Raw genomic sequence first — 56,121 nt, forward strand, 5'->3', positions numbered from 1 at the left:
GCGCACTGGTGCGCACCCTACGCCTTAGTAAGCACGGTTCCACACTTAATGGGGACATAGCTTTTTTTAGCGCCAACCAATCGGCCCGAGTCGTCGGCTGGGCAGGGTGAGGCTGGCCAGTGGCCGGCCGAACGCCCACGCGTTCAACAAGACCGGTCATATCCGAATCTTTTCCCAGGTCGTTGAACTTGCCAAAGGCGTAGGGGGCGCGGTAAGCCTCGCCACGGTCCCGCCTGCCACGGCCGCGGCCGAGATCGCACCACGCCCCCGAGCCCGTCCTTGGCCCGTCTCCAATGTGCAACACGCCACTTACCGTATAATCTGGTATTTCGCCTCGGACTGACGTTTCACCCAATGAAGGTATTTCGCGGACTTCCCAACGACCGGGCGCGCGCGCCGTGCGCTCTCACGATCGGCAACTTTGACGGTGTCCACCGCGGCCATCAGACGTTGTTGGCCCACGTGCGCGCTGCCGCGTCGAAGCTTGGATTGGAAGCCGCGGTCATGACCTTCGAACCGCATCCGCGCGAATACTTCGCCGAAAAAATGGGCGACCCGTCAAAAGCCCCGGCCCGCATCGCCAACCTGCGCGACAAGCTGGAGGCCCTCGACAAGGCCGGCATCGACCGCGTCATCGTCGAGCACTTCAACGAGCACTTCGCCGCCATGACCCCGGACGAATTCACCGAGCGCGTGCTGGTGAACGGCCTGCACGTCAAATGGCTGATGGTCGGTGACGACTTTTGCTACGGCGCCAAGCGCGCCGGCACCATCGAGACCCTGGCCGCCGCCGGCCGCAAGCATGGCTTCCAGGTCGAGACGCTGCCCGCCGTGACGCACGGCCAGGAGCGCATCTCGTCATCGGCCGTGCGCGCCGCGCTGGGTGCCGGCGACTTCCAGGCCACACACGCCCTGCTCGGCCATCCGTACTCCATCTCCGGCCACGTGATCCACGGCGCCAAGCTCGGACGCACGCTCGGCTTTCCGACCCTGAACCTGCGCGTCGCGCACCGCCCTGCCCTGTCCGGCATCTTCGTGGTGCAGGTGCATGGGCTAGGCCCGCATCCGCTGCCGGCGGTCGCCAGCCTCGGCGTGCGCCCCAGCGTCGAAGACGCCGGCCGCATGCTGCTCGAAGTGCACCTGTTCGACTACAACCAGCACGCCTACGGCAAACTGGTGCGCGTGGAGTTTCTGGCCAAGCTGCGCGACGAGGAAAAATACCAGGACCTGGCCACCCTCACCGCCGCGATCGACCGCGACGCGCAAGGCGCGCGCGCCTTCTTCGCCCACCGCGCCGGCGCCCTGACCGCCACCGACCGAATTTGACGGAGCCAGCCACGCCGCCGCGCCTTGCGCGCGGCCCACTCCGAACCACAGCAGTCCACTTAAGAAAAGCATATGTCCGACAACAGCAAACCCGTCCAGAACAAAAAGGCAGCCGACAAGCCGCAGAGCAAATACCCGGTCAACATGCCCGACACCCCGTTCCCGATGCGAGGCGACCTCGCCAAGCGCGAGCCGGGCTGGGTGAAGCAGTGGCAGGAAAAGAAGATCTACGAACGCATTCGCAAGGCGGCAGCCGGCCGGCCGAAATTCGTGCTGCACGACGGCCCGCCGTACGCCAACGGCGACATCCACCTCGGCCACGCGCTCAACAAGATCCTGAAGGACCTGGTGGTCAAGTCGCGCACCATCGCCGGCTTCGACGCGCCCTACGTGCCGGGCTGGGACTGCCATGGCATGCCGATCGAGATCCAGATCGAAAAACTGTACGGTAAAAACCTGCCGACCGCCGAAGTGCTGGCCAAGGCCCGCGCCTACGCGAGCGAGCAGATCGACCGCCAGCGCGCCGGCTTCATCCGCCTGGGCGTGCTGGGCGAGTGGGACAACCCCTACCTGACCATGGCCCACGGTAACGAGGCCGACGAACTGCGCGCGCTGGGCAAGCTGCTCGACAAGGGCTACGTCTACCGCGGCCTCAAGCCCGTGAACTGGTGCTTCGACTGCGGCTCGGCCCTGGCCGAGGCGGAAGTCGAATACCAGGACAAGCGCGACCCGGCGATCGACGTCGGCTTCCCGTTCGCAGAGCACGACAAACTGGCCGCCGCCTTCAGCCTGCCCAAGCTGCCAAGTGGTGACGGTTTCGTCGTCATCTGGACCACCACGCCGTGGACCATCCCGTCCAACCAGGCGCTGAACGTGCATCCGGAAGTGACCTACGCGCTGGTGCAGGCCGAACGCGACGGCAAGCGGCTGCTGCTGATCCTGGCGAAGAACCTGGTCGAATCCTGCCTGCAGCGCTACAAGCTGGAGGGCAGCATCGTCGCCACCACGACTGGCGAAGCGCTGGCCGGCATCCGCTTCAAGCACCCGCTGCACGCCGCCGACAAGTTCTACGATCGCTACTCGCCGGTCTACCTGGCCGATTACGTCACCACCGACAGCGGCACCGGCGTGGTCCACTCGGCGCCCGCCTACGGCCTGGAAGACTTCCAGTCCTGTAAAGCGCACGGCCTGAAGGACGACGAGATCCTCAAACCCGTAATGGGCGATGGCCGCTTCGCATCCACCCTGCCGCTGTTTGGCGGCATGACGATCTGGGAAGCGTCCAAGCCGATCTGCAACGCGCTGTCGGAAGCGGGCGCGCTGTTCGAACTGAAGATGTTCGACCACAGCTACATGCACTGCTGGCGCCACAAGACCCCGATCGTCTACCGCGCCACCAGCCAGTGGTTCGCGGGCATGGACGTCACGCCCAAGGACGGCGGCCCGACCCTGCGCGAAACCGCGCTGGCCGGCATCGCCGAAACCAAATTCTTCCCAGACTGGGGCCAGGCGCGCCTGCAGGGCATGATCGCCAACCGCCCGGACTGGACCCTGTCGCGCCAGCGCCAGTGGGGCGTGCCGATGGCCTTCTTCGTTCACAAGGAGACCGGCGAGCTGCACCCGCGCACGCCGGAGCTGCTGGAACAGGTGGCCAAACTGATCGAGAAGGACGGCATCGAAGCCTGGCACCAGCTCGACCCGAAGGACCTGCTGGGCGAAGACGCCGCCCACTACGAGAAGAACCGCGACACGCTCGACGTCTGGTTCGACTCCGGCTCCACGCATTACACTGTGCTGCGCGGCTCGCACAAGGAACAGTCGCAGTTCCCGGCCGACCTGTACCTGGAAGGCTCGGACCAGCACCGCGGCTGGTTCCACTCGTCGCTGCTGACCGCCTCGATGCTCGACGGCCGCCCGCCGTACAAGGCGCTGCTCACGCACGGCTTCACCGTCGACGAGCATGGCCGCAAGATGTCCAAGTCGCTGGGCAACGTGCTCTCGCCGCAGAAGATCAGCGACACGCTGGGCGCCGACATCCTGCGCCTGTGGGTCGCCTCGACCGACTACACGAGCGAACTCGCGCTGTCCGAGGAGATCCTCAAGCGCGTGACCGAAGCCTACCGCCGCATCCGCAACACGCTGCGCTTCCTGCTCGCCAACACCGCCGACTTCGACCCGGCCAAGAATGCCGTGCCGGTCGCCGACATGCTCGAGATCGACCGCTACGCGCTGGCCGCGACGCAGGCGCTGCAGAACGACATCGCCGCCCACTTCGAACGCTACGAGTTCCACCCGGTGGTCGCGCGCCTGCAGAACTTCGCCTCCGAAGACCTGGGCGGCTTCTACCTCGACATCCTCAAGGACCGCCTGTACACCACCGGCGTTGACTCCGTCGCGCGCCGCTCGGCGCAGACCGCGCTGTGGCACATCGCGCACGCTTTGCTGCGCGTGATGGCGCCGATCCTGTCGTTCACCGCCGAGGAAGCCTGGGCCGTGTTCGCCGGCGAACAGGCTTATGCCGAGAGCGACGAAACAATTTTCACCCAGACCCTGTGGACCTTCCCGGAGATCGCCGATGGCCCCAAACTGCTGGCCAAGTACGCCGCGCTGCGCGACGTGCGCGCCAGCGTGACCAAGGAGCTCGAGGAAGTGCGTGCATCCGGCGCGATCGGCTCGTCGCTGCAGGCCGAACTGACCATCAAGGCGTCCGGCCCGAAGTACCAGCTGCTCGCAAGCCTGGACGACGACCTCAAGTTCGTGTTCATCACGTCAGAAGCCAAGGTGGAACAGGTGGCCAGCGAAGCCGAGGAAGCTGTGATCGTGACGCCGTCCGAAGCGGCCAAATGCGAGCGCTGCTGGCACTACCGCCGCGACGTCGGCAGCCACCCGGAACACCCCGGCCTGTGCGGCCGCTGCGTGAGCAATCTGTTCGGCAGCGGCGAAGCGCGCCGGTTCGCATAAGACAAGCGGGCGGCGCCTCCCGCCCTGCCGGCCAGGCCGGCAGGGCGTTCACCTGACACATAACGACAATATGGCAACGAAAAAGAAATCGACCATTACGGCCGCGCCGAAAGCGGGCGGCAGCATGATGCCGTGGCTGGGCATCGCCTTCATCGTCGTCCTGCTCGACCAGGTCACCAAGATCACCATCACCAGGCTGTTCCAGCTCGGCGACACCAAACCGCTCACCGGCTTTTTCAACCTCACGCTCGCCTACAACCGCGGCGCCGCATTCAGCTTCCTGTCCAACCAGGGCGGCTGGCAGCGCTACCTGTTCACCGCGATCGCCCTGGCCGCGGTTGCCTTCATCATCTACCTGCTGCGCCGTAACGCCGGCCAGCGCATGTTCTGCTGGGCGCTCGCGCTGATCATGGGCGGCGCCATCGGCAACCTGGTCGACCGCCTGATGCACGGCCACGTGATCGACTTCCTCGACTTTTACTGGCGCGGTCTCGGTCACTTCCCGGCCTTTAACGTGGCCGACAGCGCGATTACCATCGGCGCGATCCTGTTCATCGTCGACGAGCTGCGGCGCGTGAACAAGCACTAGAAGGATGACGACATGAGCATGGACCTGAAAGACAAGAAGATCGTGCTCGGCCTGACCGGCGGGGTGGCCTGCTACAAGGCCGCCGAACTGTGCCGGGCGCTGGTCAAGGAAGGCGCGCGGGTGCAGGTTGTCATGACCGAGGCGGCAAGCCAGTTCATCGGCGCGGCCACCATGCAGGCCCTGTCGGGCAACCCGGTCTATACCAGCCAGTGGGATTCGCGCGTGGCCAACAACATGGCCCACATCGACCTCACCCGCGGCGCCGACGCCGTGCTGGTCGCGCCCTGCTCGGCGGACTTCATCCGCAAGCTGGCCCATGGCGCCTGCGACGACCTGCTCTCGACCCTGTGCCTGGCGCGTCCGTCCCAGGTGCCGCTCTTGGTGGCGCCGGCGATGAACGTGGAAATGTGGCAGAACCCGGCCACGCAGCGCAACGTGGCGCAGCTGCGCGAGGACGGCATCCGCATCTTCGGCCCGGCCGCCGGCGAACAGGCCTGCGGCGAAACGGGCCTTGGCCGCATGCTCGAACCGGAAGACCTGCTCGAGGAGCTGATCGCATCGTTCCAGCCCAAGGTTTTGGCCGGCAAGCGGGTCCTGATCACGGCCGGTCCGACTTTCGAGGCGATCGACCCGGTGCGCGGCCTGACCAACCTCTCGTCCGGCAAGATGGGCTATGCGGTTGCCCGGGCCGCGCGCGAAGCGGGCGCCGACGTGACCCTGGTCTCGGGCCCGACCACGCTCGCCACCCCGCACGGCGTGCGCCGCATCGATGTGCTCTCCGCGCGCCAGATGCACGAGGCCGTCATGGCTGCGGTGCACGGCCAGCACGTGTTCATCGGGGTGGCCGCGGTCGCGGATTGGCGCGTGGTCAACTTCAGCGCCCAGAAAATGAAAAAACAGGATGGCGGCGCCCCGCCCGAGCTCAAGTTCGAACAGAACCCCGACATCCTGGCCAGCGTTGCCTCCACCGTGTCGATCACCGGCTGGCCCTACTGCGTCGGCTTTGCCGCCGAATCGGAAAACCTGGTCGAATACGGCGCGGCCAAGCGCGAAAAAAAAGGCGTACCTCTGTTGGTCGGCAATATCGGCCACCACACTTTCGGGCAGGATGACAATTCCGTCATCCTGTTCGACGAAAGCGGACACACTGTCCTGCCGCCCGCCGACAAGCTGACGCTGGGGCGCCAGCTGGTCTCCGAGATCGCCAAGCGCCTCGAACGGCGTTCCCTGCTCACCTGATTTACGTATCACGCATGAAGAACATTGAAGTCAAGATTCTCGACCCGCGCATGAAAGACCAGCTGCCTGCCTACGGCACGTCCGGCAGCGCTGGCCTGGACCTGCGCGCCTGCATCGACGCGCCGATCACCATCGAACCGGGGCAGACCGTACTGATCCCGACCGGGCTGGCGATCCACTTGGCAGACCCGGGCTATGCCGGCCTGATCCTGCCGCGCAGCGGACTCGGCCATAAGAACGGCATTGTTTTGGGCAATCTGGTAGGCTTGATCGACTCCGATTACCAGGGCGAGCTGAAAGTCTCGACCTGGAACCGCAGCCAGTCGCCATTCACGCTGCAGCCGCTGGATCGGCTCGCGCAGTTGGTCATCGTACCTGTCCTGCAGGTGGGCTTTAACGTTGTGGAGGAGTTCGAATCGAGCGACCGGGGCGCCGGCGGTTTCGGCAGCACCGGCAAACAATAATTTGAGGAGCACCATGACCCACATCCACCGTCTGCGCCCAGCCGCGCTGGGAATCACCATCGCCTTACTGCTATCGGCCTGCGGCACGCAAGCGCCTTTCCAGCAGGGCGCCGCGCCGGCGCCGGTGAAGCCTGCTCCCCAGGCCCCTGCCCTGACCCCGCAGATCGCGGCCGATGCCGAAACGCTGACCAGGATGGCGTCGCTCCAGGAGCGCCTGTACCACGTGGCCGCGCCGCTCCTGATCAACAACGCGGACCTGTGCAAGACCCATGCGCGCAACCTGCTCGGCTTTACCGCCAAGAGCCGCTATTCCTATCCCGGCTCCTACAATGAAGCAGCGCACGTCGCGTTCGGGATGGGCGAACGGCTGCAGGTCACCCAGGTGCTGGCCGGCAGCGGCGCGGCCAAGGCGGGCCTGAAGGTTGGCGACAGGCTGGTGTCCGCCGGCGGCAAACCGCTGCCCAGCGGCCCGCAAGGTCCCGCGCTGGCCGGCTCGGTGTTCGGGCCGCTGGTCGCCGCGCAGGCCACCTTGCCTTTGACCATCGAGCGCGACGGCAAGGAGCGCCAGCTCACGGTCCCGGTCACGCGCGCCTGCGCCTACGGCATCGAACTGGGCAACTCGGACAACATCAACTCCTACGCTGACGGCTCGCGCATCATGGTCACGCGCGGCATGATCGGCTTCACCCGCAACGACGACGAGCTGGCCTACGTGCTGGCCGCGGGCCTCGCCCACAACGTGCTTGGCCACGCGGCGGTGCAGCGCAATTCGGCCACCATCGGCAGCATCATCGACAACCTCACGCGCGTGAAACCGGACGACTCGATGCTGATCGGCAGCGGCGGCATCAAGGCCATGCCGGCCGACCAGGACGTGGCCGCGGACCGATTGGCGATCTACATGCTGGCGCGCGCCGGTTACGACATCGACGGCGTGGACGAATTCTGGAAGCGCCTGGCGCAGGCACATCCGGCCACGGTGCTCAACGGGTACACGGCAAATCACCCGGCGGTCTCGACACGCGTGGCGGCGATCCAGAAAACAGTAGCCGAAGTCAACGCCAAGCGCAGCGCCAAAAAGCCGCTGGTGCCGTAAAGACCTGCGGCTCCGGCACGTCGTAGGGTGCGCACCTGTGCGCACGCGGTACGGTTGATTAGTGTTGGCTCCGGTACGCACACGTAACCGCGTGCGCACAGGTGCGCACCCTACGATCCTGCAACCGCACAGGTCTATCGGCACCCCGCCTGCACCCCCTCCCCGTTTTTTGTATCATTGTCCATCTTCTCGACGCCGGCCGGCACCCGCCGAGCCGGCACAGCAATTCAAATGGACAGCATCGACCTCGACGTACTGAAAACCGCCTCCGCCTGGCTCGCCGCCGGCCGCCGCTGCGAACTGGTCACCGTGATCAAGACCTGGGGCTCGAGCCCGCGTCCGGTCGGCGCCACGCTCGTCGTGCGCGACGACGGCCAGGTTGCCGGCTCAATCTCCGGTGGCTGCATCGAGGACGACCTGATCGCACAGGTGCGCCAGAACGGCATCAGCCAAAGCACGCCGCAGCTCGTCAGCTACGGCGTCAGCGCCGACGAGGCGCACCGCTTCGGCCTGCCCTGCGGCGGCACGATCACGCTGGCGATCGAGCCGCTGTCGCCTGCGAGCGGCATCGACGAACTCCTGGCCCGCCTGGCGAGCGGCGAACTGCTGGAACGCCGCCTCGACATGCGATCCGGCGCGGTCACGCTGGGCCCCGCGGCGCCGGGCGCTGTGCTGCGCGTCGAGGACGACGTGCTCACCACCGTGCACGGCCCGCGCTGGCGCCTGTTCATCATCGGCGCCGGCCCGCTGTCGCGCTTCCTGGCGCAGGTGGCGACCGGCATGGACTACCGCGTAACGGTGTGCGACCCGCGCGAGGAATATCGTGCCGGCTTCGACGTCGCCGGCGTCGAACTGGTGCACACGATGCCGGACGACCTGGTGCTCGAATCCAGGCTGGACGCGAGAAGCGCCGTGGTCGCGCTCACGCACGACCCCAAGCTTGACGACCTGGCCCTGATGGAGGCGCTCAAGTCCGACGCCTTCTACGTCGGCGCGATCGGTTCGCGCCTGAACAACGCAAAGCGGCGCGAACGCCTCAAGCTGTTCGACCTCACCGACGAACAACTGGCGCGCCTGCATGGCCCGATCGGCATTTACATCGGCAGCAAGACCCCGTCCGAGATTGCGATCTCGATCCTGGCCGAGATGACGGCAACGAGGAACGGCGTGCCGGCCGCAATGCTCGTGCCGCATGCCGCCACCCCGCAAGCGGCGAACGGCGAAGCCTGCGGCCTGGCTGCCACATAATTCGAAAGCAAGAAGCGACTGGCGCGAGCGCATCAGCGCAAGCGACAATGCGTCCCGCGCAAACCAATACCAACAATGAATACAACAAACCTCATACGCCTCGTCACACTGGCCGCCATCTGGGGCGGCTCCTTCCTGTTCATGCGCATCAGCGCGCCCGTGCTCGGCCCGGCGCTGCTGATCGAGTACCGCGTCCTGTTCGCGGCCCTGTTCCTTGCGCTGGTCGGCTGGTTCCTGAAAAAGCGGCTCGACCTGGCCACGCACTGGAAGCACTACCTGATCCTCGGCCTGTTCAACTCGGCGCTGCCGTTCCTGCTGTTCGCGTTCGCCGCGCGCACGCTGTCCGCATCGGTGCTGTCGGTGCTGAACGCCACCGCGCCGATGTGGGGCGCGCTGCTGGGCGCAGCCTGGTCGCGCCAGCGTGTCAGCCTGCGCGTCGTATTCGGACTGGTGGCCGGCACCGCGGGTGTGGCCCTGCTGGTGGGCTTTGACTCGGTGGCGGCTCGCCCTGGCGCCGGCGTCGCAATCGCGGCTGCCCTGTGCGCCGCCTTCTGCTACAGCGTCGCCAGCCTGTACGCCAAGTCAGCCAAGGCCGTGGAGCCGTTCGCCAACGCGCACGGGTCGATGTGGGCCTCGGTCCTGCTCGTGCTTCCGGTGCTGCCCTTCGTCCCGGCCCCAAGCCAGCCGACGGCCGGCATCATGGCGGCCGTGCTCGCGCTGGGCGTGCTGTGCAGCGGCATCGCATACCTGCTGTACTTCCGCCTGATCGCGGAAGTCGGCACCACGTCGGCCCTGACCGTCACCTTCCTCAATCCGGTGTTTGGTATCCTGTGGGGCGCGCTGTTCCTGGGCGAAGTGGTCGGCTGGTACACGGTCGCCGGTTCCGCGATCGTCCTGCTCGGCACTGCATTCGTTACCGGCTTTGTGCCGCGCTTGCGAAGCCCGGCCACCACCTTCCAGACCAAATGAGATTGAGCGTACACGAACTGTCCATTGCCCTGCCCGCGGACTACCGCAGCCAGGACGTGCTTGCCTTTCACGGGCGCGACGCACAGCAACTGGCCGAACAGGTCACGCCCGGCCGCGTCCGCAAGGGCGTGCTGCTCCATGGCGTGCCGCTCGTGCTCGACGTGGCGCTCGCGCCAGGCGTGGCCCGCTGCCGCATCGAGGCCGACGAGGCTTTGGACGACATCGCGCTCGCCGCCGCGCGCGAAGCGCTGCTCAACATCCTGGCGCTGCGCATCGACCCGGCGCCCTTTGCGCTGTTCACGCACGGCGACCCGCTGCTCGGCCCCTTTGTTACGCGCCAGCCGAACTTACGCATCGTGCAATCGGCCACCGTGTTCGAGGCGCTGACCTGGGCCATCATCGGCCAGCAGATCAACCTGGCGTTCGCGATCAGCCTGCGCCGCACCTTCATCGAGCAGGCCGGCCGCCGCCATTCCAGCGGCCTGTGGTGCTATCCGGAGGCGGTTGACGCCGCTCGCCTGGACCTGGAAGCGCTCACCACCCGCAAATTCTCGCGCGCCAAGGCCGAAACCGTGCTGCGGCTGGCGCGTCTCGTCGCCGACGGCGAACTGGTGCTCGATCGCAGCCATGGCCCCGATGAGGTGGCTAGTGCGCTGCTTGCCGTGAAAGGCATCGGCCCCTGGACCGTCAATTACACGCTGCTGCGCGGCTATGGCTTTCCCGACTGCTCGTTGCATGGAGACGTGGCGGTGCGTGCTGCCTTCCAGCATCTGCTGGGCGAGGACAGCAAGCCCGACATGGCACGCACGGAAACCCTGCTGGAACGCTACAAGCCACACCGGGCGATGGCGGCGGCCTATCTGTGGGCCAGTCTCAATCAGAACGGGGGGAACTGAGCAGGCTCTCGGCCGTTTTTGGCCTTTCGCATAGCACAAGCGGTTTCGCGTCTTCACACTGGTCGTTAAGCACGCCGCCAGTTCTGCGAGAGACCGTTTCCATGAAGCGAATTTCCTGCCTGCTCACGCTGCTCGCATCGAGCAGCATCGCCTATCCCGCAGCGCCATCCGCGGACGAACACGGCGCCTACCTGTCGGCCGAACTGGGCAACGGCCGCATCGGCGGTCCGGACACCGGGCCCCACAAGCTCATGCGCTGGCGTGCGTTCGAGGCGCGCATCGGACGCGACCTGATTGCCGCGCGAGCCGGGGAGCCATCACTCGCAGGCGCGCGCATCGATGTCGTCTATTACAACGAAGGGCACCCGGACAACAACCACCGGGACGGCTTCGCGCTCCAGCTCGTATACGCCCGCAAGCTCGGTAACGCATTGACGGCCGAGATCGGCGCCGGCCCCTACACGAGCATGAACACGACCACCATAGGCGGCGTGCAATATGACATCGCCCGCCACGGCGTGCTGTACAGCGCCGCCTTGCGTTTTCCACTGGCTGGCCTGGATCCCGGCACCCACCTCCGGCTTGGCCTGAACCACGTGCGGATGCGCGATGCCTTCCATTCCAACGCACTGATGCTGGGCATCGGCCGTCAATTCGCCGACGTGCCGCACTTTCCGAAGGGAGACCTTGCACGCAACCGGCTATGGCTGGGCGCTTCCTTCGGCCGCTCGTTCACGAGCCACAGCGGCACCCGGGATACCAACAGCGCCATCGTCCAGGCGAAGCAGTACGGCGGCACGTGGGCCGTATCGTTCGCGGGAATCTTCGAGGGCGACGACCGGACGCGCGTCGACCGATACGGCGCCGCGGCCCAGCTCTGGTTCGTCCAACCCGTGACGGAACGCTGGATCGCGTCGGCGGGCATCGGCCCATACATCGCCGAAAACCGGCGCGAAGGCAACCGTGGGTTTGTCCATGGCCTGTTCAGCCTGCAATTCGAGCGCGACCTGGGCGCGCAGACCAAGGTCTTCTTCGCCTTCCACCGCGTGAAGACCTACACCCAGATGAACGACCGCGACCTGTTCCACCTGGGACTGCTGCACACCTTCGGCTGGTGATCAGTCCCAGCGCGGCAGTCCGTCGAATTGCTGCGCGCCCTCGCCGGAAAACCGGATCAGCTCCGAAAGCGGCACGGTGGCCAAGTTGTCGCAGCCGTAGTGCCCGCCCAGCGCGCTCGGAATCTTGAGGCAATACTTACGCCCGGCGGAGAGCGGCCCCAGCGTCGATTCCGCCAGGTGCACCACCTCGGGCATGTACCAGTCATTCAGGAAAGCCTGGTTGTACGCCAGCGCATCGTACGCCTCGCGGTCCTGCGCCAGCGGTTCGCAGCACAGGTCCTGCGGGCGCAGGCGCCAGTATCTTCCATCCTCATCGCGGATGATCAGGTTGCCGAAGGCGTTTTCACCCAGCACTTCGACCGCGTTCAGGCCGACCCAACCCCATGCCTCGTTAATCTCGTCCACAGTAATCATCATCCCACTCCGCAATCAATCCGAAGGGCTGTCGGTTGGCAGCCCCAAGCGAGCTGTTGGACCATAGAGGCGCGCCACGGTTGAGCCGCAATGCAGGGAACTTGATGCATATCGAGCGCGCGGACAATTGAATGGAGCCAACAGCCAGCAATACGCCCGCCGGCGCCCTGGAACGCCCAGCGCTTTGATCCCCATCACGCGCGCGATCGCAACTGATGAGCAAGGAATCTCATCAAAGGGAGGACTGGGCGTGGACGGCACCCGCCGCCTGCCCGCATGAGGAGAATTTTGATGAGAGCTGCATCATGAAGCAGGCCCTGCCCCATGCCGCCGCAGGGCTTCTCCTGAGCGCGCTCCTGCTGGCCGCGCCGCTGTGCACCCGCGCCGAGGCGCTCGGCCAGACGTCGCGCTGGCAAGTCGAACTGACGCCGTACTACTTGGGGAATATGAATGTGAGCGGCAGTACGCGCTTCAAGCCGCCGCAAGCCAGCGGCGGCACCACCTATGCCGGACAATCGAACCAGCCCGGCTTTGGCCTGCGCCTGGAGGCGGGGGCCGACAATTCCGGATGGTGGCTCGATGCCCAGCGCACCCGGCTGTCACAGGATTCCGACGCCGGAAGCCTCAAGGGCCGGCAAGACACGGTCCAGCTGGCCGGGGCAGCCCGCGTCGTGGATGGCCCCGATACTTTTGTCGACCTCATTGGTGGAGTCCGTTACGTATCGGTCTCCCTGGAGCAGGGCCTGGCGCAGGATGCCCCGAAGGCGGCAGGCGTTTGGGGCAGCCAGCGTGCGCACTGGGCTGACGCGGTCACGGGCGTGCGCGTGCAGTCCAGGCTGTCCGAACGCGGGTGGCTGACGGCCTACGGGGATATCGGCGGCGGCGGCAGCAAGCGCACATGGCAGGGGCAGGTCGGCATGGATTTCCGCGTGACCCAGGGCGTGACCGTCACGGTCGGCTACCGAGTGCTCGTCCTCGATTACAACAAGCCGGAGCTGGCATACGACCCGCGCATTGCCGGCGGCTACGCCGGGTTGGCGATTCGCTTCTGATCCAGCGGCGTAAAGCAGCTCCCGCATGCCCCCAGGTCCTGACCCCAGATATTGGGCCCAGATATTGGACCCAGATATTGGACCCAGATATTGGACCCAAATACGACAACGCCGCCGCGCTGTTGCCAGCGCCGGCGGCGTGCCTGAATTTGGTTGCGGGGACAGGATTTGAACCTGTGACCTTCGGGTTATGAGCCCGACGAGCTGCCAGACTGCTCCACCCCGCGTCTGATGATGCATATTATACGTCCCTTCGCCGCTTTAGGCAAACTCAATCCTAGTCCGATGTGCGATTGCAGCACCAAACTCAGGTTACGAGCAGTGTGCGATGACCTCCCGCGTACCGGCTGCCCGACAGGCGCATTGCGGCACAGCCAACGCAATCGGTGTAAAGTAAGCGGAATACTATTTCTCCCCTTACCTATGAAATTTTGTTCCGAGTGCGCCCACCCGGTCGCACTGGCGATCCCGGAAGGCGACAATCGCCCGCGCTACGTGTGCTCGCAGTGCGAGGCCATTCATTACCAGAACCCCAAGCTCGTGATCGGCTCGATTCCCATCTGGGAGCAAGACGGCGAGCTCAAGGTGCTGCTGTGCCGGCGCGCCATCGAGCCGCGCTACGGCTACTGGACATTGCCGGCCGGCTTCATGGAAAACGCCGAAACCACGGCCGAGGCAGCAGTGCGCGAAACCGAGGAAGAAGCCGGCGCCCATATCGAGATCGGCAACCTGTTCACCCTGCTCAATGTTGCACATGTGCATCAGGTCCACCTGTTCTACCTGGCCCGCCTGGTTGACCTGCAGTTCGCCCCCGGTTCCGAAAGCCTGGAGGTGGCCCTGTTCGCCGAGCGCGACATCCCGTGGGACGAGCTGGCGTTCCCGACAATTCGCAAGACGCTGGAACTGTTCTTTGCCGACCGCGTCAAAATGCGGGAAGGCGGCAGCTACGGCTTCCACAGTCACGACATCGTGCGTCCCATGCGCACCGAAAGCGTCCCCGGCTGACCCATGATCCCCTGGCTTGAAGCGAACACGCCATTTCCGGACGTCTCCGAGGCGCTGACAATGGACGCGCCCGGACTGCTCGCGGCCGGGGCTGACCTGTCGCCGCAGCGGCTGCTGCAGGCTTACCAGCACGGCATCTTCCCGTGGTTTTCGGAAGGCCAGCCGATCCTGTGGTGGAGTACCGATCCGCGCATGGTGCTGTACACCGAACACTTCAAGGTCAGCGAAAGCCTGCGCAAGACCCTGCGCAAGGTCGAGCACAGCAGGCTGACGGGCGGTCGCTGGGACGTAAAATTCGACAGCAGCTTCGAAGCGGTCATGCGCGCCTGCGCCGCCCCGCGCAAGGATGGCCCGGGCACCTGGATTTCGGAGGAAATTATCAGTGGTTACACGGGCCTGTTCGCGCTGGGCTACGCGCATTCGTCGGAGTTATGGCTCGACGGCAATCTGGTCGGCGGCGCCTACGGCGTCTGCATCGGCCGCATGTTCTACGGCGAGTCGATGTTCGCGCGGGTGTCGGACGCGTCCAAGGTCGCGCTCGCCTACCTGGTCGCCTTCCTGCGCCGGCATGGCGTGCGCATGATCGACTGCCAGCAGGAGACCGCGCACCTGGCCTCGCTCGGCGCGGCGCCGATATCACGCGCGCGCTTCCTCCAGCATTTGCGCCACGCAATCGGCGAACCGCCGATCGGCCGCTGGGAAGTGGCGCCACCATTGCCTGACTAACGCCGCCGCCGGCCGTCTTTGTCTACAATACATACAACACGTCGTCTCGAGAGCATTGCATGACGCACCTAAATGACCTGCCATTTTCTACGTTGCAGTTCTACACGACAGCACCGTATCCGTGCAGCTATCTCGATGCGCGCCAGGCCCGTTCGCAGGTGGCGACGCCCTCGCACCTGATCAACGCCGACGTGTATTCCGAGCTGGTCAAAAGCGGCTTTCGCCGCAGCGGCATTTTTACCTACCGTCCCTATTGCGACGGCTGCAACGCGTGCATTCCGGTGCGCGTGGTGTGTGGCCAATTCACCCCCAACCGCGCCCAGCGCCGCGCATGGAAACGCCATGCCGACCTGGTGGCGATGGTGGCCAACCTGTCGTTCTCGGACGAACATTACGCGCTCTACCTGCGCTACCAGACCACCCGCCACGTCGGCGGCGGCATGGACCAGGACAGCCGCGACCAATACGCCCAGTTCTTGCTGCAAAGCAGGGTCAACACGCGGCTGGTCGAATTCCGCGAACCGGACGGCGTGCTGCGCATGGTGTCGATCATCGACGTGCTCTCGGACGGCCTGTCGTCGGTCTACACCTTTTTCGACCCGGACGTGGAAGGCGCCTCGTTCGGCACCTACAACATCATGTGGCAGGTCGAGCAGGCGCGCGAACTGGAGCTGCCCTACGTCTACCTCGGCTACTGGATCGAACAGAGCCCCAAGATGGCCTACAAGATCAACTTCCGGCCGCTGGAAGCGCGCATCGACGGCGTATGGGGCGTGCTGGAACGGTGATTGTAGGGTGGGCGGCTTGACCGCCCACGCGTTCAAACCGTGCGTGCAAAGAGGCTCATCCAAGTAGCAGCGTTCAGTTGAACGCTTTACCCCGCCCACCCTGCGGGAAACACTTCGCCGCGGCCCGTGCCGGCGCACCCCGTCATCTCCTCACGGTACAATGTCGGTATATCATCACCGAGCATTCCATGTCCCACAAACTTCTGTACGCACTAGCCCGTCCTCTGCTGTTTGCGCTCGACCCGGAAACAGCCCACAACGTTACCCTGCACAACCTGCGCCGCCTCAAGGCGCTCGGCCTGCTGCATGTCAGAAAGCCTGCTGCCGACCCACGCACCGTCATGGGCATCAAGTTCCCCAACCCGGTCGGCCTGGCCGCCGGCCTGGACAAGGATGGCTCCTGCATCGACGGCCTGGCCGCGCTCGGTTTCGGCTTCATCGAAATCGGCACCGTGACCCCGCGCGCCCAGCCCGGCAACCCGAAGCCGCGCATGTTCCGCCTGCCAGCGAGGCGCGCGATCATCAACCGGATGGGATTTAACAACGGCGGGGTCGACGCGTTCATCGCCAACGTGCAAGCGTCGAAGTTCTATCAGGAAAAGCAAGGTGTACTCGGCCTGAACATCGGCAAGAACGCCGACACCCCGATCGAGCGCGCGGCCGACGACTACCTGCACTGCCTGCGCAAGGTCTACCCGTACGCCAGCTACGTGACGGTCAACATCTCATCGCCCAACACCAAGAACCTGCGCCAGCTGCAAGGCGCATCCGAACTGGACGCCCTGCTGTCGCAGCTCAAGGGCGAACAGGCGCGCCTGGCGGACAAGCACGGCCACTACGTGCCGATCACGCTCAAGATCGCGCCGGACATCGACGCCGACCAGATCCTGGACATCGCCGGTGCCCTGCTGCGGCACAAGATCGACGGCGTCATCGCCACCAACACCACGCTCAACCGGCGCGACGTGGAAGGCCTGCGCTACGCCAACGAGCCCGGCGGCCTGTCGGGCGAGCCGGTGTTCGACCTGTCGAACATCGTGATCCGCGCGCTGAAAAAGGAACTGGGCGACGCGGTCCCGATCATCGGGGTCGGCGGCATCATGCAGGGCGCCGACGCCAAGGCCAAGATCGACGCCGGTGCCCAGCTAGTCCAGCTGTACAGCGGCTTGATCTACGCCGGCCCCGCCCTCGTGCGCGAATGCGCCGACGCCCTCAAGTCTTAAACCGAAAACGAATATGAAAAAAAACCAGCTTGGAACCACCGAGCTGCGCGTGTCACGCGTGTGCCTGGGCACCATGACCTTTGGCGAGCAGAATACCGAAAGCGACGCGCACAGCCAGCTCGACTACGCGCTTGAGCGCGGCATCAACTTCATCGACACCGCCGAGCTGTACCCGGTGCCGCCATGCGGCGCAACCCAAGGCTTGACCGAACGCTTCATCGGCAGCTGGCTCAAGAAGACCGGCAAGCGCGACCAGATCGTCCTCGCCACCAAGATCGCCGGCCCCAACTCGAACCAGACCTGGATCCGAGGTCCTCAGCACAACCTCGATGCGGCCAACGTACGCACGGCGGTCGAGGACAGCCTGCGCCGCCTGCAGACCGACTACATCGACCTGTACCAGCTACACTGGCCGAGCCGCAACCTGCCGATCTTCGGCGCCAACAGCTTCAACCCCGAGGCCGAACGGGCGCACGTGGCGATCGAAGAGACTTTGGCCGCGCTGGGCGACATGGTCAAGGAAGGCAAGATCCGCCACATCGGCGTTTCGAACGAAAGCGCGTGGGGCGTGTGCGAATTCATCAAGCAGTCCGAGATGAAGGGCCTGCCGCGCATCGCGACCGTCCAGAACCTGTACAACCTGACCGCGCGCGCCTTCGAGACCAGTCTGATGGACGAAGCATGCATGCGCACCAACGTCAGCCTGCTGGCCTACAGCCCGCTCGCGTTCGGCCAGCTGTCCGCAAAGTACATCGACAACCCGAAGGCGCACGGCCGCCTGACGATCTACCCGCCGACCTGGAGCCCGCGCTACCTGCGCCCGGCAGTGCTGGAAGCGACCCGCGAGTATGCCGCACTGGCGCGCGATAACGGCATGAGCCCGGCGCAGATGGCGCTGGCGTGGTGCTATTCGCGCTGGTTCGTCGCCTCGACCATCATCGGCGCGACCAACCTGGATCAGCTGAAGGAAAACATCGACGCCGAGGCGATCACGTTATCTAGCGAGGTAGTGGCCGCGATCGATGCGATCCACGCGCGCATCACCAACCCCGGCCAGTGACCGTAGGGTGGGCGGCTCGTTCGTCGGGCATTTAGCCCGACTCACCCCACGCGTTCAAACCCTACGATCTGCCCCCGGGACAGTGACGAAGGCGTAGGGGGCGCGCGGCCGGCGAGGACCAGTGCGCACGCGGTCACCGCACGCTGACTTGCGGCCGCCGCTTCTCTACGCTGCTTTCGCGAACCGCGTGCGCACAGGTGCGCACCCTACGATGTGCTCACGCCGCGGAATACAGCTCGCTCTCGATCTGCTCCCGGGTTATCCCCGGAACCAGGCGCTCGATGAAATGGTACGCATACGCGCGCAAAAACGCCCCGCGCCTTACCGCCAGCCGCGTCACGTTCTGCGCAAACAGGTGCGACGCCTCGATCGCGCGCAGCCCCTTGTCGCGGCCATGGTCGAACGCCATCGCCGCCACGATCCCCACTCCCATCCCGAGCGAGACGTACTGCTTGATCACGTCCGAATCCATCGCGGTCAGCACGATATCCGGCGCCAGCCCAGCCTTGGCGAACGCCGCGTCGATATGCCCGCGCCCGGTAAACCCGACGTCATAGGTAATCAACGGATAATTCGCCAGATCCCTCAGGCCTAGCGGCGTCTTGCCCAGCAGCGGATGCCCATCCGGCGCCACCACCAGGTGGCTCCAGCGGTAGCACGGGAACGACACCAGGTCGGGAAACGCGGACAAGCCCTCGGTGGCGATGCCGATATCGGCCCGCCCCGACAGCACCCACTGCGCGATATGCTCCGGCGCGCTCTGCTGCAGCGCGATGCGCACGTTGGGAAAAGCGGCGCGAAACGCCTGCACCACCTGCGGCAGCGCGTAGCGCGCCTGCGTGTGCGTGACGGCTACCGTCAGCGTGCCATTGTCCTGGTCCGCGTACTCACGCCCCGCGTGCTGCAGGTTTTCCGCCTCCACCAGCAGCCGCTCGATGATCGTCAGGATGCCCTTGCCGGGCTTGGTGAGTCCCGTCAGCCGCTTGCCGTTGCGCTCGAAGATCACGACTCCGAGCTCTTCCTCCAGCTCGCGGATCTGGCGCGACACGCCAGGCTGCGAGGTGAACAGGGCGTTGGCGACGTCGGTCAGGTTGTAACCGCGACGCGCCGCCTCGCGCACCGAACGCAGCTGCTGGAAGTTCATATGTTGGCGCCTTCGTCGACGAACACGTGCATGCGCCGCGGCCGCACCACCAGGGTCTCGCCCTCTTTCAGGCCCAGCCGCCCGTAGCGCTCGCTGGACATCGCCGCCTCGATCAGTTCTCCGTTGTCGGCGCGCTCCAGCTCGAGCTGGGCCAGCGGGCCGATCGCGTGCGCGCGCCGCAGCGTCGCCACGATGCCCGCTAACCCCGGCGCGTAGCGTTCCACGTCCAGGTCGTGCGGGCGCACATAGCCGATCGCCTCGGTATCGCGCACGTCCGCGTGCTGCGGCGCCTGCAGCTGTACGTCGCCGCTGGCCAGTACGCCTTCGTGCACCCGGCCGTGGAACAGGTTGACGTTACCCAGGAACCCGTACACGAACGGCGAGGCCGGATGGTTGTAGACCTGGTCCGGCGTGCCGATCTGCTCGATGTGCCCCTTGTTCATCAGGACCACCTGGTCGGCCACCTCGAGCGCCTCTTCCTGGTCGTGGGTGACGAAGATCGAGGTCACGTGCAGCTCGTCGTGCAGGCGGCGCAGCCAGCGCCGCAATTCCTTGCGCACCTTGGCGTCCAGCGCGCCGAACGGTTCGTCCAGCAGCAGCACGCGCGGTTCGACCGCCAGCGCGCGCGCCAGCGCAATGCGCTGCCGCTGGCCGCCGGAAAGCTGCGGCGGGTAGCGGTCGGCAATCCAGTCCAGCTGCACCAGCTCCAGCAGTTGGCGCACCTTGTCGCGGATCTGCTGTTCCGAAGGCCGCTCGCGGCGCGGCTTGACGCGCAGGCCGAAGGCCACGTTCTCGAACACCGTCATGTGCTTGAACAGCGCGTAGTGCTGGAACACGAAGCCGACCTGGCGCTCACGCACGTGGGTGCCGGAGGCGTCCTCGCCATCGAGCAGGACCCGGCCCTGGTCCGGCGTCTCCAGACCCGCGATGATGCGCAGCAGCGTGGTCTTGCCGCAGCCGGAGGGGCCGAGCAGCGCGGTGAGCTGCCCGTCCGGGAACTTGAGCGAAACATCGTCCAGCGCCGTGAACTGGCCAAACTCTTTGCGGATATGTTGGACTTCGATGGTCATGCTGCGCGCTCCGTATTGCCGGCGTCTGCTTTACGACCTTGGTGCAAACGCCATTCGATAAAGGTCTTCACGGCCAGGGTCACCAGCGCCAGCAGCGCCAGCAGCGACGCGATCGCGAACGCGGCGGTGAAGTTGTATTCGTTGTAAAGGATCTCGACCTGCAGCGGCATCGTGTTGGTCTCGCCGCGGATGTGGCCCGAGACCACCGACACCGCGCCGAACTCGCCCATCGCCCGCGCATTGCACAGGATGACGCCATACAGCAGACCCCACTTGATGTTCGGGAGCGTGACCTTGAAAAAGGTCTTCCAGCCGGATGCGCCCAGCACCAGCGCCGCTTCCTCTTCCTCGCTGCCCTGCTGCTGCATCAGCGGAATCAGCTCGCGCGCCACGAACGGAAAGGTGATGAACACGGTAGCCAGCACGATGCCCGGCACCGCGAACAGGATCTTGATGTCATGTTCAAGGAGCCACGGCCCGAACCAGCCCTGCGCGCCGAACATCAGCACGTAGATCAGGCCAGCGATCACCGGCGACACCGAGAACGGCAGGTCGATCAGCGTGAGCAGCAGGCTCTTGCCGCGGAACTCGAATTTGGTGATCGCCCACGCTGCCGCCACGCCGAACACGAGGTTCAGCGGCACCGAGATCGCCGCCGCGATCAGGGTCAGCTTGATTGCGGCCAGCGCGTCCGGCTCGATGATCGACTGGACGTAGGTATCCCAGCCGTCCTTGAGCGCTTCGGTGAACACCGCGACCAGCGGCACGAACAGGAACAGGGTCAGGAACGCCAGCGCGATCGTGGTCAACACATAACGCACCCAGTTCGGTTCCAGCCGGTTGGTGGCGCGCGGGGCGGCACCGCGCTTTGCTTCCGCCACCGGTTTTTCGAGGACTGCGCTCATTTCGCACCTGCCTTCCTGCGCGCCCACGCTTGCAGCAGATTGATCGCCAGGAGCAGGATGAACGACGCCACCAGCATCACGACCGCAATCGCGGTGGCGCCAGTGTAGTCATACTGTTCCAGCTTGGTGACGATGAACAGCGGCGTGATCTCGGACACCAGCGGGATATTCCCGGCGATGAAGATCACCGAGCCGTATTCGCCGGTGGCGCGCGCGAACGCCAGCGCAAAGCCGGTCAACAGCGACGGCACCAGCGACGGCAGGATCACACGGACAAACGTCTGCAGCGGCTTTGCTCCCAGGCTGGCCGCCGCTTCCTCCAGTTCGCGCTCAGATTCCTCCAGCACCGGCTGCACGGTGCGCACCACGAACGGCAGTCCGATGAAGGTGAGCGCCACCACCACGCCGAGCGGAGTGAAGGCGACCTTCAGGCCGAGCTTGGCGAGGTACTGGCCGATCCAGCCGTTGGCCGAATAGAGAGCGGTGAGCGTGATGCCCGCGACCGCCGTCGGCAGCGCGAACGGCAGGTCGACCAGCGCGTCGACAAAGCGCTTGCCGAGGAAGCGGTAGCGCACCAGCACCCAGGCGACGATGCCGCCGAAGATCACATTGATGAACGCCGCCAGCGCCGCCGCGCCAAAGCTCAGGCGATAGGACGCGACGACGCGCTCGGAGGTGACGGCGTTCCAGAACGCGTCCCAGCTCATCGTGAAGGTCTTCAGGAAGACCGCCGACAGCGGGATCAGGACGATCAGCGCCAGATAGAACAGGGTGAACCCGAGCGACAGGCCGAATCCGGGAAGCACCCGGCCCGACTTGCCGCGGGCTGAGGAAAACAGGGTCATGCGCAGCCTTATTACAATTCCTTCTAAGAAGGCCGCATCATCTCACGCATGAGTCATAACACAAACGAAGCATTCCTTATTTGCAAAGATGATTCCGGCATTAGCAAAGGACTCAGTAGATGAGCTTGACCGCGATGCCGGTCAGCGCAGTGGCCAGCAGGCCGCGCAGGAAGCGCTCGGGCACGGCGCGCGCGGCCCACGCACCGAGGGTAATCCCGGGCACGGAACCGACCAGCAGGGTCAGCAGCAGCGCCCAATCGATCGAACCCAGCCACCAGTGCGCGACCGCCGCGATCGCCGTCAGCGGCACGGCATAGGCGATGTCGGTGCCCGCCACCTGCGCCGGGGTCAGGCGCGGATAGAGCAGCACCAGCAGCGTGGCCCCGATCGCCCCGGCGCCGATCGACGACACCGTGACCAGCGTGCCCAGCACGGCGCCGGCCACGATGGTCGCCAGCGCGAGCGTCGTGCCTTCGAGCTGGCGGCGGGGACTGGCCTGGATCCACGCGATCATCCGGCGGCGGAACATCAGAGCGAACACCGTGAGCAGCACCGACACCGCGATCGAATAACGGATCACCTGCCCGATACGGTCATCGAGCGCGCCAAAGTGGCGCAGCGCCAGCGCCGCGATGATGGCGGCGGGCAGCGCGCCCAGGCACAAGCGGCGCACGATCTGCCACTGGACGGTGCCGTTGACCCGGTGCGTGATCGTGCCGGCCGCCTTGGTCAGCGAAGCAAAGGCCAGGTCGGTGCCCACGGCGACGGACGGCGAGACGCCGAACAGCAAGGTGAGAAGCGGCGTCATCAGCGAGCCGCCACCCACGCCCGTCATGCCGACCAAGAGACCCACCGCGAAACCCGAGATGATGTACGTAACAGACATGCTTTACCCCTATGTTGAACGCAAGGGTAAAGCGCGCGGCTTGGCGCGCAAACGACAGCTTCCTTATTTGCTTATGCCGAGGCTGTTTTTGAATCGCGTAGGGTGCGCACCTGTGCGCACGCTGTACGGTTGAATGCCGTTGGCAACGGTTTGCACACGTACCGCGTGCGCACAGGTGCGCACCCTACGACACTACGACACCTCGATAGAAAAAACGCGCCTGCCGGCGCGTTTTCTGTTCAAGCCATCCGGCTCACTTATTCGGCTGCGGCGTCAGTCGCAGGTACGGGCGCGGCGCGCTGTAGCCTTTCGGGTACTTTTGCTTGAGCACGTCCGGATCCTGCACCGTCAGCGGGATGATCACGTCGTCGCCATCCTTCCAGTTGCCCGGCGTGGCCACGGTGTAGCCGTCGGTCAACTGCAGCGCGTCGATCACGCGCAACACTTCGTCGAAGTTGCGCCCGGTGCTCATCGGATAGGTGATCGTCAGGCGCACCTTCCTGGCGGGGTCGATCACAAACAGCGAGCGCACCGTGGCGGTGGCCGACTGGTTCGGGTGGATCATGTCGTACAGTTCCGACACGGTCTTGTCCGCGTCGGCGATGATCGGAAAGCCGACCACGGTCGCCTGGGTTTCCTCGATGTCCTTGATCCAGCTTTTGTGCGCGTCGACCGGGTCGACCGACAGCGCGATCGCCTTGACGTTGCGCTTGTCGAATTCCGGCTTGAGCTTGGCGGTCAGGCCCAGTTCCGTGGTGCATACCGGCGTAAAGTCGGCCGGGTGCGAGAACAGCACGACCCACGAGTCCCCTGCCCAATCGTGGAACTTGATCCTGCCGATCGTCGAATCCTGTTCGAAGTCGGGAGCGGTATCGCCCAGACGTAATGTCATCGTCATCTCCAGAAAGTTAGAACATCAAAGGGCCCGGCCGCGGCCGGGGCATCACAAAAACCTGTTGTACAGCACGACCACCCAGGCGGCGGTGGCCAGGCCAATGGCGAGCGCCACCGCCGCGCTGCCAAAGTCCTTCGCGTTCTTCGACAGGGGGTGGCGCTCGAGCGAGATGCGGTCGACCACCGCCTCCAGCGCGGAATTGATCAGTTCGACAATCAGCACCAGCACCAGCACCCCGATCAGGACGAACCGCTCAAAGGCGGATATCTTGAGAAGGAAGGCGACGACGCTGCCAACCAGCAGCGCCACAGTTTCCTGGCGAAATGCCGACTCGTTGCGCCATGCCGAAACCAGACCGTCCGTCGTGTTTGCCGTTGCGGTCACGATGCGCCGCCAGCCGCGCTTGCCTTTGAATTCGCTTGTCATGGGTTCCATCTGCGTTTCCCTGTGTGCTTGCAGAACTGACATTATGCCCTCCCGCCTCAACAGCCAGAAACGCTATTTGCGCCTATCTCTATGCGTTTGCCATTTTTTTTCACCATGTGATATAAAGATGCTGTTTTACCGCACTGCACCAACCACATCATGAAAATCGAAAACGCCGAGCCAGCAAAAACATCGATTCAGGTGATTGAGCGGATGGTCGCCCTGCTCGATGCGCTGGCAACTTATCCCGATCCGGTAACCCTGAAGGAACTGTCGAAGGTGTCCGGATTGCACCCCTCCACCGCACACAGGATTCTCAACGACATGGTCGTGACCCGCTTCGTCGACCGGGTCGAACCAGGCACCTACCGGCTGGGCATGCGCCTGCTCGAACTGGGCAACGTGGTCAAGAGCCGGTTGTCGGTGCGCGAAGCGGCGCTGGGCTTCATGCGCGCCCTGCACAAGAAGACGCAGCAGACGGTCAACCTGTCGGTACGGCAAGGCGATGAGATCGTCTACATCGACCGCGCATTTTCCGAGCGCTCCGGCATGCAGGTGGTGCGCGCGATCGGCGGGCGCGGTCCGCTGCACCTGACTTCGACCGGCAAGCTGTTCCTGTCGGTGGACGAACCAAAGGCGATCCGCGCGTACGCCACGCGTACTGGACTTGCGGGACACAACCGCAATTCGATCACCGACCTGGCGCGCCTGGAGCGCGAGCTGTCGCTGGTGCGCGCACGCGGCTATGCGCGCGACAACGAGGAACTGGAACTGGGCGTGCGCTGCATGGCGGCGGGCATCCATGACGACACGGGCAAGCTGGTGGCCGGCCTGTCGATCTCGGCCCCGGCCGACCGGCTGCAGGAGGATTGGCTGGAAGACCTGGTGACGACAGCGGCGCAGATTTCCGCGACGCTGGGGTTCAGCCCGGCTTCCGCTGCCTGAAGAATCAATGCGCGGCGGGGGCCTCGGTTGCCACCGCCGGCACCGGCTCGGCCGCATGTGCCGCCGAGGAACCGGTCACCGCCGACACTGCCGCGGTGGCGGCATCGGCCGCCGGCTCCACCAGGTTGGCCGGATTGAGCGCCTCCAGCCAGCGCCGCATGCGCCCGGCATCAGCGGTACGCGACATCTTTCCCTTGGAATCGAGGAACACCATGATCACGTTGCGCCCGTGGATCATGGCCTGCATCACCAGGCAGCGCCCGGCTTCATTGATAAAACCGGTTTTCTGCAACCCGATGTTCCAGTCCGGCTGGGCGACCAGGTAGTTCGTGTTATTAAAACGCATCGGCTTGCCGCTGGCCGCGACCACGGAGTTCGGATCGGTCGTGAACTCGCGCAACAGCGCTTCCTGGTGCGCGACCGCCACCAGCTTGGCCAGGTCGCGCGCGCTGGAGACGTTTTCGCTCGACAGCCCGCTCGAATCGACGTAGCGCGTGTCATCCATGCCCAGTTCGCGCGCCTTGTCGTTCATCGCCTGGACAAACGCCGTAATGCCGCCCGGATAGTTGCGGCCGAGCGCGGCAGCGGCCCGGTTTTCCGAGCTCATCAACGCAATGTGCAGCAGGTCGCGCCGCGTCATGCGCGCGCCCACGCGCAGGCGTGAACCGGTGAACTTGAGCCGGTCGACGTCGGCATCGGTAATGGTCAGCACCTCGTCCATGTCCTGGTTGGCCTGCACCACCACCAGCCCGGTCATCAGCTTGGTGATCGAGGCGATCGGCAGCGCGACATTCGCGTTCTTTTCGAACAGCACCTCCGAGCTGCCCTGGTCGAGCACGAAGGCGACGTTCGATTTGAGCGCGAGCGGATCCTGCGTCAGGCCCAGGCCGGCCAGGTCGCCGGCGCTGCGCGAAAACACCTCAGGCGCGGCGCGGCGGACGCGATGGTAGACCACCTTGCGCTTGCCGTGCACCATCTCAATGCGGCGCACCATGCGTTCGCGGTTCTCGTCGGCAATGGCCTGAGCCAGATCCTTGCGCTTGACTCGCGCCTTCTTGACCGTGTGCCGTGCCGGCCGCCCCGCGCCCGCGCTTTCCCCGGTCGACGCACCGGTGGCGAAGGCAGGCTCGTAGACAAACAACAAGGTGAAAATGGCGGCCACCGCAAGCTTATACATCTGGAAAACCCTTTGACGCAGACTGATGAGTTACGGCTTAAAGTTTAGCCGAACAGGACCCAAACTCAAGCGAATTCAATCTCGAATCGAAGTTTTTTACCTAGGCGCAACAAGTGCCTGCGTGAAAAAAACCGTTCGATATCAATAGTATACGCATTACTCGACAAAACGCACGAAACCGGACACCGGCTCGCGCTCGGTCACCAGCGAGTTTTCGATCTTGCCGGGGTCGGCCCAGCCAAGCGCCATGCCGCACACTACAGTTTCGTTTGCCGGAATGCCCAGATGCTCCGAAATAATCCGGTGATATTGCGTAAATGCCGCCTGCGGACACGTATCGAGCCCCCTGCCGCGCGCCGCCACCATCACGTTCTGCAGGAACATGCCGTAGTCGAGCCAGGAGCCTTGCTCGAGGATACGGTCGATGGTGAAGATGAAGCCGACCGGCGCGTCGAAGAACACGAAATTGCGCCCGTGCTGGGCCGCCATGCCGGCCTTGTTCTCGCGCGTGATGCCCAAGAGGCCATACAGGTCCCAGCCCAGCTTGCGCCGCCGCTCGATGAACGGCGATGTCCACTGGCGCGGGTAGTACGCGTATTCCTCGGTGTGCTCGCGGTTACGCTCCGGGTCGCGGTACGCCGCCAGGATCGCCTGCGACAGCCTGTCCTTTGCCGCGCCGGTCAGCACATACGCCTTCCACGGCTGGATATTGGTGCCCGACGGCGCCCGCGCCGCCACCTCCAGGATCTTTTCAATGTCCGCGCGCTCGACCGGCTTGTCCGTGAATGCGCGCACCGAGCGGCGCGAGGTGATGGCCGCGTCCACGGCTTCCTGTTGCGGGCTTGAAATCATTACTTCTCCTATTTCTTCATGACCAGTACGGCGCCGGTGCGAGCACCGGACAGAGCCAAGCCTCTACTGTACCTTGGACAGCGGCAAATTGAACTGTTCAAGAAGAATCGCAAACGGAGGAAGTGCCGCAACACTCCGTAGCTGGAACATTGCCGTTATCGCCACAAAATTGGCAGGAAATCCTTATTTTCGCTGCAATAGCACAACACCTGTGGTCGTTATGGTGCGTCGCACCAAAAATGCTTGACTCCCTTATCAAACTCAGTAAGAATTGATCCTGTTGCGACGCACAATTCCATGCGCCGCCTTGAAACTGAACGCCCTGCTTCGCCGCCCCCTTGGCAACATTCGTCCACGAAACGACCTAATTGGAGAGCCACATGTTTGCAATTCCCGAGCAGTTCTCGAACGCCACCAAAGCCAACCTCGAATCGCAATTTGCGACGCTGTCGTCGCTGACCTCCAAGACTTTTGAAGGTCTGGAAAAGCTGGTGGACCTGAACATCAGCGCCGCCAAGGCCACGCTGGAAGACGCCTCGAACAACGCCCGCCAATTGCTGTCGGCCAAGGATGCGCACGAGTTCTTCTCGCTGTCCGCCGCGCAGGCCCAGCCGACCGCTGAAAAGGCCCTGTCGTACGGCCGCCAGCTGGCATCGATCGCCGCCGGCACCGGCGCCGAGTTCTCCAAGGCCGCCGAACACCAGATCGTCGAAGCCAACCGCAAGGTGATCTCGCTGGTTGACGAAGTGAGCAAGAACGCGCCGGCCGGCTCGGAGACCATCGTTGCCGCCATCAAGACCGCGATCAGCAACGCCAACGCCGGTTACGAGCAGTTCAGCAAGACCACCAAGCAAGCGGTCGAAGCTGTGGAAAGCAACCTGAACGCAGCTGTTGCCCAGTTCGCCCAGACCGCACGCAAGCCTGCTCCGGCCACCGCGGCTGCCTAAGCCTCACGCGCCCAATAAGAACGGGGCCAGAACCGATGGGGTTCTGGCCCCGTTTTCATTCGGTAGCAAACGCTGGCGGGATGCGAGCGATGACCGCGTGCGCACAGGTGCGCACCCTACGCCTCCGGCAAGCGGCGCCTATCTCCGTAGGGTGCGCACCTGTGCGCACGCGGTACGGCTGATCTGCGTTAGCGCGCGCCCCCTCCGGCAAACCGTGCTTATTCCCCGAGATACGCCGCCTGCACCCGCGGATCGTGCAGCATATCCTCGGCCTTGCCGCTCATCGTGATCGCGCCCGAATCCATCACGTACCCGCGATTCGCAGCCTGCAGCGCCAGCCTGGCGTTCTGCTCGACCAGCAGGATCGTGATCCCCTGCTTCGACACATCGCGGATCACCTCAAAAATCTTCTCCACCATGATCGGGGCCAGGCCCATCGACGGCTCGTCCAGCAGCAGCAGCGTCGGGTGGCACATCAGCGCGCGCGCCATCGCCAGCATCTGCTGTTCGCCGCCCGACAGCGTCCCGGCCAGTTGACCGTCGCGCTCCTTCAGCCGCGGGAACACCGTGTACCACTTGTCGATGTCGGCATCGATCCCTGCCTGGTCGCGCCTGGTGTAGGCACCCATCAGCAGGTTCTCGTGAATCGTCATGCGCGTGAACACGCCGCGCCCTTCCGGCACCATCGCCAGCTTCTGCTCGACCAGCTTAAACGAGCGCGCGCCCTTGAGCGGCTGGCCCAGGTATGAGATCGTCCCTTCCACCTTGCACGACGGGAGCGTGCCGGTGATGGCCTTGAGCGTCGTGGTCTTGCCCGCGCCGTTGGCGCCGATCAGCGTCACCAGCTCGCCCTTGTTCACTTCGAGGTCGACGCCCTTGACCGCCTTGATGCCGCCATACGCAACCTTCAGGCCCGAGATTTTCAGAATGTTCTCGCTCATTGGTGAGCACCTCCCAGGTACGCCTCGATCACGGCCTTGTCCTTCTGGATCTCGGACGGCAGCCCTTCCGCGATCCGCTTGCCGTACTCGAGCACCGTAATGCGGTCGCACAGGCCCATCATCAGCTTCACGTCGTGCTCGATCAGCAGCACGGTCGTGCCCTGGGCCTTGATTTTGACGAGCAGCTCGCGCAGCGCCAGCTTTTCGGTCGCGTTCATGCCAGCCGCAGGCTCGTCCAACGCCAGCAGCTTGGGCTCGGTCGCGAGCGCGCGCGCGATCTCCAGACGCCGCTGGTCGCCATACGACAGGTATTTGGCGGTGCGGTTGGCGAACTGCCCAATGCCCACGAAATCGAGCAGCTCCTGGGCGCGCAAGCGGATCTCCGCTTCCTCCTGAACCGCGGCCTTGTGGCGGAAGATCGCGCCGAACACGCCCTGCCGGGTGCGCACGTGGCGCCCGACCATCACGTTTTCGAGCGCGGTCATCTCGCCGAACAAGCGGATGTTCTGGAAGGTGCGCGCGATCCCGGCCTTGGCCACCTGGTGCGGCGCGGACGGCGAATATGGTTTGCCGGCCAGTTCGAAAGTGCCGCTGTCGGGCTGGTACAGGCCGGTGATCACGTTGAAGAAGGTGGTCTTGCCGGCTCCGTTCGGGCCGATCAGGCCGTAGATCTGGCCTTTCTTGATCTGGATGCCGACGTCGGTCAGCGCCTGCAGGCCGCCGAAACGCTTGTTCACGCCGGAGATGTTCAGAAGGATTTCGCTCATAGTCTTGCCCTCGGCCTCAAGCCGGCGTCGTCTCCGCCTTGTCCTCTACCTCTTCCCTTTCGGTCGCGGCGACCGGCCGGTCCTCCCTGTTCGGCGACGGCCACAGGCCGGCCGGGCGGTACAGCATGATCGTCACCATCGCCAGGCCGTACAGCAGCTGGCGCAGCACCTCGGCCTCGATCAGGACCTTGCCGAACATCGCGTGCTGCGCGGGTTCCACCACGTGGCGCAGCACTTCCGGCAGCGCCGCCAGCAGCACACCACCGACGATCACGCCCGGGATATGGCCAATGCCGCCCAGGACCACCATCGCCAGCACCGCGATCGATTCGGTCAGCGAAAACGACTCCGGCGACACGAAGCCCTGGAACGCGGCGAACATGGCGCCGGCGACGCCGCCGAACGAGGCGCCCATCGCGAACGCGAGCAGCTTGACGTTGCGGGTGTTGATGCCCATTGCCTTGGCCGCGATCTCGTCCTCGCGGATCGCGACCCACGCGCGGCCCAGGCGCGAATGCTGCAGGCGGCTGGTGATGAACACCACCGCGATGCACAGGAAAAGGAACAGGAAGTAGTATGCGTTCACCGACGGCATGCCGAAGCCGCCAACGTAGACCGTGGCGCGCGATCCCGGCTCGCCGGCGAGCGAGACGCCGAAGATGCGGATCGGATCGATCATGTTGATCCCCTGCGGCCCGTTGGTGAAGTTAATCGGGTCGTTCAGGTTGTTCATGAAGATGCGGATGATCTCACCGAAGCCGAGCGTGACAATCGCCAGATAGTCGCCACGCAGCTTGAGCGTAGGCGCACCCAGGAGCGCGCCGAAGAACGCCGCGGCCAGCGCCGCCAGCGGCACGATGAACCACACCGACAGGTGAATGCCGTCGGTGCGGATCTCTTCGCCAAACAGCTTGACCAACGCTTCCCCGAACGCGGGCCAATAGTTCACTACCGATTCGAGCAGCGACGCGAACTGCGGCGACGCGAACAGGCCAGTGAGATAGGCCCCCACCGCAAAGAACGCGATGTAACCCAGGTCGAGCAGGCCGGCGAAGCCGACCACGATGTTCAGGCCCAGCGCCAGCATGATGTACAGGAGCGCCATGTCGATGATGCGCACCCACGAGTTACCGAACTGCGAGGCGACGAACGGGAACACCAGCAGTACCGCAAGCAGCAGCCCCATCGAGATATATGCCTGGCGCGGCTTGTGCCGGACGTCGAAGGACAGGAAAGCCATGTTCGATCTCCCCGGTTTTTAAGCGCGGTCGGCCACGCGTTCGCCCATGATGCCGGACGGGCGCACGGTCAGCACGAGGATCAGCACGATAAAGGCGAAGATGTCCTGGTAATTACTGCCCAGGAAGCCGCCGGTCAGGTCGCCGATGTAGCCGGCGCCCAGGCTTTCGAGGATGCCCAGCACGATCCCGCCGATCATCGCGCCGTAGATGTTGCCAATGCCGCCCAGGACCGCAGCGCAGAACGCCTTCATGCCCGGCAGCGTGCCCATCGCGAACTGGATCGACGCATAGTTCGCGCCCCACATCACGCCGGCCACGGCGGCCAGTGCGGCGCCAATCGCGAAGGTGGCCACGATCACGCGGTTCGAATCGACGCCCATCAGGCCCGCCACCCGCGGGTTTTCGGCCACCGCGCGCATCGCGCGGCCCATTCGGGTGCGCTCGACCAGCATCACCAGGCAGAACATAGCGACGGCCGCCAGCACCAGCAGCAGCACCTGGGTTGGCGAGATCATGGCGCCGGCAATCATGATCGGATCAGACGACAGAAGCTGCGGGAATGGCAGCGGGCTGCGGCCCCAGATCTGCATCGCGAGCGTCTGCAGCAGGATCGACACGCCAATCGCGGTGATCAAGGGCGCCAGGCGCGGCGCGTTGCGCAGGCGCCGGTAGGCGACGCGCTCGATTAGCATGGAAAGCGCCATCGCAACCGGAATCGCGCCAATGATCGCGATCGCCAGTTGGACATAGCCGGGCAAGCCGGGCACGTACACGCCGAGCAGCTTGAGGATCGACAGGCCGACCATGGCGCCGATCATCAGCACATCGCCATGGGCGAAATTAATCAGATTCAGCACCCCGTACACCATCGTGTAGCCGAGGGCGACCAGTGCGTACATACTGCCCAGCACCAGCCCGTTGAGGATCTGTTGGACGAAAGTCTCCATCGAATGCTTGCCTCTCTCAATCTCTAACAAAAACGGCACCCCGAGAATTCCCGAAGTGCCGCTCTTGGCCAGACGTTTCACCAAACCTGTTCTTCACTGCGGCCGCGCCCCGCTGCGCATGGCGGCAGTTCCCACGACAAAAATTCCGAGCGTCGCCATCATAGCGAGGTTTTTGGAAAAGTAATATCGGAAAATCACATGATGGCCGAATATTGTTTTTCTTTCTAGTCACACGGCTACCGAAGGGTGGGCGGGGCCCGTTCGTATGCGGTAATGCCGTAGGGTGCGCACCTGTGCGCACGCGGTACCCTCGTATGCCGTTGGCGCGTGCGTGCACACGTACCGCGTGCGCACGGGTCCTCGGCGGCCCCGCGCCCCCTACGGTGATCCGATCAGGCCGCGGCCACCTTGCCGCCATCGAGTCCCTTCGGCAACGGGAACGTCACGTTCTCTTCCACACCCTCGAGCGGACGCACGCTTGCCGCGCCCAGTGCCTTCAGGTGGTCGATCACCGCCTGCACCAGCACTTCCGGCGCCGACGCACCCGCCGTCACCCCGATCCGCTTCTTACCAACGATCCATTGCGGATCGATCTTCCCGGCATTGTCGACCATGTAGGCCGGCGTGCCCTTCTTTTCAGCCACTTCGCGCAGCCGGTTCGAGTTCGAACTGTTCGGGCTGCCAACGACAATCACCACTTCCACCTGCGGCGCCATGAACTTCACGGCTTCCTGGCGGTTGGTGGTCGCGTAGCAGATGTCGCCCTTCTTCGGCTCGATAATGGTCGGGAAGCGGCGCTTGAGCGCGGCAATGATGTCCGCCGTGTCGTCCACCGACAGCGTGGTCTGCGACACATAGGCCACTAGGTCAGGGTTGGCAACCTGCAGCTTTTCCACGTCCGCCACAGTCTCGACCAGGTGCATGCCTTCTTCGGCCTGGCCCATCGTGCCTTCCACTTCCGGGTGGCCGGCGTGGCCGATCATGATGATCTCGCAACCCTGCTTGCGCATCTTCGACACCTCGACGTGCACCTTGGTCACCAGCGGACAGGTCGCATCGAAAATCGTCAGCCCGCGCGATTCGGCTTCGCGCCGCACCGCCTGCGACACGCCGTGCGCCGAAAACACCAGCGTATTGCCGGCTGGGACGTCGTCGAGTTCCTCGATGAAGATCGCGCCCTTGTTACGCAGGTCTTCCACAACATAGGCGTTGTGCACGATCTCGTGGCGCACATAGATCGGCGCGCCAAATTGCTTCAGGGCACGTTCGACGATCTCGATGGCGCGGTCGACGCCCGCGCAAAATCCGCGCGGCTGGGCTAACAGAATTTCGTTTTGCATACGTTTCCTGGTTAGAGAACCGAAATCAGTTTCACTTCGAACGTCATGGCCTGGCCGGCCAGCGGGTGGTTGAAGTCGAACACGGCCGAATCCGCACGCATTTCGCGCAGCACACCTGCAAATCGGCCGCCGCCGGGAGCGTTAAAGGTGACCAGGTCGCCCACCTGGTAATCGGCGTCGGGTTCCGAGTTCGCGTCGAGCGTGGCCTTGGAGACGGTCTGGATCAGTTCGGGATTGCGCTCGCCGAAGCCTTCTGCTGCGGAAATCTCGAAGGTCTCATGCGCGCCTTCTGGCAGCCCCATGAGTTTGGCTTCGAGAAACGGCGCCAGCTGGCCCTGCCCCAGCATGAGCGTAGCAGGAGTGCCGCCGAAGGTAGTGACAATATCCGTGCCATCGGCAGCGGCAAGCCGATAATGCAGGGTCAGGTAGGCCGATTCGGTGACGATGGCAGGAGATGCGTTGGACATGACTCGATGTTGTGACAGACAAACCGTTATTGTAAGCCACTAGCAGCGCTTGCGCCGCAGTGTCCGGCAGGAGCCAGATCAGTACCGCCCGCCATCGCAAGCCGATAATGCCGGATCAGGCAAGCGGATGCGAGGAAAGCAATGGCAATCAATCAGTGGCCCGAACAAGATCGCCCGCGCGAGCGCCTGGTGCGCGAAGGGGCACAGGCACTATCGAATCCTGAACTGCTGGCAATCTTCCTGCGCGTGGGCGTACGCGGCAAGAACGCGGTCGAACTGGCGCAGGAGATGCTCGAACATTTCGGCGGGTCGCTGCAGCGCCTGTTCCATTCCAGTCTGGACGAGTTCTCGGCTGTGAACGGGCTGGGCCTGGCCAAGTACGCCCAGTTGCAAGCCGTGCTGGAGCTGGCGCGCCGCGCCTTTAACGAGCAGTTCGCGCGAGAATCGCTGTGCTCGCCGGATGCGGTGAAAACCTACCTGCGCAGCAAGTTCGGCTGCCAGCCACACGAATCCTTCGTCGTGCTGTTCCTGGACGTGAAGAACCGCCTGATCGACACACAGGAAATGTTTACCGGCACCCTCACCCACACCAGCGTCTACCCACGCGAAGTGGTCAAGGCGGCACTACGGCGCAACGCGGCCGGGGTCATGCTCGCGCACAACCATCCATCTGGGGTATGCGAGCCAAGCGATGCTGACCTGCGCTTGACCAATGCGCTGGTGCAGGCCCTTGCCCTAATTGACGTGCGCGTGCTCGACCACTTTGTTGTAGCGGGGTCACACGTACACTCCTTCGCAGAAAACGGCCAGCTTTAAGGTTCTCTACATAAGAATGACGAGTCTCGGGACGTGCGGGCCTCGTCGCATCAGCAGTTAGCCAGACCGGTTGAAACGATTATGTAAGGCGTCGGTCTGAGCGCAAAGTTATACATTTTCAGCATGCGTTTCACCGATAGCGTAGCGGTGATATGCAAACACACCTCTGGCACCGTTTACGAACATCAGCAACACAACTATGGCCAGCGGCAACCCTGCTACGCCTTGTGCTGGGGCCAGAAGAGCCTTCTCAATAACAAAAAGTACGACGCCGGCCACAGCGAAAAACTTCGAATACTTCTTTATGCGCCACGCTATGACTGCAAACAGAACGGCGTCAATATACGCCAAAGGGCCAACTGCTACGATTTCCTTTTGAAGCATTAATGCAAAAGTTGCGAATGCTGCGGTGACGACAGCAACGATCACCGCAGCCCAGTAACCAGCCTTTGATGCTTCAATCGCGCTTGCTTGATCAGTGATGGTTGGCCACCACCAATTTTTAGATTTCTTCTCAGCCATGGACTCCTCCCTTGGTTGCATATTGTTTTAGGTTGACCAGCGCGAAACGCCAGCGATAGCACTACCGTCACTGCCATGGATTTCCAACCCTGAACCAACCGTCAACTTACGTGTCATTGTCCAGCGGACTGTACATGGATCATTGTAAAGATCCCAGCACTTTCGAAAATTTGGGGAGTTTCATTTCGATTGATTTTCGCTGGAATTCCTGAGCCGTAAGAGGACCAACAGCTATTTTAGCTGGATCACCATAGGGCGTATCGTCCCTTGAGTCGATTATGAAGTAATTGGTCTTACTTCGAGCACCGTTTGGGTGCTGTGATGGCAAGCGCCGGGGTTTTGTTAAATGCTCTTAGCCGTCAGAGTCAAGATCCATAAGCTGATCAACCTGCTCTTGGCTCCAAAATCCTTTCCTCACCCTATAGAAAACGACAGCGAAAATTATTAGGGCTAGACCGATAGAGAAATATTGCTCGTATTTGTCGAGAGGCCCGGACAACAATCCCGGCCGCAAAGCAGAACAAATCAGCAAATAGGAAATTAAGCTGATTATTCCCGATACCAAGGCCGACATGAACACGCCTGTTTTATGCATTTAGTCCAGTTTAAAAGGAGCGAATGGTAGCGAATGCAAAGACGGTGAGGCTAGCTCAAGAATAACAACGCAGCTTAACAATGTCCACAAGGTTGAATGGAGAAGCGGGGGGCGAACTCGGCGCTCGCTCTGCTACTGCGCCATTGAGCGGCAATCCACCCCGACGTTGCCACAGTACAACGTTTTCTAGTTTTCAAACTGCTATCGATTTATTCCCCGCCCGCCTGAAGTGGTCAAGTCGGCGCTGCGGCGTAACTGCCGGGGTCATGCGAGTCAAGTGATGCTAACCTGCGCTTGACCGATGCTCCGGGTACAAGCCCTACTCGGTCGATAGGCGCGTGCTCCACTTCGTTGTGGCCGCGTCATACATCCGTTCCTTCACGGAAAACGGCCAACTTTAAGGCCCGGAAACCCGCCCCCGGCCCGATTTTACAATTGTTAAATCAAGTGTCGCTTATCACGACACAATTTTTTTCCGCAAGTTGTTGATTCCCTGATGGTTTTCGCGCTATACTCGCGGTTTCCGATTTTGGAACATTATTAAGGAGTGCACTATGGCACGTGTCTGCCAAGTTACTGGGAAGGGACCGATGGTTGGTAACAACGTCTCCCACGCCAACAACAAAACCAAGCGTCGTTTCCTGCCGAACCTGCAGAACCGTCGCATCTTCGTTGAATCGGAAAATCGCTGGGTCTCCCTGCGTGTGTCCACCGCTGGTCTGCGCGTCATCGACAAGATCGGCATCGACGCTGTGCTGGCCGACCTGCGCGCCCGCGGCGAAAAAGTTTAATTAGGGAGCTGCAATCATGGCAAAAACTGGCCGCGACAAAATCAAGCTGGAATCGACTGCAGGCACGGGTCACTTCTACACCACCACCAAGAACAAGCGCACCATGCCGAACAAGATGGAAATCATCAAGTTCGACCCGAAAGCTCGCAAGCACGTGCCTTACAAAGAAACCAAGATCAAGTAATCTGGTTTTTTTCGGTATCCAAAGAGCCGCCCACGCAAGTGCGCGGCTCTTTTGTTTTGCCCGTTGACGAGAATCAAGCCCTGCCGATTCGCCATTCCTGCCGTCAGGAAATTGCGTATATTGGAAAGGTTGCCGTAACGAACGGCATCCTTCGGGAGGAACGCATATGCGGTTCATGAGACTTGCCCTCATCGCCCTGCTCGGCCCGCTCGCCGCCTGCACCACTCCCTACAACCCGCCTGTCGTCGTGCGCGACAGTGCGCCGTTCCCGGGCATTGCCGGCATCATCGCCGAGAACGGCAAGCGCCCGGTCGACATCCTGCTTGTCCACGGCATGTGCACCCATACCGCGGATTGGGCCGATAGCGCGATCAACACTATCACTGGCGCCGTCGACGCAAACGCGGGCGCCGCTGCGCGGTCGGTATCGGGCGCGGCAACCAATCGCGTCCAGGTGGTCGAGCGCACCAGGCCGATCGGCGGTGGCACCGCCCACTTCCATGCCCTGATCTGGTCGCCGCTGACTGCCGATCTCAAGCACCAGCTCGAGTTCGACATGACCAAAAGCCCGACCGACTGCACCACGGCCGACGAGTGCAAGCCCACGCGCGCCCGCTTTAACGGCTTGCTCAAGGACCAGCTGATGAACGACTGCCTGGCCGACGCCGTGGTCTACGCGGGCGCGAGCCATCCCGCGATCAAGCAGGCAATGGTGGATACGGTCGCGCAGGTGCTTGAAAAGTCGCAAACCGAAGGCGCTGACGGGCCGCTCATCGTCGTCGCGGAAAGCCTGGGCACGAAGCTTCTGTTCGACGCGCTGTCAGTGATGCTGCAGCCGGACGCGCCGCCACGCCTGCACCAGCTCGGCCAGAACGCCACGCGCCGCATGGCCCTGATCTTCATGACGGGCAATCAATTGCCGATGCTGGGCCTGGCCGAGCAGGGCCCTGTGGCAATGCAGGCGCAGGCACAGGATTCGCTGCAGCGCTTCCTCGCCCTGCGCCGGCAGCAAGCCGGCCCGCGCGCCGAAACATCGTTCTCGAAGCTGGCGGTGGTGGCGTTCACCGATCCCAATGACGTGCTGTCGTACCGCCTGCTGCCTTCGCGTTACAAGGCGGACGATGTGACGATTGCCGATATCCTCACTTCCAACGCCAGCACTTGGTTTGGGCTGCTGCAAGACCCGTTTGCGGCGCACCTGAATTACCTGAGCAATCCGGGAGTCGGCACGCTAGTCGCCTGCGGCTGGCCGAAGTCCGCGGCCTGCCATTAGGTGGCCAATAAAAAAAGCTATGTCCCCATTAAGTGTGGAACCGTGCTTACCTAAGGCGTAGGGTGCGCACCAGTGCGCACGCGGTACAGTTGAACGCCGTTGGCTCCGGTACACACACGTACCGCGTGCGCACAGGTGCGCACCCTACGGCGCGCGTGAGCCCATACTTACCGGTGACATAGCCATAAAAAACGGCTCCCGCGTGAATTTCACGCGGGAGCCGTTTTTGTTTGCCAGTGCTGCGCTTACGCGTAGCTGCGCAGGCGCATCGAAAAGTCCTGCAGCGACTTGATCCCGGACGCTTCAGCGCGCGCGCACCAGTCTTGCAGCTGTTGCAGCAGCTGGTCGCGGGTCGAGTGCGAACGCTCCCAGATCGCGCCCAGTTCCACGCGCATATGATGCATGGTCTCGAGCACTTTGCTGTGCTGGAACAGCTCAACCAGCTGTTGCTGTTGCGACGATTCCAGCTTGGCCGGCTCGCGCTGCATCAGCTTGCGCGAGCTCTTCAAAAAGCGCGTTTCCAGCTCGGCCTTGTGCTTCAGGTGCTCGAGTTCCTCGCGGAACGCGCTCTTGACCGATTGCGCGTACTTGGCCATCACGTCGTAACGGTTGGCGATCACCGCCTGCAGCGTGTCGAAGTCCGCCACCAGCTTGTCCTTGGCCAGCTTGGGCTTGGGCGCGACCTTCTTCACCTTGGCCAGGCCCGCCATTTCCAACATGCGGATGTAGCACCAGCCGATGTCGAACTCGTACCATTTGTTCGACAGCTTGGCGGACGTCGCGAACGTGTGGTGGTTGTTGTGCAGTTCTTCGCCGCCGATCAAGATCCCCCACGGAACCAGGTTGGTCGCCGCGTCATTGCAATCGTAGTTGCGGTAGCCCCAGAAGTGGCCCAGGCCGTTGACGACGCCTGCCGCCCAGAACGGAATCCAGATCATCTGGATCGCCCAGATGGTCAGGCCAATGACGCCGAACAGGATCACGTTGATCACGAGCAGCGCTGAAACGCCAGCCGCGCTGTACGGGGTGTATACGTGGCGTTCGAGCCAGTCGTCCGGCGTGCCGTGGCCGTACTTGTCCAGGGTTTCCTGGTTCTTGCTTTCAGTGCGGTACAGCTCGGCGCCTTCCAGCAGCACTTTGCCGATGCCGCGCGTGACCGGGCTGTGCGGATCCTCTTCCGTCTCGCACTTGGCGTGATGCTTGCGGTGGATGGCCGCCCACTCCTTGGTCACCTGGCCGGTCGTCAGCCACAGCCAAAAACGGAAAAAGTGGCTCGGGGCCGGATGCAGGTCGAGCGCGCGGTGCGCCTGGTGACGGTGCAGGAAAATGGTCACGCTGGCGATCGTGATATGCGTAACCACGAGCGTGTACACCACTAGTTGCCAGCCGGAGAGGTTGGCGACGCCGGTGTTCAGGAAATCGAGCACAGCGTACAGGGTGTTACTAGACAAATTCATTACTACTCCAAAGTGGATTGCTTGCGTGCACACGCCGCCTTTTCTGCGAGACGGTCGAAACCGACATTTTACGTGTAACTACTTCCCAGCGACACCAATTTGGTCAGGAATTCCCGCTGTTTTGCGCATTTCGTGCTACAACTGCTGCAATATGTGCATCAAGCAGACGCGTATCAAAGGTTGGAATGCCAAGCTTGATCTCGCCCGACTGCACCAGCGCATAAATCTTCTTGTTGAGCTCGGATACCACGCCCCCCGTGCCGTTTTCCGGGTCGCCGATCCAGAACCCCACATCGAGCTCGTAGCCTTCCGGCGCGAAGCGGGCCAGCCCCACGCCCGGCCCCGGTTCCGCCAGCACCCGCGGGATCGATGCCGCCTGCTGCTGCAACAGCGGCATCACCACCGCCAGGTCGCTGCCGTAGGCGACGATAACCCGTGTCGAACCGCGCACCCTGCGATTGGTCAGCGACTGGTTCTGCACCGGCCCCGAAATCAGCATCTCGTTCGGCAACACCGTCTCCACCCCATCGAGCCCCTGCAACACAGTGTAGCGCGTGTTGATGTGTGTGACCTTGCCGGAGTACTTATCGACCGAAATCATGTCTCCAATTGACAAACTTCGTTCGAGCAGGATCACGAATCCCGACACGTAATTGCTGGCGATGCGCTGCATGCCCAGTCCCAGGCCAACGCCGAGGGCGCCGCCGAACACCGACAGCACGGTCAGGTCCAGGCCCACCATCGACAGGCTGAGCAGGACGGCGACCAGCACCAGCACGGCGCGGCTGGTGCGCGCCAGCACCACCCGCAGCGAGGTATGGATGCCGGGCACGCCCATCAGCCGCTCTTCCAGCGCCGCGCCGGCCCACAGCGCCAGCATCAGCATCAGCACCACCGACACCACGGCCTGCAGCGCGTCCGACAATTGCACCCGGTGGCGGCCCAGCGGTACGGAGGTGTGCTCCAGGAAACGCAGGATATCGGGCCAGGCGCCGGTCAGGTACAGCGCCAGGCCGAGCCAGACCACCAGCGCAAACAGTTTCTCGAAGGTTTGCAGGGCCGCGCCAAGCTGGCCATGGCGCGCAAACACGCGCCGCAGCAGGTAGAACGCGAGCCGGATCATCGCCAGCGACGACGCCAGCGGAATCGCGACGCGCAGCACGTTCACGTGCAGGTGGTTTCTGGCAAGGAAGTATTTGCCCAGCGTGAGCAGACCAAGCGCCAGCAGCGGCGCCAGCACACGCGCGAAGCTTTCCACGCCGATGCGCAGCATGCCGTTATGATCGTCGCGTCCATGCAACCAGGCGCTGCGGATGGAACGCGCCAGCAGCCAGCCCAGCCCGGCGGACGCGATAATCACCGCCGCCTGCCACAGGATGCTCGGGTCGGACAGGTCGCCGAGCAGGTCCTGTAGCATGTCCGCCAGCGGCATCGAGCCCACCTTGTTCACTCTTCTTCTTGCTCCGCAGCCGGTTTCATCGGCTTGCGCTCGAGGACAGCGGCAAAGAAGCCGTCGGTCTCATGCTTGTGCGGCAGCAGCTTGAGGTATTTGTCCATCTCGAGCGGGATCTTCTGTTCGGCCAATACCTGGCTCATCGGCACCAGCTGGAAGTCGGGATGCGTCTCAAGGAACTGCTCGACCACCACATCGTTCTCTTCGTTCAGCAGGCTGCAGGTCGCGTACACCAGGCGCCCGCCCGAACGCAGCAGGCGCGCCGCGCCGTCGAGGATCGACGCCTGCTTTTCCTGCATCTCGACCACCGCCTGCGGCTGCTGGCGCCATTTCACGTCGGGATTGCGGCGCAGCGTGCCCAGGCCCGAGCACGGCGCATCGACCAGCACGCGGTCGATCTTGCCGGCCAGCCGCTTGATCTTGACATCGCGCTCGTGCGCGATCACGACCGGATGCACATTCGACAGGCCGCTCCTGGCCAGCCGCGGCTTGAGCTTGGTCAGGCGCTTTTCCGACACGTCGAACGCATACAGGCGGCCGGTATTGCGCATAATCGCGCCCAGCGCCAGCGTCTTGCCGCCGGCGCCAGCGCAAAAGTCCACCACCATCTCGCCGCGGCGCGCGCCCAGGAGCTGGGACAGCACCTGGCTGCCCTCGTCCTGCACTTCGATCGCGCCCTCTTTAAACAGCGGCATGTTCTGCAGCGCGGGCTTTTTCCGCACGCGCAGGCCGAGCGCCGAATACGGCGTCGGTTCGGCGGCGATCGGCGCCTCGGCCAGTTGCTTGACCACATCCTCGCGGCTGGCCTTGAGCGAATTGACGCGCAGGTCGAGCGGGGCCGGCGTGTTCAGCACGGCCGCCAGCTGCATCGTTTCTTCCTCGCCGAACTGGGCCACGAATTTCTCGAACAGCCAGTCGGGCAGGTTGGCGCGCATCTTCGGCGACAGCAGGTTGCGGTCGATTTCCTTGATGCGGGCAAGGAAGGCATTTTCCTCTTCCGTCAGGCCGCCGAGCGAATCAAAGCCGATCGCTTCGGCCATGCCCAGCAGGGTCAGGCGGCGCATCGTCGACCCCTTGGCGCCGCCGGCAAAGTCGGTGAAGAACGATTTGTTGCGCAGCACGGCATACACCGCTTCCGCAATGGCGCCGCGCTCGCGGCCGCCAAGACGGGGATGGTCCTTGAAGTAGCGCGACAGGGTAACGTCGGCCGGCGCGGCAAAGCGCAAGACCTCGCGCAATACCTCTTCCGTATTGCCGAGGATTGCTGGTGGCAATCTCATGAAATTCCTTGGGTTATATATTTGTTGTCACACCGCGTGGACGATCACGACTTCGTCGTCCTTGATGCTGAGCCTGTCTTCCACAAACAGACGCACGGCAAGCGGATAAATCTTGTGTTCCTCGACCAGCACGCGCTCCGACAGCATCTCCGCGGTGTCGCCCGGCAGCACCGGCACCGTGGCCTGTACCACGATCGGGCCATGATCCAGTTGCGCCGTCACGAAATGCACGGACGCGCCGTGTTCGACGACGCCGGCGTCCAGCGCCTGCTGGTGCGTCGCCAGGCCCGGGAACAGCGGCAACAGCGACGGATGAATGTTCAGTATGCGGCCCGCATAATGTTCGACGAACGGCGCAGTCAGGATGCGCATGAATCCGGCCAGCACGACCAGATTCGGAGCAAAACTGTCGATCACCTCCCGCAGCGCGGCATCGAACTCGTCGCGGCTGGCGAATTGCTTGCTCGGGACCACGGCGGTCGGGATGCCATGCTCCTGCGCGAACAACAGGCCCTTGGCATCAGCCTTGTTACTGATCACCGCCGCGATACGTGCTGGCCACTTTTCGGCTTCGAGCGCACGGACGATCGCTTCCATGTTGCTGCCACGGCCAGAAATGAGGATCACAATGTTTTTCATACCGCGCATTGTACCCTGAGCCAAGGTCGGGCCGGTAGGAAACACCGTTGCGCCACGGTACGGACGAGCCGCGGCGAATGCGCCGGGGACGGCGCCAAAATCAAGCGCGCAAACTGGACAAATTACTCGAACGAGTAGAAAACGCGGAAGGGAACTTTCTTCTCGCCCCAGAAATCGGCCGCATCGCGAAACACGTCAAGCAGCGTCTCGCGCGCTTCACGATCGAATTTTTGCGCGTTCGGTAACTGTTCCAAAACGACGATGAAGCCGGTCTGGGCACCGGCCTTGGCGATGGTATCGGTCAGGCACACGCGCAGCGCGTCGAAATTCTTGCTGCACTGCTTGGGGAAATAGAAGTTCTCGCCGATGCGAGCACATACCTGCTGCTTGGTCAGCGTGTTGGCACAGTGCGCGTACAGGAAATGATGTCCCAGCCTCCCAGCCTCTTCCTGCAGTTCGGCAACCCGAAACGCGCGGATGGACTGTACAACATTGGGCGGCACTGTCATCAACAAACTCATTTTTTCCTCATGTCGACCTGGTGTACGTGTTGTTAATTACTCGCCTCGGCGCCCACCTTCGCGAACCTCGGCAGGTTTGCTGTTCCCCCGCTGTCGTTTCCACGCACCAATAATCAGAATTTTGTAAGGGTAACGTTTTGTGGTAACTGAATCAACCCGAATGTTAGCTGCTGTCCGGGTTTTGTAAAAAAATTACGGCTGGTCGCGGGCGTTTTGCCCCATCGCGGCCCCGCTTTTCCCTCTGAGATGGGCGATAACGGTGTGTACCCGGCTGTTACAATTTGTTGCCACGAAGATTGTTTCGGTTTTCCGACTCGGATTAAGATACAAGCGTGACAGTAAATCAAACCCAGCAAGCACCACCCGCCAACCAGAGGTTAAAAAATGAAACTGCAAGCCAAACTATTGATGTCTGCCCTTGGCCTCGCCGCCCTGCCATTTGCCCAGGCTGGCGATTTCGAAGACTACGCTCGCGTGGTGCGCGTGCAGCCGCGCGTCGAACAGGTACGCGTGCCGCGCCAGGAATGCCGCACCGACTATGTCCAGGTGCCGGTCCAGCAGCAGCGCGGCGCCGGCGGCTCGGTCATCGGCGGCATCGCCGGTGCCCTGCTGGGCAGCCAGGTCGGCGGTGGTAACGGCAAGGTGGCGGCGGCAGCCGCTGGCGCCATCGCCGGTGCCGTGGTGGGCGATCGCATGGAAAACGACGGCCGCAACACTGCGCCGGGCGTGCAGGAACAGGCCGTACGACAGTGCCGCACCGTCGAGTCGATCGAAAACCGCAACGCCGGCTACGAAGTCACTTACGAATACCGTGGCCGCTCCTACACGGAGGTCATGAGCCGTGACCCGGGCGATCGCCTGCGCCTGCAGGTCTCGTTCCAGCCGGTCAGCTACTAAGGCACGGCCTCCCCGTTTCACCGGCGCCGGGGAACCTCCCCTTCCCCGCGCCGCCTTCCCATGCCGCTTGCGCTACGGGAAGCCCTCCCCCGATAATAGGGCGATTCAACAGGCCGTCCTATGCTCATCAAACGCAAATCCATCGAACAAGCCGAATCCTCGCGCCGCCCCGCGCGCAAACCCAAGTTCGCGCCCGTGACCCTGTCCGAACAGGACGGCGTACGTTATCTGCACTTCGGCACCGAATGGGTCCAGGGCGCGATGCGCATCCGCAAACCGGACTGGCCCGAGCTCGAATATGCGCAGCAGATGATGGCCTGGATGCTGTTCATCGACGCCCCGCAAGCGATCGTCCAGCTGGGGCTAGGCGCCGCCACCCTCACCAAATTCTGCTACCGGCAGTTTCAGGAAGCGAGCGTCACCGCGGTCGAACTCAATCCGTCGGTGATCGCGATCTGCCAGCAGATGTTCAAGCTCCCGCCTGATGATGAGCGCCTGCATGTGGTGGAGATGGATGCGATGGACTTCGTCCTCGACCCGGCCAACCACGCCGCGTACGACGTGCTGCAGACCGACTTGTACGACGCGACCGCGCGCGGGCCGGTGCTCGATACGCCCGAGTTCTACCGCGCCTGCAGTGCGTGCCTGACCGAGCATGGGATCATGACCGTCAACCTGTTCGGCGACCACCCGAGCTTCGCCAGGAACATCAAGGCGATGCGGCACGCGTTCGAGCACGTGATTTGCCTGCCCGAAGTCCACGACGGGAACGTGGTCGCGCTGTGCTTCAACAGCCAGCCGGACCTGGACCCGGCGCGGTTGAAGGAACGGGCGGCGCAGATCGTCGCCACCACCAAGCTGCCCGCCAAGTCCTGGGTAAAGGGCATCGAAGCGGGCATCGAAGCGGCGCGCTGAACCAGGCGCGGGTATCGGGGCCAATTCGCAGGCTACTTCGGAGGCTACTTTGAACACGAATGCATCACTGCCCGCTACCGTCGAACGCCGCTCCCAGCGTCTGGCCAGGCTCGACCTGCAAGTCATCTTCTCATGGCTGCTGGCCGACGGCATCGTCGAAAAGGCCAGCGTCAAAGCCAACTTCGCGCAGGCGCAAGGCATCCTCAAGAACGCGGTCGGCTCGATGCACCCGTTGAGCGCGGTCGCCCAGTGCAAGCTGGTGTCGAACCTGCCGCCGCACCGCCTGCTGACGCTCGACGTGCTCACCGAATGGTGCGCGGCAAAGGTCGGCCTGCCCTTCATCCGCATCGATCCTTTGAGAATCGACTTCACCAAGGTCGCCGACGTCATGTCGGCCAGCTACGCGGCGCGCTTTAACATTCTGCCGGTCGAGCTCACGCCGGCCGCACTAGTGGTAGCCACCGCCGACCCGTTCGCGCGCGAGTGGGTCGACGAAATCGCCAAGGTCTCGCGCCGCAAGGTCGAGCTGGTGATGGCCAACCCGCTCGACATCGCACAGTACATCGCCCAGTTCTTCAGCCTGGCCAAATCGATCCGCGACGCGAACCGGGCGGGCAACCAGGACCTTGGCCTGCGCAACAACTTCGAACAGCTGGTCGAACTGGGCAAGTCGGACCGCCAGCTGGACGCCAACGACCAGCACATCGTCAACATCGTCGACTGGCTGTGGAGTTACGCATTCGAGCAGCGCGCCTCCGACATCCACCTCGAACCAAAGCGCGAGTTTGCGGTGATCCGCTTTCGCATCGACGGCGTGCTGCACCAGGTGTACCAGGTGCCGGCAGTGGTAATGATCGCAATGACCGCGCGTATCAAGCTCCTGGGCCGGATGGACGTGATCGAAAAACGCCGCCCTCAGGATGGACGCATCAAGACCCGCACCAACAGCGGCCAGGAAGTCGAGCTGCGCCTGTCAACGCTGCCGACCGCCTTCGGCGAAAAACTGGTGATGCGAATCTTCGACCCCGAGGTGGTGGTCAAGACGCTGCCGGAGCTGGGCTTTCCGATTGATGACGCGCGGCGCTGGGACCAGCTCACCAGCCGCCCGCATGGCATTATCCTCGTGACCGGCCCGACCGGCTCGGGCAAGACGACCACGCTGTACACCACGCTCAAGGCGCTCGCGACCAGCCAGGTGAACGTCTGCACGGTCGAAGACCCGATCGAGATGGTCGAGCCCTCGTTCAACCAGATGCAGGTACAGCCCGGGATCGACCTCTCGTTCGCGGACGGCGTGAAGGCGCTGATGCGGCAGGACCCGGACATCATCATGGTCGGCGAAATCCGCGACCTCGCCACGGCCGAAATGGCGATCCAGGCAGCGCTCACCGGGCACCTTGTGCTGTCGACGCTGCACACCAACGACGCGCCATCGAGCGTGATGCGCCTGCTCGAACTGGGCGTGCCCTACTACCTGCTGTCGTCGACGCTGATCGGCGTGATGGCGCAGCGCCTGGTGCGCACGCTCTGCCCACATTGCAAATCGCCTGACGGGGAACTGTCCGACGAAATCTGGCAAGGCATTGGCGGCGCATGGAATATCGCCAAGCCTTCGCAGGTCTATCGCCCGGTTGGCTGTCCGGAATGCCGGATGACCGGCTACCGCGGGCGCACCGGCTTGTACGAACTGCTGACCGTGACCGACGATTTCGCAAAATTGATCGCCGACGAAACCGACATGCAGGCGCTGCGCAGGCAAAGCGTGGACGACGGCATGAAGCCGCTGCGCATCGCCGGCGCGCTGAAGGTGGCCGAAGGCCTTACCACGGCAGACGAAGTTCTGAAGGTAACGGCTGCGCTGACCAAGTCGTAACGGTTCGCGACCGCGGCGAAGCGGAACAAATCGTAGGGTGTGTGCACCTGTGCGCACGCGGTTCGCGAACGCGGCGCAGTGGCACAGCATCCGCAAGTCAGCACGCCACCGCATACGCGACGAGCCGCACCGCCGCCACGCTTCCAGAGTTCAGGAACACTCATCTTCCCCTAGCGCAAACAAAAATTGGCCGCTATAATGCGAGCCTCTTTCGGGTCGTTAGCTCAGTTGGTAGAGCAGCGGACTTTTAATCCGTTGGTCGCTGGTTCGAGCCCAGCACGGCCTACCAGAATAAATCAGGAAGCCCACGAATTTCGGTTCGTGGGCTTTTTGCTTTCTGGTCCCTCTCGAGTCGCTCCGGGAGCGGCCCGGTTCCACACGCGCCGACTTCAACACGGTTAACAAAACTTTGCTTGCTATGAAGGCAACAACCCTCATACACTGAGCCGTCGCGAACTCGCCCCAACTACATCAAACGCGTGAATATGATTGCATTCAGAGACTTTTCGTCCGCTGAATACGGACGTCCTGAGGGAATCGACCGGGCACTGGTGGAAGCAAACGAATGGATGCTAAGCGCCGGCATTAAGCCTCTAAACATTGAAACCTTAACGAAGGTCACAGGGGGCGGGTTTGCAAATCTCAGGTCCTCCGACATCGGATTGCGCATCTGGTATGTTATCGGCCCCGATCTCAACGATGCCCGCTAAGCGCCAACACAGACTGAGGCCTCCGACGGTGTTGGTTGTTATTCGACGAATGCCTGGATAGCCGGAATGGAGGCGGTGCTCGGGCCAATTGACCACTGGTTTGTGTAGGGTTCAGTTGCTGACAGGTCATGGTAACCTTGTGCCGCATTGGCAGCAGGATCCTGCTGTGCCGGGAAGATTTGCGCTGCGCACGCTGGTGCACATACCCAGGCGCTACCGCCATTCGAGTCCAACAGCACTGAGTGCGGCGACAAGTCGGCGAGCCAGGCACCCATCGGCTGCGGAAGTATCTGTTTTCCCGCGCCTAAAGACATCGGCTTCAGACGGTTATGTACATTGCCGGTCAGCGTGAGAACAAGCGCCTGCGGACGACGCAAGTGCTCGGCCCGTACACGGACAGCCATTCGCTGGTCACGGCTCAATCCACCCACGGAAGCGGATGGGCTCATGGCCTCATCAAGGACGAATACAGTTAGCGCCGGATAGCGCTGTTTCAATCGCCGCAGGCGTTCGACGAGTGCCAGCATCGCCGTGCTGGAGCGACCGTCCTGGAATGATCGCGCCCAAAATGTCGAATGCAAAAAGCGTTTGACTGCCGCCTTATCGCCATCCGAGGCCATGTACTGGGCAAGCGAATCGACTTGGTTAGGGTTTAATTCCAAACCGACAGACACCTCACGTCCCTGCTCAAGTGCGCGGCAGACTACGTCACCGAATGCTGCGGGGCTCTCCGTTGTACCGTGCACCTCGCCGATCAACACCAAATGCCCCGGCTGAAGTTTTTGTTCAAGGCCTGCGGGAATATCACAGGCAGCGTCATCCTGCGCGCAGGATGGCTCAGCGCACAGCGCCAGCAAAAACACGCATATGGCGAGCATCGGAAAACGAAAGCGCTGGTTTGAGTTCACGGAATCTCTCGATAGACGTTTGCGGCACCATCGTTTGCGTCTCGATTAAGCCGACGAAGTCAATTCGTCCGCGTTGGCACCCGCGCTAACAATAGCAGCTTGATATTAAGAAAAATTCACGCTTTCTATCCGTCCCCTTAACCGTTGCTTAACCGTTGCTTTCAGGCTCATGTCAGCAAACACAAATCGCTAGCGATGCCCTCCCGCCCTCTCGTCCACGCTTGGCACTCCAGCCCCATAACGAACGAACATCAAAAATCCCCCAGCCATCGCGAGATTCTTCATGAAATTATTCACTTGATTGGGGTCGGCAAAATTGGTATGGGCAATGAGGGCGGAACCGATGCTGAACAGGGCCAGGACCGCTGCGGCCCAACGTGCCTTTATCCCGAACAATAGCAAGATGCCGCCGCCCAGTTCGATCAAGATCACCAGCGGCACCGCCACAGCAGGAAGGCCGTACGACGCGAAATAGGCCAGCGTACCCTTGTAGCCAAGCACCTTGCTCCAGCCGGAGATGATGAAAATCTGCGACATCAACAAGCGTGCGGCAAGGATCAATGCAGTGTTCATCGTCTGCTCCTGTAGTGAAACGACTCGTCGAATGTCATTCAATGCATACAGGAGCTATACCCCTTCCCGTCCCAAATGGATGAGTGGCTCCAAACGGCAAGCGCGCACGACAAACCACAGCGCGCCTTGCGTCATCATGGAGACAAGAAGAGGACCAGGACCAAGACGTGAAGCGGAACTACCACGCTCGCCTGAAATCGCTAGCTCATGAGCAATCTGGACGAGGAAACTACTTCTTCCGGTATTCGAAAGGCGGCATGGCTTTCAGCGCATCCTTGGTTGCCCCGGGCAACACAAAAGTGTTATCCGTATGCTGAATCTGTTCGACCGGGATCGCCACATCCCGCTTGCCGATGCCGATGAAACCGCCGACCCCGATGATGGCGACCGTTGCACGAGGCAACTTGCCAGTCGTACTCGGCGTAATGATCAGGTCGTCGATCGTGCCGATTCTTTCCTTGCGGTCGTTAATGACAGGCTTTCCGAGCAGGTCACGCTTGGCGCTCCAGCCGAGCACCACGTTTTCCATCTCGACGACGCTGACACCCAGGGCTGACGCACCCGCGACCGGTGGGTTTTGCTTTGCGTCAGGTGTTTGCGACCACGCGGCGCTGGCGCATAGATATCCGACACACAACGCCAAGCATCCTTTCTGGAATTTCATGAGGTATCTCCTGTTGGTTGGGCCGATGCAATCACGAGCGCTTCTGCCTGCGCTACGCCTTTGACCAGCTCAACCAAAAAAAGGTCCCATGAAAATAAACAGCCGCCTTTCTCCGCCCTTGCTTAAGGCTCTGCCACCGCTACTGACTCGCGGCTGTTGCTTCACTGCGCAACGTTCGCGAACCGCGTGCGCACAGGTGCGCACCCTACGCCTCCAGTAAGACAGCGCCTAGCTTAACGCTGCCCGGAGCGGGTGGCCACGTCGGCCCACACTGCCAGCGTCAGGATCAGGCCCTTGACGATCATTTGCCAGTACGCATCCACGTCGAGCATCGACATGCCGTTGTCCAGGCTCGCCATCACCAGCGCGCCGACCAGCGCGCCATGCACGGTGCCCGCGCCGCCGCGCATCGAGGTGCCGCCGATGAAGCAGGCCGCGATCACATCCAGCTCGCCCGAAGTGCCGGCCGATGGCGAACCTGCCGCCAGGCGCGCGGTGTTGATCAGGCCAGCCAGTGCGCACATCAGGCCCATGATCCCGAAGATCCACAGCTTCACGGCGCGCACGTTAATGCCTGACAGGCGTGTCGCTTCCATGTTGCTGCCCACCGCGTAGATGCGCCGGCCGAACACGGTCTGGCGCGCGATGTAGCTGAACACGCCAAACAGCACCAGCAGCATCAGCACCGGCAGCGGAATGCCTTCGTAGCTGTTCAGGGTGGTCACGAAACCGGCCAGCACGATGCCGGTCAGCGCCACGCGCAGGCCGTCGCGCCAGGCTGCGGGCACCGGCAGGTTGTGGCGCGCGAGCGTCGCGCGCTGGCGCCAGGCCAGCACGGCGGCAAGCAGGAACAGCGCTACGCCGAGCACCATGCCGAACGCCGGAGGCAGGTAGCCCTGCGCCAGCACCTGGAATTGGTCGGATACCGGCGCCACCGTCGCGCCCCCCGTCACGCCGAGCACCACGCCGCGGTAGGCGAGCATGCCGCCCAGGCCGACAATGAATGACGGTATGCCCGCATAAGCCGTCAGGTAGCCGTTCAGCACACCCAGCGCAAGGCCGCACGCCAGCACGATCGCGACCGATACCGGCAGCGACAGCTGGCCAGTCACGTCCAGCACCGCGGCTATGCCGCCTAGCAGGCCAAGCAGCGAGCCGACCGACAGGTCGATTTCGCCGGCGATAATGACGAACACCATGCCGCAGGCGAGGATGCCGGTGATCGACATCTGGCGCATCAGGTTGGACAGGTTGCGCGCCGAGGTGAAGCCGCCGTCGGTCTTCCAGCTGAAGAAGGCCCAGATGATGGCGATCGCCACCAGCAGGGCGAGGATCTTGTATTGGGTGAAGAGCTGTTTCAGATTATTCGTTTTCATTTTGTACCCGTGGGTTGCATCATGCCGGCGTGGTGTCAAGCTGCGCTGCCTGGCCCTGTCCCAGCGCCGCGGCCAGCACCATTTCCTGGGTCAGGCCCTGGTTGACGAACTCGCCGCGCAGTATCCCCTCCCCCATCACCAGCACCCGGTCGGACACACCCAGCACCTCGGCCAGTTCGGACGACACCATGATGATCGAGATGCCCTGCGCAGCCAGCTCGAGCATCAGCTTGTAGATCTCGAACTTGGCGCCGACGTCCACGCCGCGCGTCGGCTCGTCCAGGATCAGCACCTTCGGCCCGGTCAGCAGCATCTTGGCCAGCACCGCCTTCTGCTGGTTGCCGCCAGAGAGCGCGGTGATCGGCAGCGCCGGGCTGGCGGTCTTCAAGGCCAGTCGCGCGACCTGCGCATTGACCGCCAGCACCTCGGCGCTCTGGTCGATGCGCGTCATCCGCGAAAAGCGCTGAAGCACCGACAGCGTGATGTTCTCGCCCACCGACAGGTCGCGCACGATGCCGTGGTGCTTGCGGTCTTCCGGCACCAGCGCAAAGCCGGCCTGAATCGCCTTGAATGGGTTGGACGTATCGATGCGCTGCCCTTCGAGCCAGACCTCGCCCTCGTGCTGTCCCGGATAGGAGCCGAAGATCGCCGACACCAGCTCGGTGCGGCCGGCACCGACCAGGCCCGCGATGCCCAGAATTTCGCCGCGTCGGAGCGAGAACGAGACATTGTCCACGCGCTTTCTTTGCGGCTGGTCGACGTCGTAGCACGTGACGTCGCGCGCCTCCATGATCACCTCGCCCACCTCGTGTTCGAGGACCGGGTAAAGCTGATTCATTTCGCGCCCCACCATCTGGGCGATGATGCGCTCGACGTTCATCTCCTGCATGGGGGTGGTGGCGATGTGGCGGCCGTCGCGGATGGTGACGATCGTGTCGCAGATGGCCGCGACCTCTTCCAGCTTGTGCGAGATGTAGACGCAGGCCACGCCCTTGGCCTTGAGGTCGCGGATGATCGTGAGCAGCACCTCGATCTCGGCCGCGGTGAGCGAAGCCGAAGGTTCATCGAGGATCAACAGCCGCGCCTTCTTGTTAAGCGCCTTGCCGATCTCGATCAGCTGCTGGTGCCCGCCGCCGTAGTTCTTCACCGGCAGTACCACGTTCACATCCGGCAGCTTCAGCTCGCGCAATATCTCCTCGGCGCGGCGGTTCATCGCCGGGTAGTTCAGGCGGCCGCCGGGCAGCGTCAGTTCATTCCCGAGGAAGATGTTCTCGGCCACCGACAGCTCGGGCACCAGCATCAGTTCCTGGTGGATGATGATGATCCCCGCCTCTTCCGTCTCGCGCACCGAACGCGCACGCAGCGGTTTGCCGTCCAGGAGGATTTCGCCATCCCAGGTGCCGTGCGGGTACACCGCCGACAGGACCTTCATCAGGGTGGACTTGCCGGCGCCATTCTCGCCGCACAGCCCGATGCACTCGCCGGGTCGGATCGCAAGGTCGATCCCGTCGAGCGCGGCGACACCGCCGAATCGCTTGGCGATGCCCTTCATTTCAAGCAGATAGCCGGACATTCAAGACTCAGTTCATTGGTTGTTGAATGGGCGAGATGGCACCCCTGGCCGCGTCGAGCGCGTGCGCCAGGGGGCGCCTGCCCAATAACAGGCTCGCGCCGCTTATTTTCCCGCTTATTTGCCCGCCAGCTGAGCTTGAGTGTAGAAACCGTCCTTGACCAGCACGTCGACGTTCGACTTGTTCAGCAGGATAGGCTTGAGCAGCAGGCTGTCTACCTTCTTGAAGCCGTTGTCGAGCTGCGAGTTGTAGGTCGGCTTTTCGCCGCGCACCAGCTGCACCGCCAGCTTGGCGGCGCTGGACGCGATCTGCTTGAGCGGCTTGTAGACGGTCATAGTCTGGGTGCCGGCGATCACGCGGCGCACGGCCGCCAGGTCGGCGTCCTGGCCGGAGACCACCACTTTGCCCGCCAGCTTCTGCGCTGCCAGCGCCTGCACCGCACCGCCGGCGGTGCCGTCATTGGATGCCACCACGGCGTCGATCTTGTTGCCGTTGGCGGTCAATGCGTTCTCGACGATGGACATCGCCTCGGACGCGCTCCAGTCCTTGACCCACTGCTTGCCGACGACCTTGATATCGCCCTTGTCGATCAGCGGCTGCAGCACCGCCAGCTGGCCCTCGCGCAGGATCTTGGCGTTGTTGTCGGTCGGCGCGCCGCCCAGCAGGTAGTAGTTGCCCTTCGGCCGGGCCTGGACCAGCGACTGCGCCTGCATCTCGCCCACCGCCTTGTTATCGAAGGAGATGTAGGCGTCGATGTCGGCGCCCAGGATCAGGCGGTCGTACGACACGACCTTGATCTTGGCCTTCTTGGCTTCGCGGATCGCGTTGTTCAGCACCGTGGCGTTGTAAGGGACGATCACCAGCACGTCGACGCCGCGCGAGATCAGGTTCTCGATCTGGGCGATCTGGCGCTGCTCGCTGGCGTCGGCCGACTGCACGTAGACCTTGGCGCCGAGCTGCTCGGCGGCCTGAGTGAAGTAGTCGCGGTCACGGGTCCAGCGCTCGACCCGCAGGTCGTCGATCGAAAAGCCGATCTTCGGATGCTGGGCATCCGCCTGCGCCATCCCGGCGGAAAACAGCATCGCGCAGGCCAGGCCCACCACTTGGATCATCTTTTTCATGGCTACGTCTCCTTGTCTTATTTGTTTCGGCCCCGGACGAATTGGGCCGGACACCATTCTGCTTGAAAAAATGCCACTAAGGTTACTGAATACGGCCCTCAGTGATTATGGCGCGGCATGTCGTGTCCGACGCCGCGGTACGGCAGCGCCAGTTCAAGGCAGGCGCCGGTGTGCAGCTGGCCCACCGTGGCGCGGTAGATCTCCTGCCACGGGGTCTGGCTGGCTGGCACCTGTGGCGGCGCCTCGCGCCGGCGCGCTTCCAACTCGTCGTCCGGGACCTGCACGTCGCAGCGGCCCGCGTTCAGGTCGACCCGCACGATGTCGCCGGTGCGCAGCAGCGCCAGGTTGCCGCCGGCCGCGCTTTCAGGCGAGGCATTCAGGATCGACGGGCTGTCCGAAGTGCCGGACTGGCGGCCGTCGCCAAGCGTCGGCAGTGCGGCGATGCCCTTGCGGATCAATTCGTCGGGCGGCTGCATGTTGACCACCTCGGCCGAGCCGGGCCAGCCGAGCGGGCCTGCGCCGCGGATCACCAGCATGGTGCGCTCGTCGATGCCAAGCGAAGGATCGTTGATGCGGTGGTGGTAGTCGTCCGAACCGTCGAACACCACCACCCGGCATTCGAAGCGATTCTCCGAACCCGGGGTCGACAAGTAGCGTGCACGGAAGGCTTCCGAAATTACGCTGGTCTTCATGATCGCGAAGTCGAACAGGTTGCCCTTCAGTACCAGGAAGCCGGCGCGCTCCTTGAGCGGATCGGCAAACGGGCGGATCATCTCGCGGTCCGCGCTTGCGCGTCCTTCCAGGTTGCCCGCCATCGTGCGCCCGGTCACGGTTGGGCGCTGCGCGCGCAGCAGCCCTGCCTGCTCCAGCTCCCACATCACGGCCGGCACGCCGCCGGCGCGGTGGAAGCGCTCGCCCAGGTATTTACCGGCTGGCTGCATGTTCAGGAGCAGCGGCACGTCGTAGCCGTACTTCATCCAGTCCTCGGATGTAAGCTCGACGCCCGCGTGACGCGCCATGGCCATGATGTGCGGCTGGGCGTTGCTGGAGCCGCCGATCGCCGCATTGACCACGATCGCGTCCAGGAAGGCCTCGCGCGTGAGGATGCTTGATGGACGCAGGTCTTCGCGCGCCATTTCCACGATCCGGCGGCCAGTCTCGTAGGCCATCTGGCCGCGCTCGCGATACGGTGCCGGAATGGCCGAGCAGCCGGTCAGCGACATGCCCAGCGCCTCGGCGATCGCGTTCATGGTCGACGCGGTGCCCATCGTGTTGCAGTGGCCTGCCGAGGGCGCCGACGCCGTGGCGATCTGGATGAATTTTTCGTTGTCGATCTCGCCTGCTGCCAGGCGGCGGCGCGCCTTCCAGATCGCGGCGCCGGAGCCGACCAGTTCAGCTTCGAACCAGCCGTCGAGCATCGGACCGCCGGACAGCACGATCGCGGGCAGGTCGACGGTGGCTGCCGCCATCAGCTGCGACGGCGTGGTCTTGTCGCAGCCGGTGGTCAGCACCACCGCGTCGATCGGGTAGCCGTGCAAAATCTCGACCAGGCCCAGGTAGGCCAGATTGCGATCGAGCGCCGCGGTCGGGCGGCGGCAGTTCTCGAAAATCGGGTGCAGCGGGAACTCCATCGGAATGCCGCCGGCATCGCGGATGCCATCGCGCACGCGCTTGGCCAGCTCCAGGTGGATGCGGTTGCACGGCGAAATATCGCTGCCGCTCTGGGCGATGCCGATGATCGGCTTACCCGAACGCAGCTCCTCGGGCGTGATCCCGTAGTTCATGAAGCGCTCCAGGTACAGCGCCGTCATGTCGATGCGCTCCGGATTGTCGAACCAGTCCTGCGACCGGAAGCGCCGTTTGCCGTTGTTGTCTCTCATGGTTTTACTCCTGCAGCCGCAGCGCGTGCTGCGGCAATCCCGGCGTATCAGACCGGAACGTGAACAGAGCGCCAGCCAGCGGCTGCGCTGCCAGCTCTTCCTGCGACAGCCCCTTGCGCGCGGTCGTCACAAA

At 63.4% G+C, this 56,121-nt stretch carries 56 protein-coding genes and 2 tRNA genes (1 of these 58 only partly in view); 27 read left to right on the plus strand and 31 right to left on the minus strand.

Annotated elements, in window-relative coordinates; translation table 11 throughout:
- The first annotated feature begins 354 nt into the window (after positions 1–354).
- From E4O92_RS16205 to E4O92_RS16250, 10 genes are all read left to right on the plus strand, one after another.
- The gene (locus E4O92_RS16205) at positions 355–1,326 is read left to right on the plus strand and encodes a bifunctional riboflavin kinase/FAD synthetase (protein ID WP_135190779.1); all 972 of its coding nucleotides are present in this window, start codon (positions 355–357) and stop codon (positions 1,324–1,326) included.
- A gap of 72 nt (positions 1,327–1,398) precedes the next feature.
- Positions 1,399–4,287: an isoleucine--tRNA ligase gene (gene ileS / locus E4O92_RS16210; RefSeq protein ID WP_135190780.1), complete on the plus strand. Its 2,889-nt coding sequence runs from the start codon at positions 1,399–1,401 to the stop codon at positions 4,285–4,287.
- Positions 4,288–4,357: 70 nt separating this feature from the next.
- Positions 4,358–4,876: a signal peptidase II gene (lspA, locus tag E4O92_RS16215; protein ID WP_135190781.1), complete on the plus strand. Its 519-nt coding sequence runs from the start codon at positions 4,358–4,360 to the stop codon at positions 4,874–4,876.
- An 18-nt stretch (positions 4,877–4,894) separates the two neighbouring features.
- Entirely contained in the window at positions 4,895–6,115 is a 1,221-nt protein-coding gene (gene coaBC / locus E4O92_RS16220) for a bifunctional phosphopantothenoylcysteine decarboxylase/phosphopantothenate--cysteine ligase CoaBC (RefSeq protein ID WP_135190782.1), read from the plus strand.
- Between the two features lie 14 nt (positions 6,116–6,129).
- Positions 6,130–6,579 carry a dUTP diphosphatase gene (dut, locus tag E4O92_RS16225; RefSeq protein WP_135190783.1) on the plus strand — a complete coding sequence of 150 codons (450 nt, stop codon included), beginning with the start codon at positions 6,130–6,132 and terminating at the stop codon, positions 6,577–6,579.
- A 13-nt stretch (positions 6,580–6,592) separates the two neighbouring features.
- A complete protein-coding gene (locus E4O92_RS16230) occupies positions 6,593–7,675 on the plus strand; it encodes a M48 family metallopeptidase (RefSeq protein ID WP_135190784.1) in 1,083 nt (360 codons plus the stop codon).
- A 231-nt stretch (positions 7,676–7,906) separates the two neighbouring features.
- On the plus strand, positions 7,907–8,923 hold the full coding sequence (locus tag E4O92_RS16235; RefSeq protein ID WP_135190785.1) for an XdhC family protein: 1,017 nt from the start codon (positions 7,907–7,909) through the stop codon (positions 8,921–8,923).
- Positions 8,924–8,998: 75 nt separating this feature from the next.
- Positions 8,999–9,892, plus strand: a complete 894-nt coding sequence (locus E4O92_RS16240; RefSeq protein WP_135190786.1) for a DMT family transporter — start codon at positions 8,999–9,001, stop codon at positions 9,890–9,892.
- Positions 9,889–10,788 carry a DNA-3-methyladenine glycosylase family protein gene (locus tag E4O92_RS16245; protein ID WP_135190787.1) on the plus strand — a complete coding sequence of 300 codons (900 nt, stop codon included), beginning with the start codon at positions 9,889–9,891 and terminating at the stop codon, positions 10,786–10,788. Before E4O92_RS16240 ends, E4O92_RS16245 begins: the two co-directional genes overlap by 4 nt.
- 101 nt (positions 10,789–10,889) lie before the next feature.
- Positions 10,890–11,906, plus strand: coding sequence for a hypothetical protein (locus E4O92_RS16250; protein WP_135190788.1), 1,017 nt, complete (start codon positions 10,890–10,892; stop codon positions 11,904–11,906).
- Here E4O92_RS16250 and E4O92_RS16255 read toward each other — a convergent pair whose 3' ends face one another.
- Entirely contained in the window at positions 11,907–12,323 is a 417-nt protein-coding gene (locus tag E4O92_RS16255; protein ID WP_229483428.1) for a T6SS immunity protein Tdi1 domain-containing protein, read from the minus strand.
- Between the two features lie 302 nt (positions 12,324–12,625).
- Between E4O92_RS16255 and E4O92_RS16260 the strand changes: the two genes are divergently transcribed.
- Positions 12,626–13,372, plus strand: coding sequence for a hypothetical protein (locus E4O92_RS16260; RefSeq protein WP_135190789.1), 747 nt, complete (start codon positions 12,626–12,628; stop codon positions 13,370–13,372).
- Between the two features lie 150 nt (positions 13,373–13,522).
- On the opposite strand, the gene E4O92_RS16265 is transcribed toward E4O92_RS16260, so the two are convergent.
- Positions 13,523–13,599 (minus strand) — tRNA-Met (locus E4O92_RS16265).
- A 196-nt stretch (positions 13,600–13,795) separates the two neighbouring features.
- Here E4O92_RS16265 and E4O92_RS16270 point away from each other — a divergent pair.
- The 5 genes from E4O92_RS16270 to E4O92_RS16290 all read left to right on the plus strand — a co-directional run bounded on the left by E4O92_RS16270 (position 13,796) and on the right by E4O92_RS16290 (position 18,174).
- Positions 13,796–14,377 (plus strand): NUDIX hydrolase, encoded by a 582-nt coding sequence (locus tag E4O92_RS16270; RefSeq protein WP_135190790.1) that lies wholly within the window; start codon positions 13,796–13,798, stop codon positions 14,375–14,377.
- A 3-nt stretch (positions 14,378–14,380) separates the two neighbouring features.
- Complete coding sequence (aat, locus tag E4O92_RS16275; protein WP_135190791.1) at positions 14,381–15,103, plus strand: leucyl/phenylalanyl-tRNA--protein transferase; 723 nt, start codon at positions 14,381–14,383, stop codon at positions 15,101–15,103.
- Positions 15,104–15,162: 59 nt separating this feature from the next.
- Positions 15,163–15,891, plus strand: a complete 729-nt coding sequence (locus E4O92_RS16280; RefSeq protein ID WP_135190792.1) for an arginyltransferase — start codon at positions 15,163–15,165, stop codon at positions 15,889–15,891.
- A 188-nt stretch (positions 15,892–16,079) separates the two neighbouring features.
- The gene (locus E4O92_RS16285; RefSeq protein ID WP_135190793.1) at positions 16,080–17,114 is read left to right on the plus strand and encodes a quinone-dependent dihydroorotate dehydrogenase; all 1,035 of its coding nucleotides are present in this window, start codon (positions 16,080–16,082) and stop codon (positions 17,112–17,114) included.
- 13 nt (positions 17,115–17,127) lie between these two features.
- A complete protein-coding gene (locus tag E4O92_RS16290) occupies positions 17,128–18,174 on the plus strand; it encodes an aldo/keto reductase (protein ID WP_135190794.1) in 1,047 nt (348 codons plus the stop codon).
- A gap of 217 nt (positions 18,175–18,391) precedes the next feature.
- Here E4O92_RS16290 and E4O92_RS16295 read toward each other — a convergent pair whose 3' ends face one another.
- The 7 genes from E4O92_RS16295 to E4O92_RS16325 form a co-directional block, all read right to left on the minus strand.
- Positions 18,392–19,318, minus strand: a complete 927-nt coding sequence (locus E4O92_RS16295; RefSeq protein ID WP_135190795.1) for a CysB family HTH-type transcriptional regulator — start codon at positions 19,316–19,318, stop codon at positions 18,392–18,394.
- Complete coding sequence (locus E4O92_RS16300; protein WP_135190796.1) at positions 19,315–20,388, minus strand: sulfate/molybdate ABC transporter ATP-binding protein; 1,074 nt, start codon at positions 20,386–20,388, stop codon at positions 19,315–19,317. Before E4O92_RS16300 ends, E4O92_RS16295 begins: the two co-directional genes overlap by 4 nt.
- Positions 20,385–21,293 carry a sulfate ABC transporter permease subunit CysW gene (cysW, locus tag E4O92_RS16305; protein WP_135190797.1) on the minus strand — a complete coding sequence of 303 codons (909 nt, stop codon included), beginning with the start codon at positions 21,291–21,293 and terminating at the stop codon, positions 20,385–20,387. The genes E4O92_RS16300 and cysW overlap by 4 nt, the downstream gene beginning before the upstream one ends.
- On the minus strand, positions 21,290–22,138 hold the full coding sequence (gene cysT, locus E4O92_RS16310; RefSeq protein WP_135190798.1) for a sulfate ABC transporter permease subunit CysT: 849 nt from the start codon (positions 22,136–22,138) through the stop codon (positions 21,290–21,292). The genes cysW and cysT overlap by 4 nt, the downstream gene beginning before the upstream one ends.
- Positions 22,139–22,250: 112 nt before the next feature.
- Positions 22,251–23,024, minus strand: a complete 774-nt coding sequence (locus E4O92_RS16315) for a sulfite exporter TauE/SafE family protein (protein ID WP_135190799.1) — start codon at positions 23,022–23,024, stop codon at positions 22,251–22,253.
- 253 nt (positions 23,025–23,277) lie between these two features.
- Positions 23,278–23,916: a peroxiredoxin gene (locus E4O92_RS16320; protein ID WP_135190800.1), complete on the minus strand. Its 639-nt coding sequence runs from the start codon at positions 23,914–23,916 to the stop codon at positions 23,278–23,280.
- A 51-nt stretch (positions 23,917–23,967) separates the two neighbouring features.
- Positions 23,968–24,354, minus strand: a complete 387-nt coding sequence (locus tag E4O92_RS16325; RefSeq protein ID WP_135190801.1) for a diacylglycerol kinase — start codon at positions 24,352–24,354, stop codon at positions 23,968–23,970.
- A gap of 150 nt (positions 24,355–24,504) precedes the next feature.
- Here E4O92_RS16325 and E4O92_RS16330 point away from each other — a divergent pair, with 150 nt between their 5' ends.
- On the plus strand, positions 24,505–25,290 hold the full coding sequence (locus E4O92_RS16330) for an IclR family transcriptional regulator (protein WP_135190802.1): 786 nt from the start codon (positions 24,505–24,507) through the stop codon (positions 25,288–25,290).
- A 4-nt stretch (positions 25,291–25,294) separates the two neighbouring features.
- Here the strand turns inward: E4O92_RS16330 and pbpG are convergent, their stop codons facing one another.
- On the minus strand, positions 25,295–26,467 hold the full coding sequence (gene pbpG / locus E4O92_RS16335; RefSeq protein ID WP_135190803.1) for a D-alanyl-D-alanine endopeptidase: 1,173 nt from the start codon (positions 26,465–26,467) through the stop codon (positions 25,295–25,297).
- 156 nt (positions 26,468–26,623) lie between these two features.
- Positions 26,624–27,319 (minus strand): nitroreductase, encoded by a 696-nt coding sequence (locus E4O92_RS16340; RefSeq protein ID WP_135190804.1) that lies wholly within the window; start codon positions 27,317–27,319, stop codon positions 26,624–26,626.
- 380 nt (positions 27,320–27,699) lie between these two features.
- Between E4O92_RS16340 and phaP the strand changes: the two genes are divergently transcribed.
- Positions 27,700–28,266, plus strand: a complete 567-nt coding sequence (phaP, locus tag E4O92_RS16345) for a TIGR01841 family phasin (RefSeq protein WP_135190805.1) — start codon at positions 27,700–27,702, stop codon at positions 28,264–28,266.
- Between the two features lie 218 nt (positions 28,267–28,484).
- On the opposite strand, the gene E4O92_RS16350 is transcribed toward phaP, so the two are convergent.
- From E4O92_RS16350 to E4O92_RS16375, 6 genes are all read right to left on the minus strand, one after another.
- A complete protein-coding gene (locus tag E4O92_RS16350; protein WP_135190806.1) occupies positions 28,485–29,207 on the minus strand; it encodes an ABC transporter ATP-binding protein in 723 nt (240 codons plus the stop codon).
- A complete protein-coding gene (locus E4O92_RS16355) occupies positions 29,204–29,974 on the minus strand; it encodes an ABC transporter ATP-binding protein (protein ID WP_135190807.1) in 771 nt (256 codons plus the stop codon). Before E4O92_RS16355 ends, E4O92_RS16350 begins: the two co-directional genes overlap by 4 nt.
- 16 nt (positions 29,975–29,990) lie before the next feature.
- Complete coding sequence (locus tag E4O92_RS16360; RefSeq protein WP_135190808.1) at positions 29,991–31,214, minus strand: ABC transporter permease subunit; 1,224 nt, start codon at positions 31,212–31,214, stop codon at positions 29,991–29,993.
- 18 nt (positions 31,215–31,232) lie between these two features.
- Complete coding sequence (locus E4O92_RS16365; protein WP_135190809.1) at positions 31,233–32,162, minus strand: branched-chain amino acid ABC transporter permease; 930 nt, start codon at positions 32,160–32,162, stop codon at positions 31,233–31,235.
- Positions 32,163–32,554: 392 nt separating this feature from the next.
- Positions 32,555–33,502, minus strand: a complete 948-nt coding sequence (gene ispH, locus E4O92_RS16370) for a 4-hydroxy-3-methylbut-2-enyl diphosphate reductase (RefSeq protein ID WP_135190810.1) — start codon at positions 33,500–33,502, stop codon at positions 32,555–32,557.
- 11 nt (positions 33,503–33,513) lie between these two features.
- Positions 33,514–33,969, minus strand: coding sequence for an FKBP-type peptidyl-prolyl cis-trans isomerase (locus E4O92_RS16375; protein ID WP_135190811.1), 456 nt, complete (start codon positions 33,967–33,969; stop codon positions 33,514–33,516).
- A gap of 141 nt (positions 33,970–34,110) precedes the next feature.
- On the opposite strand from E4O92_RS16375, the gene radC reads away from it, so the two are divergent.
- A complete protein-coding gene (radC, locus tag E4O92_RS16380; RefSeq protein ID WP_135190812.1) occupies positions 34,111–34,785 on the plus strand; it encodes a RadC family protein in 675 nt (224 codons plus the stop codon).
- 108 nt (positions 34,786–34,893) lie between these two features.
- Here the strand turns inward: radC and E4O92_RS16385 are convergent, their stop codons facing one another.
- The gene (locus E4O92_RS16385) at positions 34,894–35,307 is read right to left on the minus strand and encodes a hypothetical protein (protein WP_135190813.1); all 414 of its coding nucleotides are present in this window, start codon (positions 35,305–35,307) and stop codon (positions 34,894–34,896) included.
- A 1,149-nt stretch (positions 35,308–36,456) separates the two neighbouring features.
- Between E4O92_RS16385 and rpmB the strand changes: the two genes are divergently transcribed.
- The 3 genes from rpmB (at position 36,457) to E4O92_RS16400 (ending at position 38,150) form a co-directional block, all read left to right on the plus strand.
- Positions 36,457–36,693 carry a 50S ribosomal protein L28 gene (gene rpmB, locus E4O92_RS16390; RefSeq protein WP_135190814.1) on the plus strand — a complete coding sequence of 79 codons (237 nt, stop codon included), beginning with the start codon at positions 36,457–36,459 and terminating at the stop codon, positions 36,691–36,693.
- Positions 36,694–36,706: 13 nt separating this feature from the next.
- Positions 36,707–36,877: a 50S ribosomal protein L33 gene (rpmG, locus tag E4O92_RS16395; protein ID WP_206076894.1), complete on the plus strand. Its 171-nt coding sequence runs from the start codon at positions 36,707–36,709 to the stop codon at positions 36,875–36,877.
- Positions 36,878–37,052: 175 nt separating this feature from the next.
- Positions 37,053–38,150, plus strand: a complete 1,098-nt coding sequence (locus E4O92_RS16400; RefSeq protein ID WP_135190816.1) for a hypothetical protein — start codon at positions 37,053–37,055, stop codon at positions 38,148–38,150.
- A 245-nt stretch (positions 38,151–38,395) separates the two neighbouring features.
- Here E4O92_RS16400 and E4O92_RS16405 read toward each other — a convergent pair whose 3' ends face one another.
- From E4O92_RS16405 to E4O92_RS16425, 5 genes are all read right to left on the minus strand, one after another.
- Positions 38,396–39,607, minus strand: a complete 1,212-nt coding sequence (locus E4O92_RS16405) for a DesA family fatty acid desaturase (protein ID WP_135190817.1) — start codon at positions 39,605–39,607, stop codon at positions 38,396–38,398.
- A gap of 103 nt (positions 39,608–39,710) precedes the next feature.
- Entirely contained in the window at positions 39,711–41,057 is a 1,347-nt protein-coding gene (locus E4O92_RS16410) for a mechanosensitive ion channel family protein (RefSeq protein WP_229483430.1), read from the minus strand.
- Positions 41,054–42,340 (minus strand): RsmB/NOP family class I SAM-dependent RNA methyltransferase, encoded by a 1,287-nt coding sequence (locus tag E4O92_RS16415; RefSeq protein WP_135190818.1) that lies wholly within the window; start codon positions 42,338–42,340, stop codon positions 41,054–41,056. Before E4O92_RS16415 ends, E4O92_RS16410 begins: the two co-directional genes overlap by 4 nt.
- A 27-nt stretch (positions 42,341–42,367) precedes the next feature.
- The gene (purN, locus tag E4O92_RS16420) at positions 42,368–42,979 is read right to left on the minus strand and encodes a phosphoribosylglycinamide formyltransferase (RefSeq protein WP_135190819.1); all 612 of its coding nucleotides are present in this window, start codon (positions 42,977–42,979) and stop codon (positions 42,368–42,370) included.
- Positions 42,980–43,101: 122 nt separating this feature from the next.
- Entirely contained in the window at positions 43,102–43,500 is a 399-nt protein-coding gene (locus tag E4O92_RS16425; RefSeq protein ID WP_135190820.1) for a barstar family protein, read from the minus strand.
- A 384-nt stretch (positions 43,501–43,884) separates the two neighbouring features.
- On the opposite strand from E4O92_RS16425, the gene E4O92_RS16430 reads away from it, so the two are divergent.
- The 5 genes from E4O92_RS16430 to E4O92_RS16450 all read left to right on the plus strand — a co-directional run bounded on the left by E4O92_RS16430 (position 43,885) and on the right by E4O92_RS16450 (position 47,895).
- A complete protein-coding gene (locus tag E4O92_RS16430; protein WP_135190821.1) occupies positions 43,885–44,397 on the plus strand; it encodes a glycine zipper 2TM domain-containing protein in 513 nt (170 codons plus the stop codon).
- 120 nt (positions 44,398–44,517) lie between these two features.
- Positions 44,518–45,312: a fused MFS/spermidine synthase gene (locus E4O92_RS16435; protein ID WP_135190822.1), complete on the plus strand. Its 795-nt coding sequence runs from the start codon at positions 44,518–44,520 to the stop codon at positions 45,310–45,312.
- A gap of 49 nt (positions 45,313–45,361) precedes the next feature.
- The gene (tfpB, locus tag E4O92_RS16440) at positions 45,362–47,185 is read left to right on the plus strand and encodes a type IV pilus assembly ATPase TfpB (RefSeq protein ID WP_370660015.1); all 1,824 of its coding nucleotides are present in this window, start codon (positions 45,362–45,364) and stop codon (positions 47,183–47,185) included.
- A gap of 213 nt (positions 47,186–47,398) precedes the next feature.
- A tRNA-Lys gene (locus E4O92_RS16445) sits at positions 47,399–47,474 on the plus strand.
- A 196-nt stretch (positions 47,475–47,670) separates the two neighbouring features.
- Positions 47,671–47,895: a hypothetical protein gene (locus E4O92_RS16450; RefSeq protein ID WP_135190823.1), complete on the plus strand. Its 225-nt coding sequence runs from the start codon at positions 47,671–47,673 to the stop codon at positions 47,893–47,895.
- Positions 47,896–47,933: 38 nt separating this feature from the next.
- Here the strand turns inward: E4O92_RS16450 and E4O92_RS16455 are convergent, their stop codons facing one another.
- The 8 genes from E4O92_RS16455 to E4O92_RS16490 form a co-directional block, all read right to left on the minus strand.
- Positions 47,934–48,803 carry a hypothetical protein gene (locus E4O92_RS16455; protein WP_135190824.1) on the minus strand — a complete coding sequence of 290 codons (870 nt, stop codon included), beginning with the start codon at positions 48,801–48,803 and terminating at the stop codon, positions 47,934–47,936.
- A gap of 189 nt (positions 48,804–48,992) precedes the next feature.
- Positions 48,993–49,376 (minus strand): DoxX family protein, encoded by a 384-nt coding sequence (locus tag E4O92_RS16460; protein ID WP_135190825.1) that lies wholly within the window; start codon positions 49,374–49,376, stop codon positions 48,993–48,995.
- Positions 49,377–49,605: 229 nt separating this feature from the next.
- Positions 49,606–50,040 (minus strand): PRC-barrel domain-containing protein, encoded by a 435-nt coding sequence (locus E4O92_RS16465; RefSeq protein WP_135190826.1) that lies wholly within the window; start codon positions 50,038–50,040, stop codon positions 49,606–49,608.
- Between the two features lie 233 nt (positions 50,041–50,273).
- On the minus strand, positions 50,274–51,416 hold the full coding sequence (locus E4O92_RS16470) for a sugar ABC transporter permease (protein WP_135190827.1): 1,143 nt from the start codon (positions 51,414–51,416) through the stop codon (positions 50,274–50,276).
- 19 nt (positions 51,417–51,435) lie between these two features.
- Positions 51,436–52,989, minus strand: a complete 1,554-nt coding sequence (xylG, locus tag E4O92_RS16475; protein WP_135190828.1) for a D-xylose ABC transporter ATP-binding protein — start codon at positions 52,987–52,989, stop codon at positions 51,436–51,438.
- A gap of 114 nt (positions 52,990–53,103) precedes the next feature.
- Positions 53,104–54,108 (minus strand): D-xylose ABC transporter substrate-binding protein, encoded by a 1,005-nt coding sequence (gene xylF / locus E4O92_RS16480; RefSeq protein WP_135190829.1) that lies wholly within the window; start codon positions 54,106–54,108, stop codon positions 53,104–53,106.
- A 98-nt stretch (positions 54,109–54,206) separates the two neighbouring features.
- The gene (locus E4O92_RS16485) at positions 54,207–55,988 is read right to left on the minus strand and encodes an IlvD/Edd family dehydratase (RefSeq protein ID WP_135190830.1); all 1,782 of its coding nucleotides are present in this window, start codon (positions 55,986–55,988) and stop codon (positions 54,207–54,209) included.
- Between the two features lie 4 nt (positions 55,989–55,992).
- Positions 55,993–56,121, minus strand: the 3' end of a protein-coding gene (locus E4O92_RS16490) for an SMP-30/gluconolactonase/LRE family protein (RefSeq protein WP_135190831.1). The gene runs 750 nt beyond the window's last position; only the last 129 of its 879 coding nucleotides appear in the window; the start codon falls outside the window, past its right edge; the stop codon is at positions 55,993–55,995.

Source organism: Massilia horti, from assembly GCF_004614195.1.
GTDB lineage: Bacteria > Pseudomonadota > Gammaproteobacteria > Burkholderiales > Burkholderiaceae_D > Telluria > Telluria horti.

Excerpts from the sequence above, each read along its gene's own strand:
- E4O92_RS16415 (WP_135190818.1), bottom strand. The coding sequence starts at position 42,340 with ATGAGATTGCCACCAGCAATCCTCGGCAATACGGAAGAGGTATTGCGC.
- E4O92_RS16450 (WP_135190823.1), top strand. The coding sequence starts at position 47,671 with ATGATTGCATTCAGAGACTTTTCGTCCGCTGAATACGGACGTCCTGAG.
- rpmB (WP_135190814.1), top strand. The coding sequence starts at position 36,457 with ATGGCACGTGTCTGCCAAGTTACTGGGAAGGGACCGATGGTTGGTAAC.
- coaBC (WP_135190782.1), top strand. The coding sequence starts at position 4,895 with ATGGACCTGAAAGACAAGAAGATCGTGCTCGGCCTGACCGGCGGGGTG.
- E4O92_RS16365 (WP_135190809.1), bottom strand. The coding sequence starts at position 32,162 with ATGGAGACTTTCGTCCAACAGATCCTCAACGGGCTGGTGCTGGGCAGT.
- cysW (WP_135190797.1), bottom strand. The coding sequence starts at position 21,293 with ATGAGCGCAGTCCTCGAAAAACCGGTGGCGGAAGCAAAGCGCGGTGCC.
- E4O92_RS16385 (WP_135190813.1), bottom strand. The coding sequence starts at position 35,307 with ATGGCTGAGAAGAAATCTAAAAATTGGTGGTGGCCAACCATCACTGAT.
- radC (WP_135190812.1), top strand. The coding sequence starts at position 34,111 with ATGGCAATCAATCAGTGGCCCGAACAAGATCGCCCGCGCGAGCGCCTG.
- E4O92_RS16205 (WP_135190779.1), top strand. The coding sequence starts at position 355 with ATGAAGGTATTTCGCGGACTTCCCAACGACCGGGCGCGCGCGCCGTGC.
- E4O92_RS16325 (WP_135190801.1), bottom strand. The coding sequence starts at position 24,354 with ATGGAACCCATGACAAGCGAATTCAAAGGCAAGCGCGGCTGGCGGCGC.
- E4O92_RS16295 (WP_135190795.1), bottom strand. The coding sequence starts at position 19,318 with ATGAACTTCCAGCAGCTGCGTTCGGTGCGCGAGGCGGCGCGTCGCGGT.
- E4O92_RS16330 (WP_135190802.1), top strand. The coding sequence starts at position 24,505 with ATGAAAATCGAAAACGCCGAGCCAGCAAAAACATCGATTCAGGTGATT.
- E4O92_RS16470 (WP_135190827.1), bottom strand. The coding sequence starts at position 51,416 with ATGAAAACGAATAATCTGAAACAGCTCTTCACCCAATACAAGATCCTC.
- aat (WP_135190791.1), top strand. The coding sequence starts at position 14,381 with ATGATCCCCTGGCTTGAAGCGAACACGCCATTTCCGGACGTCTCCGAG.
- E4O92_RS16315 (WP_135190799.1), bottom strand. The coding sequence starts at position 23,024 with ATGTCTGTTACGTACATCATCTCGGGTTTCGCGGTGGGTCTCTTGGTC.
- E4O92_RS16435 (WP_135190822.1), top strand. The coding sequence starts at position 44,518 with ATGCTCATCAAACGCAAATCCATCGAACAAGCCGAATCCTCGCGCCGC.
- E4O92_RS16460 (WP_135190825.1), bottom strand. The coding sequence starts at position 49,376 with ATGAACACTGCATTGATCCTTGCCGCACGCTTGTTGATGTCGCAGATT.
- cysT (WP_135190798.1), bottom strand. The coding sequence starts at position 22,138 with ATGACCCTGTTTTCCTCAGCCCGCGGCAAGTCGGGCCGGGTGCTTCCC.
- E4O92_RS16255 (WP_229483428.1), bottom strand. The coding sequence starts at position 12,323 with ATGATGATTACTGTGGACGAGATTAACGAGGCATGGGGTTGGGTCGGC.
- E4O92_RS16400 (WP_135190816.1), top strand. The coding sequence starts at position 37,053 with ATGAGACTTGCCCTCATCGCCCTGCTCGGCCCGCTCGCCGCCTGCACC.
- E4O92_RS16250 (WP_135190788.1), top strand. The coding sequence starts at position 10,890 with ATGAAGCGAATTTCCTGCCTGCTCACGCTGCTCGCATCGAGCAGCATC.
- E4O92_RS16270 (WP_135190790.1), top strand. The coding sequence starts at position 13,796 with ATGAAATTTTGTTCCGAGTGCGCCCACCCGGTCGCACTGGCGATCCCG.
- E4O92_RS16360 (WP_135190808.1), bottom strand. The coding sequence starts at position 31,214 with ATGGCTTTCCTGTCCTTCGACGTCCGGCACAAGCCGCGCCAGGCATAT.
- E4O92_RS16485 (WP_135190830.1), bottom strand. The coding sequence starts at position 55,988 with ATGAGAGACAACAACGGCAAACGGCGCTTCCGGTCGCAGGACTGGTTC.
- E4O92_RS16340 (WP_135190804.1), bottom strand. The coding sequence starts at position 27,319 with ATGATTTCAAGCCCGCAACAGGAAGCCGTGGACGCGGCCATCACCTCG.
- E4O92_RS16245 (WP_135190787.1), top strand. The coding sequence starts at position 9,889 with ATGAGATTGAGCGTACACGAACTGTCCATTGCCCTGCCCGCGGACTAC.
- E4O92_RS16285 (WP_135190793.1), top strand. The coding sequence starts at position 16,080 with ATGTCCCACAAACTTCTGTACGCACTAGCCCGTCCTCTGCTGTTTGCG.
- E4O92_RS16290 (WP_135190794.1), top strand. The coding sequence starts at position 17,128 with ATGAAAAAAAACCAGCTTGGAACCACCGAGCTGCGCGTGTCACGCGTG.
- dut (WP_135190783.1), top strand. The coding sequence starts at position 6,130 with ATGAAGAACATTGAAGTCAAGATTCTCGACCCGCGCATGAAAGACCAG.
- lspA (WP_135190781.1), top strand. The coding sequence starts at position 4,358 with ATGGCAACGAAAAAGAAATCGACCATTACGGCCGCGCCGAAAGCGGGC.
- purN (WP_135190819.1), bottom strand. The coding sequence starts at position 42,979 with ATGAAAAACATTGTGATCCTCATTTCTGGCCGTGGCAGCAACATGGAA.
- E4O92_RS16240 (WP_135190786.1), top strand. The coding sequence starts at position 8,999 with ATGAATACAACAAACCTCATACGCCTCGTCACACTGGCCGCCATCTGG.
- E4O92_RS16425 (WP_135190820.1), bottom strand. The coding sequence starts at position 43,500 with ATGAGTTTGTTGATGACAGTGCCGCCCAATGTTGTACAGTCCATCCGC.
- pbpG (WP_135190803.1), bottom strand. The coding sequence starts at position 26,467 with ATGTATAAGCTTGCGGTGGCCGCCATTTTCACCTTGTTGTTTGTCTAC.
- E4O92_RS16320 (WP_135190800.1), bottom strand. The coding sequence starts at position 23,916 with ATGACATTACGTCTGGGCGATACCGCTCCCGACTTCGAACAGGATTCG.
- E4O92_RS16300 (WP_135190796.1), bottom strand. The coding sequence starts at position 20,388 with ATGACCATCGAAGTCCAACATATCCGCAAAGAGTTTGGCCAGTTCACG.
- E4O92_RS16465 (WP_135190826.1), bottom strand. The coding sequence starts at position 50,040 with ATGAAATTCCAGAAAGGATGCTTGGCGTTGTGTGTCGGATATCTATGC.
- phaP (WP_135190805.1), top strand. The coding sequence starts at position 27,700 with ATGTTTGCAATTCCCGAGCAGTTCTCGAACGCCACCAAAGCCAACCTC.
- E4O92_RS16230 (WP_135190784.1), top strand. The coding sequence starts at position 6,593 with ATGACCCACATCCACCGTCTGCGCCCAGCCGCGCTGGGAATCACCATC.
- E4O92_RS16355 (WP_135190807.1), bottom strand. The coding sequence starts at position 29,974 with ATGAGCGAAATCCTTCTGAACATCTCCGGCGTGAACAAGCGTTTCGGC.
- E4O92_RS16260 (WP_135190789.1), top strand. The coding sequence starts at position 12,626 with ATGAAGCAGGCCCTGCCCCATGCCGCCGCAGGGCTTCTCCTGAGCGCG.
- E4O92_RS16350 (WP_135190806.1), bottom strand. The coding sequence starts at position 29,207 with ATGAGCGAGAACATTCTGAAAATCTCGGGCCTGAAGGTTGCGTATGGC.
- ileS (WP_135190780.1), top strand. The coding sequence starts at position 1,399 with ATGTCCGACAACAGCAAACCCGTCCAGAACAAAAAGGCAGCCGACAAG.
- E4O92_RS16375 (WP_135190811.1), bottom strand. The coding sequence starts at position 33,969 with ATGTCCAACGCATCTCCTGCCATCGTCACCGAATCGGCCTACCTGACC.
- E4O92_RS16430 (WP_135190821.1), top strand. The coding sequence starts at position 43,885 with ATGAAACTGCAAGCCAAACTATTGATGTCTGCCCTTGGCCTCGCCGCC.
- E4O92_RS16280 (WP_135190792.1), top strand. The coding sequence starts at position 15,163 with ATGACGCACCTAAATGACCTGCCATTTTCTACGTTGCAGTTCTACACG.
- xylF (WP_135190829.1), bottom strand. The coding sequence starts at position 54,108 with ATGAAAAAGATGATCCAAGTGGTGGGCCTGGCCTGCGCGATGCTGTTT.
- E4O92_RS16405 (WP_135190817.1), bottom strand. The coding sequence starts at position 39,607 with ATGAATTTGTCTAGTAACACCCTGTACGCTGTGCTCGATTTCCTGAAC.
- E4O92_RS16235 (WP_135190785.1), top strand. The coding sequence starts at position 7,907 with ATGGACAGCATCGACCTCGACGTACTGAAAACCGCCTCCGCCTGGCTC.
- ispH (WP_135190810.1), bottom strand. The coding sequence starts at position 33,502 with ATGCAAAACGAAATTCTGTTAGCCCAGCCGCGCGGATTTTGCGCGGGC.
- xylG (WP_135190828.1), bottom strand. The coding sequence starts at position 52,989 with ATGTCCGGCTATCTGCTTGAAATGAAGGGCATCGCCAAGCGATTCGGC.